The 57,671-nt window shown below is 32.9% G+C and carries 50 protein-coding genes and 14 tRNA genes (2 of these 64 cut by a window edge); 36 read left to right on the top strand and 28 right to left on the bottom strand.

Annotated elements, in window-relative coordinates; genetic code table 11:
* Nucleotides 1-310, top strand: partial view of a GSCFA domain-containing protein gene (locus J8L88_RS07560; protein WP_118389985.1) — the final stretch only. The gene continues 638 nt to the left of window position 1, outside the view; the window shows 310 of its 948 coding nt (coding positions 639-948); its start codon lies beyond the left edge, outside the window; it ends in the stop codon at nucleotides 308-310.
* A 34-nt stretch (nucleotides 311-344) separates the two neighbouring features.
* Here J8L88_RS07560 and J8L88_RS07555 read toward each other — a convergent pair whose 3' ends face one another.
* Together J8L88_RS07555 and J8L88_RS07550 are read right to left on the bottom strand one after the other, a co-directional pair.
* Entirely contained in the window at nucleotides 345-764 is a 420-nt protein-coding gene (locus J8L88_RS07555) for a hypothetical protein (RefSeq protein WP_120650250.1), read from the bottom strand.
* Nucleotides 765-950: 186 nt separating this feature from the next.
* Nucleotides 951-1,754, bottom strand: coding sequence for a S24 family peptidase (locus tag J8L88_RS07550; protein ID WP_199726728.1), 804 nt, complete (start codon nucleotides 1,752-1,754; stop codon nucleotides 951-953).
* A 289-nt stretch (nucleotides 1,755-2,043) separates the two neighbouring features.
* Between J8L88_RS07550 and J8L88_RS07545 the strand changes: the two genes are divergently transcribed.
* From J8L88_RS07545 to J8L88_RS07530, 4 genes are all read left to right on the top strand, one after another.
* Nucleotides 2,044-2,199: a hypothetical protein gene (locus J8L88_RS07545; RefSeq protein WP_155839766.1), complete on the top strand. Its 156-nt coding sequence runs from the start codon at nucleotides 2,044-2,046 to the stop codon at nucleotides 2,197-2,199.
* 304 nt (nucleotides 2,200-2,503) lie between these two features.
* Complete coding sequence (locus tag J8L88_RS07540) at nucleotides 2,504-5,737, top strand: M14 family zinc carboxypeptidase (RefSeq protein ID WP_211060402.1); 3,234 nt, start codon at nucleotides 2,504-2,506, stop codon at nucleotides 5,735-5,737.
* A gap of 424 nt (nucleotides 5,738-6,161) precedes the next feature.
* Nucleotides 6,162-6,590, top strand: a complete 429-nt coding sequence (locus J8L88_RS07535; protein WP_027395264.1) for a TIGR02594 family protein — start codon at nucleotides 6,162-6,164, stop codon at nucleotides 6,588-6,590.
* Complete coding sequence (locus J8L88_RS07530; RefSeq protein ID WP_027395265.1) at nucleotides 6,583-6,993, top strand: phage holin family protein; 411 nt, start codon at nucleotides 6,583-6,585, stop codon at nucleotides 6,991-6,993. The genes J8L88_RS07535 and J8L88_RS07530 overlap by 8 nt, the downstream gene beginning before the upstream one ends.
* Before the next feature lie 157 nt (nucleotides 6,994-7,150).
* Here the strand turns inward: J8L88_RS07530 and J8L88_RS07525 are convergent, their stop codons facing one another.
* Complete coding sequence (locus tag J8L88_RS07525) at nucleotides 7,151-8,911, bottom strand: aromatic amino acid hydroxylase (protein ID WP_027395266.1); 1,761 nt, start codon at nucleotides 8,909-8,911, stop codon at nucleotides 7,151-7,153.
* Between the two features lie 207 nt (nucleotides 8,912-9,118).
* On the opposite strand from J8L88_RS07525, the gene J8L88_RS07520 reads away from it, so the two are divergent.
* Nucleotides 9,119-10,783 carry a T9SS type A sorting domain-containing protein gene (locus tag J8L88_RS07520; protein ID WP_211060401.1) on the top strand — a complete coding sequence of 555 codons (1,665 nt, stop codon included), beginning with the start codon at nucleotides 9,119-9,121 and terminating at the stop codon, nucleotides 10,781-10,783.
* A 5-nt stretch (nucleotides 10,784-10,788) separates the two neighbouring features.
* On the opposite strand, the gene J8L88_RS07515 is transcribed toward J8L88_RS07520, so the two are convergent.
* Nucleotides 10,789-11,217 carry an META domain-containing protein gene (locus tag J8L88_RS07515; protein WP_211060400.1) on the bottom strand — a complete coding sequence of 143 codons (429 nt, stop codon included), beginning with the start codon at nucleotides 11,215-11,217 and terminating at the stop codon, nucleotides 10,789-10,791.
* Nucleotides 11,218-11,361: 144 nt separating this feature from the next.
* Here J8L88_RS07515 and J8L88_RS07510 point away from each other — a divergent pair, with 144 nt between their 5' ends.
* From J8L88_RS07510 to J8L88_RS07420, 19 genes are all read left to right on the top strand, one after another.
* On the top strand, nucleotides 11,362-11,931 hold the full coding sequence (locus J8L88_RS07510) for a TetR/AcrR family transcriptional regulator (RefSeq protein ID WP_027395268.1): 570 nt from the start codon (nucleotides 11,362-11,364) through the stop codon (nucleotides 11,929-11,931).
* A gap of 78 nt (nucleotides 11,932-12,009) precedes the next feature.
* Complete coding sequence (gene paaE, locus J8L88_RS07505; RefSeq protein ID WP_211060399.1) at nucleotides 12,010-13,083, top strand: 1,2-phenylacetyl-CoA epoxidase subunit PaaE; 1,074 nt, start codon at nucleotides 12,010-12,012, stop codon at nucleotides 13,081-13,083.
* Nucleotides 13,084-13,149: 66 nt separating this feature from the next.
* Nucleotides 13,150-14,106, top strand: a complete 957-nt coding sequence (paaA, locus tag J8L88_RS07500; RefSeq protein ID WP_027395270.1) for a 1,2-phenylacetyl-CoA epoxidase subunit PaaA — start codon at nucleotides 13,150-13,152, stop codon at nucleotides 14,104-14,106.
* A gap of 64 nt (nucleotides 14,107-14,170) precedes the next feature.
* Complete coding sequence (gene paaB, locus J8L88_RS07495) at nucleotides 14,171-14,455, top strand: 1,2-phenylacetyl-CoA epoxidase subunit PaaB (protein ID WP_027395271.1); 285 nt, start codon at nucleotides 14,171-14,173, stop codon at nucleotides 14,453-14,455.
* Between the two features lie 63 nt (nucleotides 14,456-14,518).
* Nucleotides 14,519-15,274, top strand: a complete 756-nt coding sequence (gene paaC / locus J8L88_RS07490; protein WP_027395272.1) for a 1,2-phenylacetyl-CoA epoxidase subunit PaaC — start codon at nucleotides 14,519-14,521, stop codon at nucleotides 15,272-15,274.
* Nucleotides 15,275-15,343: 69 nt separating this feature from the next.
* Nucleotides 15,344-15,847: a 1,2-phenylacetyl-CoA epoxidase subunit PaaD gene (paaD, locus tag J8L88_RS07485; protein WP_211060398.1), complete on the top strand. Its 504-nt coding sequence runs from the start codon at nucleotides 15,344-15,346 to the stop codon at nucleotides 15,845-15,847.
* Nucleotide 15,848: 1 nt separating this feature from the next.
* Nucleotides 15,849-16,217 carry a VOC family protein gene (locus J8L88_RS07480; RefSeq protein WP_035086333.1) on the top strand — a complete coding sequence of 123 codons (369 nt, stop codon included), beginning with the start codon at nucleotides 15,849-15,851 and terminating at the stop codon, nucleotides 16,215-16,217.
* A gap of 45 nt (nucleotides 16,218-16,262) precedes the next feature.
* Nucleotides 16,263-17,042 carry an enoyl-CoA hydratase-related protein gene (locus J8L88_RS07475; RefSeq protein ID WP_211060397.1) on the top strand — a complete coding sequence of 260 codons (780 nt, stop codon included), beginning with the start codon at nucleotides 16,263-16,265 and terminating at the stop codon, nucleotides 17,040-17,042.
* 3 nt (nucleotides 17,043-17,045) lie between these two features.
* Nucleotides 17,046-18,248, top strand: coding sequence for a 3-hydroxyacyl-CoA dehydrogenase NAD-binding domain-containing protein (locus J8L88_RS07470; protein WP_118387508.1), 1,203 nt, complete (start codon nucleotides 17,046-17,048; stop codon nucleotides 18,246-18,248).
* Nucleotides 18,249-18,268: 20 nt separating this feature from the next.
* Nucleotides 18,269-18,676, top strand: coding sequence for a PaaI family thioesterase (locus J8L88_RS07465; protein ID WP_027395277.1), 408 nt, complete (start codon nucleotides 18,269-18,271; stop codon nucleotides 18,674-18,676).
* Nucleotides 18,677-18,699: 23 nt separating this feature from the next.
* A complete protein-coding gene (locus J8L88_RS07460; RefSeq protein WP_118387506.1) occupies nucleotides 18,700-19,248 on the top strand; it encodes a hypothetical protein in 549 nt (182 codons plus the stop codon).
* A gap of 42 nt (nucleotides 19,249-19,290) precedes the next feature.
* Nucleotides 19,291-20,502, top strand: a complete 1,212-nt coding sequence (locus J8L88_RS07455; RefSeq protein ID WP_118387503.1) for an acetyl-CoA C-acyltransferase — start codon at nucleotides 19,291-19,293, stop codon at nucleotides 20,500-20,502.
* A 3-nt stretch (nucleotides 20,503-20,505) separates the two neighbouring features.
* Nucleotides 20,506-23,001, top strand: a complete 2,496-nt coding sequence (gene paaZ, locus J8L88_RS07450; RefSeq protein WP_211060396.1) for a phenylacetic acid degradation bifunctional protein PaaZ — start codon at nucleotides 20,506-20,508, stop codon at nucleotides 22,999-23,001.
* Between the two features lie 18 nt (nucleotides 23,002-23,019).
* Nucleotides 23,020-23,772 carry an enoyl-CoA hydratase/isomerase family protein gene (locus J8L88_RS07445; protein WP_027395281.1) on the top strand — a complete coding sequence of 251 codons (753 nt, stop codon included), beginning with the start codon at nucleotides 23,020-23,022 and terminating at the stop codon, nucleotides 23,770-23,772.
* Nucleotides 23,773-23,818: 46 nt separating this feature from the next.
* A complete protein-coding gene (locus J8L88_RS07440) occupies nucleotides 23,819-24,418 on the top strand; it encodes a transferase hexapeptide repeat family protein (protein ID WP_211060395.1) in 600 nt (199 codons plus the stop codon).
* Nucleotides 24,419-24,493: 75 nt separating this feature from the next.
* Nucleotides 24,494-25,810 (top strand): dihydrolipoamide acetyltransferase family protein, encoded by a 1,317-nt coding sequence (locus J8L88_RS07435; RefSeq protein WP_118387495.1) that lies wholly within the window; start codon nucleotides 24,494-24,496, stop codon nucleotides 25,808-25,810.
* A 74-nt stretch (nucleotides 25,811-25,884) separates the two neighbouring features.
* A complete protein-coding gene (locus tag J8L88_RS07430) occupies nucleotides 25,885-26,958 on the top strand; it encodes a branched-chain amino acid aminotransferase (protein WP_211060394.1) in 1,074 nt (357 codons plus the stop codon).
* Nucleotides 26,959-27,014: 56 nt separating this feature from the next.
* Entirely contained in the window at nucleotides 27,015-29,093 is a 2,079-nt protein-coding gene (locus J8L88_RS07425) for a thiamine pyrophosphate-dependent enzyme (RefSeq protein WP_211060393.1), read from the top strand.
* A gap of 547 nt (nucleotides 29,094-29,640) precedes the next feature.
* Nucleotides 29,641-30,066 (top strand): lipocalin family protein, encoded by a 426-nt coding sequence (locus J8L88_RS07420; RefSeq protein WP_027395286.1) that lies wholly within the window; start codon nucleotides 29,641-29,643, stop codon nucleotides 30,064-30,066.
* 54 nt (nucleotides 30,067-30,120) lie between these two features.
* On the opposite strand, the gene J8L88_RS07415 is transcribed toward J8L88_RS07420, so the two are convergent.
* The 12 genes from J8L88_RS07415 to J8L88_RS07360 form a co-directional block, all read right to left on the bottom strand.
* The gene (locus J8L88_RS07415; protein ID WP_211060392.1) at nucleotides 30,121-32,754 is read right to left on the bottom strand and encodes a TonB-dependent receptor plug domain-containing protein; all 2,634 of its coding nucleotides are present in this window, start codon (nucleotides 32,752-32,754) and stop codon (nucleotides 30,121-30,123) included.
* A gap of 189 nt (nucleotides 32,755-32,943) precedes the next feature.
* Nucleotides 32,944-35,598, bottom strand: a complete 2,655-nt coding sequence (locus tag J8L88_RS07410) for a TonB-dependent receptor plug domain-containing protein (RefSeq protein WP_211060391.1) — start codon at nucleotides 35,596-35,598, stop codon at nucleotides 32,944-32,946.
* A complete protein-coding gene (locus J8L88_RS07405) occupies nucleotides 35,595-36,503 on the bottom strand; it encodes a FecR family protein (RefSeq protein ID WP_211060390.1) in 909 nt (302 codons plus the stop codon). Before J8L88_RS07405 ends, J8L88_RS07410 begins: the two co-directional genes overlap by 4 nt.
* Nucleotides 36,504-36,561: 58 nt before the next feature.
* Complete coding sequence (locus tag J8L88_RS07400; RefSeq protein ID WP_211060389.1) at nucleotides 36,562-37,074, bottom strand: RNA polymerase sigma factor; 513 nt, start codon at nucleotides 37,072-37,074, stop codon at nucleotides 36,562-36,564.
* Between the two features lie 69 nt (nucleotides 37,075-37,143).
* Nucleotides 37,144-37,734 carry a DUF3575 domain-containing protein gene (locus J8L88_RS07395; RefSeq protein ID WP_211060388.1) on the bottom strand — a complete coding sequence of 197 codons (591 nt, stop codon included), beginning with the start codon at nucleotides 37,732-37,734 and terminating at the stop codon, nucleotides 37,144-37,146.
* Between the two features lie 457 nt (nucleotides 37,735-38,191).
* On the bottom strand, nucleotides 38,192-39,292 hold the full coding sequence (locus tag J8L88_RS07390) for a slipin family protein (protein ID WP_211060387.1): 1,101 nt from the start codon (nucleotides 39,290-39,292) through the stop codon (nucleotides 38,192-38,194).
* A 491-nt stretch (nucleotides 39,293-39,783) separates the two neighbouring features.
* Nucleotides 39,784-39,853 (bottom strand) — tRNA-OTHER (locus tag J8L88_RS07385).
* 127 nt (nucleotides 39,854-39,980) lie between these two features.
* Nucleotides 39,981-40,307 (bottom strand): DUF6331 family protein, encoded by a 327-nt coding sequence (locus tag J8L88_RS07380; protein WP_027395293.1) that lies wholly within the window; start codon nucleotides 40,305-40,307, stop codon nucleotides 39,981-39,983.
* Nucleotides 40,308-40,466: 159 nt separating this feature from the next.
* Nucleotides 40,467-40,631, bottom strand: coding sequence for a hypothetical protein (locus J8L88_RS07375; protein ID WP_155839767.1), 165 nt, complete (start codon nucleotides 40,629-40,631; stop codon nucleotides 40,467-40,469).
* Between the two features lie 27 nt (nucleotides 40,632-40,658).
* Nucleotides 40,659-40,979 carry a hypothetical protein gene (locus J8L88_RS07370; protein ID WP_027395294.1) on the bottom strand — a complete coding sequence of 107 codons (321 nt, stop codon included), beginning with the start codon at nucleotides 40,977-40,979 and terminating at the stop codon, nucleotides 40,659-40,661.
* A 21-nt stretch (nucleotides 40,980-41,000) separates the two neighbouring features.
* Nucleotides 41,001-41,073 (bottom strand) — tRNA-Phe (locus J8L88_RS07365).
* Nucleotides 41,074-41,076: 3 nt separating this feature from the next.
* Nucleotides 41,077-41,154, bottom strand: a tRNA-His gene (locus J8L88_RS07360).
* A gap of 82 nt (nucleotides 41,155-41,236) precedes the next feature.
* Between J8L88_RS07360 and J8L88_RS07355 the strand changes: the two genes are divergently transcribed.
* The gene (locus tag J8L88_RS07355) at nucleotides 41,237-42,094 is read left to right on the top strand and encodes a bile acid:sodium symporter family protein (protein WP_211060386.1); all 858 of its coding nucleotides are present in this window, start codon (nucleotides 41,237-41,239) and stop codon (nucleotides 42,092-42,094) included.
* A 40-nt stretch (nucleotides 42,095-42,134) separates the two neighbouring features.
* Here J8L88_RS07355 and J8L88_RS07350 read toward each other — a convergent pair.
* From J8L88_RS07350 to J8L88_RS07300, 11 genes are all read right to left on the bottom strand, one after another.
* Nucleotides 42,135-42,206 (bottom strand) — tRNA-Ile (locus tag J8L88_RS07350).
* Between the two features lie 221 nt (nucleotides 42,207-42,427).
* Nucleotides 42,428-42,500, bottom strand: a tRNA-Leu gene (locus tag J8L88_RS07345).
* A 250-nt stretch (nucleotides 42,501-42,750) separates the two neighbouring features.
* Nucleotides 42,751-42,824: transfer RNA gene (locus J8L88_RS07340), tRNA-Pro, on the bottom strand.
* An 8-nt stretch (nucleotides 42,825-42,832) separates the two neighbouring features.
* Nucleotides 42,833-42,919 (bottom strand) — tRNA-Ser (locus tag J8L88_RS07335).
* Nucleotides 42,920-42,992: 73 nt separating this feature from the next.
* Nucleotides 42,993-43,065: transfer RNA gene (locus J8L88_RS07330), tRNA-Asp, on the bottom strand.
* 47 nt (nucleotides 43,066-43,112) lie between these two features.
* Nucleotides 43,113-43,183, bottom strand: a tRNA-Trp gene (locus J8L88_RS07325).
* A 17-nt stretch (nucleotides 43,184-43,200) separates the two neighbouring features.
* Nucleotides 43,201-43,283 (bottom strand) — tRNA-Tyr (locus tag J8L88_RS07320).
* A gap of 9 nt (nucleotides 43,284-43,292) precedes the next feature.
* Nucleotides 43,293-43,365: transfer RNA gene (locus J8L88_RS07315), tRNA-Cys, on the bottom strand.
* Nucleotides 43,366-43,369: 4 nt separating this feature from the next.
* Nucleotides 43,370-43,442, bottom strand: a tRNA-Asn gene (locus tag J8L88_RS07310).
* A gap of 7 nt (nucleotides 43,443-43,449) precedes the next feature.
* Nucleotides 43,450-43,536: transfer RNA gene (locus J8L88_RS07305), tRNA-Ser, on the bottom strand.
* Between the two features lie 6 nt (nucleotides 43,537-43,542).
* Nucleotides 43,543-43,615, bottom strand: a tRNA-Lys gene (locus J8L88_RS07300).
* A gap of 1,459 nt (nucleotides 43,616-45,074) precedes the next feature.
* Here J8L88_RS07300 and J8L88_RS07295 point away from each other — a divergent pair.
* The 10 genes from J8L88_RS07295 (at nucleotide 45,075) to J8L88_RS07250 (ending at nucleotide 57,315) form a co-directional block, all read left to right on the top strand.
* Complete coding sequence (locus J8L88_RS07295) at nucleotides 45,075-45,755, top strand: hypothetical protein (RefSeq protein ID WP_027395297.1); 681 nt, start codon at nucleotides 45,075-45,077, stop codon at nucleotides 45,753-45,755.
* Nucleotides 45,756-46,769: a hypothetical protein gene (locus J8L88_RS07290; RefSeq protein ID WP_027395298.1), complete on the top strand. Its 1,014-nt coding sequence runs from the start codon at nucleotides 45,756-45,758 to the stop codon at nucleotides 46,767-46,769. It abuts the gene before it with no gap.
* Nucleotides 46,770-46,791: 22 nt separating this feature from the next.
* Nucleotides 46,792-48,345: a phosphate ABC transporter substrate-binding/OmpA family protein gene (locus J8L88_RS07285; protein WP_027395299.1), complete on the top strand. Its 1,554-nt coding sequence runs from the start codon at nucleotides 46,792-46,794 to the stop codon at nucleotides 48,343-48,345.
* Nucleotides 48,345-49,313 (top strand): ABC transporter permease, encoded by a 969-nt coding sequence (locus J8L88_RS07280; RefSeq protein ID WP_108805197.1) that lies wholly within the window; start codon nucleotides 48,345-48,347, stop codon nucleotides 49,311-49,313. Before J8L88_RS07285 ends, J8L88_RS07280 begins: the two co-directional genes overlap by 1 nt.
* 1 nt (nucleotide 49,314) lies before the next feature.
* Complete coding sequence (locus J8L88_RS07275; protein WP_027395301.1) at nucleotides 49,315-50,124, top strand: ABC transporter ATP-binding protein; 810 nt, start codon at nucleotides 49,315-49,317, stop codon at nucleotides 50,122-50,124.
* A gap of 74 nt (nucleotides 50,125-50,198) precedes the next feature.
* Nucleotides 50,199-50,729, top strand: a complete 531-nt coding sequence (locus J8L88_RS07270; protein ID WP_035086350.1) for a hypothetical protein — start codon at nucleotides 50,199-50,201, stop codon at nucleotides 50,727-50,729.
* Between the two features lie 21 nt (nucleotides 50,730-50,750).
* Complete coding sequence (locus tag J8L88_RS07265; protein WP_211060385.1) at nucleotides 50,751-52,655, top strand: AAA family ATPase; 1,905 nt, start codon at nucleotides 50,751-50,753, stop codon at nucleotides 52,653-52,655.
* 12 nt (nucleotides 52,656-52,667) lie between these two features.
* Nucleotides 52,668-55,385 (top strand): DEAD/DEAH box helicase, encoded by a 2,718-nt coding sequence (locus J8L88_RS07260; RefSeq protein WP_118387470.1) that lies wholly within the window; start codon nucleotides 52,668-52,670, stop codon nucleotides 55,383-55,385.
* Nucleotides 55,386-55,458: 73 nt separating this feature from the next.
* Complete coding sequence (locus tag J8L88_RS07255; protein WP_147404209.1) at nucleotides 55,459-56,394, top strand: tetratricopeptide repeat protein; 936 nt, start codon at nucleotides 55,459-55,461, stop codon at nucleotides 56,392-56,394.
* A gap of 12 nt (nucleotides 56,395-56,406) precedes the next feature.
* On the top strand, nucleotides 56,407-57,315 hold the full coding sequence (locus tag J8L88_RS07250; protein ID WP_211060384.1) for a 2OG-Fe dioxygenase family protein: 909 nt from the start codon (nucleotides 56,407-56,409) through the stop codon (nucleotides 57,313-57,315).
* On the opposite strand, the gene J8L88_RS07245 is transcribed toward J8L88_RS07250, so the two are convergent.
* On the bottom strand, nucleotides 57,307-57,671 hold the end of the coding sequence (locus J8L88_RS07245; protein WP_211060383.1) for a hypothetical protein. 940 nt of this gene lie beyond the right edge of the window; the window shows 365 of its 1,305 coding nt (coding positions 941-1,305); its start codon lies beyond the right edge, outside the window; the stop codon is at nucleotides 57,307-57,309. The genes J8L88_RS07250 and J8L88_RS07245 overlap by 9 nt on opposite strands.

Here is a 57,671-nt window from a genome sequence, read left to right as displayed (position 1 = left end):
AAATAAAGACATCACAGCTGCGTATTTCCCTTCTTATGAAATTATGATGGATGAGCTAAGGGATTATAGGTTTTATAATACAGATATGATTCATCCAAGTGATGTAGCAATTGACTATATATGGGAGTACTTTAAGCAAACTTGGGTCTCTAATGAAGCGTTAATTGTTATGAACAAAGTTAAAGAAGTGCAAAGTGCCATATCACATAGACCTTTTAATCCAAATAGTCGGCAGCATCAACAATTTCTTGAGAGACTAGAACAGAAAAAAAGTGAAATTCAAAAAGAATATGCTTTTATTACATTCTGATTTTCGAGATATTGGATAATTAACAGTAAGGTTTTTAATTAAAGAAACCAGATAGTAAATGTAAGCTACCAGCTATTACTCCTGCTCCGAACGAGTCAGAATTTAATGGATTATCCCAAGATTGGTTTTGTAATGAGATGTTTGCTACTGGATCAAATAAGGATTTATGAGTGAATGCATTGTTTCTTACTATTAAATAAGGGCGAGTTCTGGAAACTCCAAAAGCAGGATAGTCCGTAAATCGAGAAATTCCAAAAAACAACCTATAGTCATTACTTTTATTATTAATTCCGGATAAACGATAGCTTTTAGTTATATCCACTGGAATAGAGTCTATGATCAACGTCTTAGGGGGCTTTTTATTACTTAAAGACGGGGACTTTATTGATTGAGAATATATTACGCCAAAGCCCATAAAAAGAATAACAGAAAGTAAAATTTTAAAATTCTTCATAATTAGCAAACTGATTTACTTCATTGCATCAAAAAACATTCCATAAATATACGTTTTATAATGTTAACCTATTGATTTTTAGTCTCACTAATGTGTAGGATAGATATATGTGTATAGAAAACTTTATTGTGAGGTTTTTTTACGTGAGATCGGGTTATAACTATAAAAGTTATGCCCGATCTTTATTTAGTTATTTCTTTTTAATTCTTCTTCTAACAAAACAATTTTAGTCTCCAAGTCATGTAAACGATCGTAAACATCCACAGGTTCAGGCATTTGTTTAGAAGCAAACATAGTGATATACCAGGCTTCCATGATTTCTTCAGAATTTATAGTATATGTGGGGTAATTGCCATCTTTATTGTCAGATTTTAGAATAAGCTTACCTCGTTCTTCAATTCTATTGATAATTCGTTTTAAAACAATACCATCATTTTTACTAACGATTACGTAGATCCTTCCATCTTTTATATCATTTAGATCTTCTACATATTTTCCAAAAACAAGATCTCCATCAAAAAATGTTCTGACCATAGAATTACCTTGTACTTCGAAACATCTAAAAGTGCCGTTACTCAGATGAGGCATATTGAATGTAGGAAGAGTTTCTATATATTCTGTGTCACCATAACCATCTAGGTATCCCGCTCTTGCTTTTATGGGGACATAAACTACATTTTCATCTCCTTCTTGATTTACAGCGACTACTTGTGGGATTCCACCATATGTTGTAGTTTCCTCTTTTTTGTTTATTAATATGTTGCTGCTTTTTCCAAAAAGATATTCTGGGTTAATAGAGAATTCATTAATAATGCGTTCTAGTAAATCGTAACCAGGTTTGGTTCTTTTTCTAGAGCCATCTGGTTGGAGTCTTCCTGTAGTAATACTATCTATTGTAGTACTGGTGACCCCTATTTTTTTAGCGAAAGAATGATTGTTTAAACTAAAAAAATCTATTATTTCCCTAATTTTTTCATCAATTGCTATCATTATGTTGATTTTTTAATTTAAAACTTCTAAAATAAATAAATTCAAACAAAATACACAAAACATCTGTATTTTGTTGGTTATTTCTGTAAAATGTTGTATATTTGTATTGTAATTAGTTGCTAAAATAGGAAAAATTATTCATAATCAAACATTTGTGTTAATTCTATTGCAACATTTTCGGGTAAAATAGCATAAGACGTCGTGCTAGAGTCACTTTAGAAGGATAACTATTCAAACTTTTGTTTGAATAAGGTGGTGTTTTTATATTTAATTTAAAATTAAATGGCTTATGCAGCGAAGTAAACTGTTATTAGAAAAGCGTAAACAGTTTGTTCAGAATTATGTCGAAAGCAATTCGGAAAAACAAATGAAGGTTATTGTAGAAGAGTTGATAGAACAACTTTTTATTTCAGAAAAAACAATTTATAATATTCTAAAAAACTAAGGATGAGTCGTGATATTAAGAACTTATAATGCAGATTTAAGATTAGATTATTTCCAAAATTATATAAATAATGCTTTTGTAAGAAGGTTCGTTTTAGGTTTATAGAAAATCAAAATAAGGACTGGTTTAGGATATTTTTTACTAGTTAATCTATTGATAAACTGGAGTATTACAAAGGGGAAAAGATCTGATTTTGCATCGCTGTTTTGATGTTTTTTAACTTATCTTTATAATTATTAAAACCAATTTAACTATAAAGACTGCTTATAACCAAAGTATGTCTTACACAAACACTCTTAAAACCATGAAGAACAAACGAATACTTGCCTTATGGGTCTGTCTGATCCTAGGTGTGTCGCTATTTGCGCAGAAAACTCAAAAAGAACAAGCAATTGAGTATATAAACCTCAAAGGAGAGGTGATATTCGATATTAAGATAGAAAGCCCGTCTCAGCTACAAACCTTTACAAAAGGATTATCCATTGTCCATTATGATCAGGTGACAGGTATTGTAAAGTTAATGGCTAATAAGTCTCAATTTGATGAATTTCTAGATAAGGAGATTCCTTTTACTACAACCGAAGATGATAATATCATCGGGTATAGAACAATGACATCGGATCTTTCTATTAAAGCTGCAACATTTCCTTTAACTGCTTACCCAACATATGCTGATTATGTGAGTATGATGAATGATTTTGCTACCAATAACCCAACGATATGTCAAATCCAAAATATTGGCGCCACCACAGAAGGGGATAAAGCATTGCTTTTTGTGAAATTGTCTGATAATGTTGGTGCAAATGAACAAGAGCCACGTGTTATGTATACGTCTTCTATGCATGGAGATGAGATCGCCGGATATCCAATGATGCTTAATCTTATTGATTTTTTATTAACTGCTTATAATGATACCTCTCATCCAAGGCATGTAGAAATTAAGCAGCTTTTGGATAATAATGAAGTATGGATTAATCCATTAGCGAATCCTGATGGAACGTATAGAAATAGTGCTAGTAATACATCGGTAGCTAATGCTACTCGTGGTAATGCTAACAATGTAGATCTTAATCGTAATTACCCTGATCCAGATGATGGAGCGAATCCTGACGGAAATAGTTATCAAATAGAAACACAACATTTTATGAATTTTGCTGCATCAACACACTTCGTACTGTCAGCTAACTTTCATGGAGGTATTGAGTTGATTAATTATCCTTGGGATACTTATGCTGGAGCGCATCCTGATGAGGATTATTTTGTTCATGTTTCCGAAGAATATAGAGATTTCTGTCAGCAGAATAGTCCAAGTGGATATTTTGATGCCTTAAATAATGGAGTTACTAATGGATATGATTGGTATGAGGTACAAGGAGGAAGACAGGATTATCAAATACATTTTCATAAAGGGAGAGAAGTAACTGTAGAGCTTTCTAACGCAAAAACTCCTCCTGCAAATCAATTAGTGAATTTCTGGAATTATAATCAAGAAGCACTTATTGGTTTTTTAAAACAAGTAAATTATGGAATACGTGGTATTGTTACTGATGCTGCAACGAATCAACCTATAGATGCAAAAGTGACTGTTGTTGGGAAAGAGGCGTATGAAACATGGACACCTACCGAATTGCCAGAAGGGGATTATTATAGACCAATTAAAGCAGGAACGTATACCGTTCTTTATGAAGCGGAATGTTATGAGTCAAAAACTATAACAGGTATCGTAATTGCAGATGGTCAATCGGTAATACAAGATGTTCAACTTACCCCATTAGGAGCAACTGCTCCAACAGGATTAACAGTTTCTTCTGTGCAATCGACTAGTGCTGATTTAAATTGGTCAGGTAGTGCCGGAGCTAGTTTTGATCTTCGGTATAGGGAGATAGGCACTGTTAATTGGACGGTAGTTTCAGTAAATACTAATACGACTAGTATTTCCGGTTTAATGGTCGATACTGATTACGAAGCTCAGGTTCGTAGTATATGTACAGCAACAATTGTTTCTCCCTATAGTGATTCTGTATCCTTTACTACAACTACTACACCTGCTTGCACTGGGATTACTATATTTCCATATGCAGAAGGTTTTGAGTCGAATATTGGACTATGGACGAATAATACTGATGATGATATTAATTGGACTCGTGATAGTAATGGAACACCTTCTAGTGGAACAGGACCATCTTCTGCTCAAGAAGGCTCATTTTATATGTTTATAGAAGCTTCAGGAAATGGTACTGGATATCCTGGGAAAATAGCATTATTTGATAGTCCTTGTGTCGACCTTTCGGTATTAACGGGTGCAACGTTAGAGTTTGGATATCATATGAATGGGACTAATATGGGATCTTTAGAAGTTTTGGTTAGTAACAATGATGGATCAAGTTATGCATCGATTTGGAGTAAGAGTGGAAGTCAAGGAGATCAATGGAATCAGGTCTCATTAGATATTTCTGCATATGCTGGTTCGGTGATGCAGCTCAGGTTTAAGGGAACTACGGGAAATGGATTTCGAAGTGATATGGCTATTGATGATTTAAAAATTATTTCCACAACACCTGATTCTCAAGCTCCGTCAACACCGACCAATCTAATTGCGTCTAATATTACAGGTACTACTGTGGATTTATCTTGGAATGCGTCTATAGATGATATAGGTGTTTCTGAATATGAAGTATATCAAGGAGCAACTTTAATAGGAACTTCGGCAGCTACGAATACTACTATTGGTGGATTAAACCCAGATTCAGAATATACTTTTGTGGTGATAGCAAAAGATGCTGCTGGGAATAGTTCTTCTGCAAGTGATTCTGTGACTTTTACCACAACTGGTGTTGTAATTACATATTGTAATAGTCAAGGTACTAATGTAAATGATGAATATATTGATTATGTAGGTATAGGAGGTATAGATAATGTTTCTGCTGCAACGAGCGGATATACGGATTACACAAGCCAAACTGGTGCTGTGTCTTATGGACAAAATACTATTGTGTTAAGTCTTAATTATACAGGGACAGTATATACAGAATATTGGAATGTTTGGATTGATTATAATAAAAATGGAGCTTTTGAGAGTTCGGAGTTAATAGTTTCCGAATCTACACGTAGTGATGCAAATCAATCATATGATTTTACGATACCTTCTAGTGCATTGTCAGGAGCAACAAGAATGCGAGTAACTTTAAAGTATAATGCAACAGCTACACCTTGTGAGACTTTTACATATGGAGAAGTAGAAGATTATACTATAAATATTGGAGGAGTTACTGCTTCCCGAGAAAGTAATGTTTTAAGTTTTGGGACGAATGAAAAATTACAATTATACCCTAACCCCGTTAGCAAAGGAGTTTTATTTGTTAGAGGAGTTTCTGATGAAGAGTCAAAAGTTACTATTTATAATTATGCCGGACAGAAAGTAATAAATACTAAAATCATTAATGGTAATATTGATGTAAGTAGTTTGTCTAGTGGATTATATCTTTTACAATTAGGAAACAATGATCATAAAAGAATGAAAAGATTTATAGTTCAATAAATATAGTTTTGAAATAACAAAATATAAAATTATAAGAAGGTTAAATCAAGAGGTTTTCCTCCGAAAGTTTAGCCTTCTTTTTTACTCCCGTAGTTGCAGTATTTGCCAATAAAAAACCTTTAGAAATCTTTACTGTTTTCGTATATTTATATATGCTTTTCAACGCACTGTATGTATTGGTTTTATTATAAAATCTATGACAAAAGTGTGCAAATGGTTTACTGTAATTATGTGCAAAAAAGAAAAAAATTCTGGGTTCCTGCAGGTTCATAATTAAGCCTTGGAATTTTAACTTTTTAGTACTCTTAATCAAGCTCTAGATGATGATTTAAATTCAAGAAAAAGTCTGAAAAATTTAGTTATATGGATAAAGGTTTTTTCGAATAAAGTAATTCTTGTAGAGGTAATCAAATTTTTTTAACGTATGAATATTTTAGAAATGGCGCTATCTCAGTATGGCGTTACAGAGATTAATGGTTCTAAAGATCACCCACAGATTGTTTCTTATTTTAATGAAATTGGTTTTGACGGTCCCCAATTACGTAATGACACTGCTTGGTGCAGTGCATTTGCTAATTGGGTAGCAAAAAAGACTGGATATTCCTATTCAGGACAGCTTAATGCTCGTAGTTGGCTTAATGTAGGTGAATCTACAGATACACCGACTGCTGGTGATATAGTGGTTTTGTGGAAAGAAAAGCCGTGCAGTAGAAAAGGTCATGTAGGTTTTTTTATTAAAGAAACTAGAGGGTTTGTATACGTTCTGGGAGGAAATCAAGATAATAGAGTGTGCATAAGAGCATATCCTAAAAATCGAGTATTAGATTACAAAAAATTAATGAAACATGGATAAAATTATAAGTATGGTATTTTGGTTGCTTACGATTCTTTCACCAGTTAATGGAGTAATGATGACAATGGTCTTCCTTATTTTGGTAGACTTTATTACAGGTTCGTATGCGGCTTATAAAAATAAAATCCCAATAAGTAGCGAACGAATTGGGAATACGATCTCTAAGTTTTTTATATATAACTTAGTAATTCTAGCATCGTTCTTATTAGAAGAGTATATTGTAAATGAGGTTCCCTTTCTTAAGATAATAGCAGGTTTTGTTGCTATTACAGAGATAAAATCTATTTTAGAAAATTTTAATAAAATTTATGGTCTTGACCTTTTTAGAGCTTTAGTAAGTTTATTAAAGTCCGGAGACCTTTCAGATACAATACGAGCTATCTCAAAAGAGGGAAAAAAGTAATTAAATAAAAAACTGGTATATTCTGATTATTTCTTCATCAAAATTACAACAACCGCTATTTTGATAATATCGTGATAAACGAATGCTTGGGTAATGTCAAAATCAAGAAATAATCAGAGTATATCTTATTTACTAGACTAAAAGTAAAACTTTAAAATTAGGCTATTAAAGTCTTTTGGTTAATAATTTTAATCCCGCTATCTATTAGGTGTCTTATTTCTGTCTTTTTTGTTTTAATATGATCTAAATGATTTAATATTTCAGTTGCAAATTTAGGTTCTCTGTCATGAACTAATTCGTAAATCTCAATAGATAATAACCAATCCTCTGAATGATCTTTTTTTATAATGTCAAATACCGATTCTAGGGAAAATTTAGAATTTTCTCCATTTCGTATATTTTTAACCGCTTGATATAAGGAATGTAATTCTTGCTCTTTTGTAGAGTATGTTCGTTTTATTGTATTCATATCTGGGTTATGAGTAATCATGTCAAATGAGTAATCATCAGCAGGTCCAGAAAATGCTGAAAGAATCTCTTTTCCTACAGCTAAATCAAATGTCCCCCATTCAGGTTTAAACAAATATTCATTTTGATATTTAATAGTACATTCTTTAAACTGAATTAAAATAAGTTCTCCTTTAATGTTTCTCATTCCGGTAATATTTATTCCTGCGATTGTAATCCCACTTTCGAACTCAAATTCTATATATTCTCCATCATAGAAATTATAGGCTTTTAAATCCCTCGGTGACATGTTTTCAATGGCTAAATTGATACCTTTAAGTTTACCAAGAGGTGATCTAAAACCATTAGGGTGTATGTCAATACCTTGGCCAATTAATTCTTTTTCTCTAAACGAAAGTGCAGTAGGGCCTTCAGTTTCAAAATAAATTACTTCATTATCTTCGTTTTTGATCATTCTTGTAAAAACGCCAGAAATTTGTAAACCAGTACTTAATTCTATAGTTCCTAAATTCTGAGACTCAATAAGTTTGGCTAGTCCACGATGCCCTCCTTTTCTTAAAGCCATGGTATCCGCAAATTCTTCTAATACCTGACATAGATAGGCAAAATCTGGAGTGACGAATAATTGGGGTTGAGGTTTTGTAATATCAAAATCACGGAACGCAGCATCAGGTGTGTAAGAAAGTTTTTCTACATTATCAGTCATGCACCATTCGCTTTCTCCAATAGAGGAGAGTAATCCTGCGCCATAAATTTTAGGATCCTCTACAGTGCCAATAAGACCGTATTCCACTGTCCACCAATGTAGATTACGAATTAAAGCCATTTCCGAAGGCTCTGATTTTTGATTTTGTAGTTCATTTACTCTGTTTTCAGCGTCTTTAATAGCTTCTGGATCAGTATCTGGTGATTCTTTAAGAATTGACAATGTCCGCACTGCATCATACATATCGTAGTCTCTCTTAGAGGAAATAGCTTTGCAGCCAATTTTTCCAAATCGTCGCAAATATTCGGCATAATCTGGATTAGCAATAATGGGAGCATGTCCTGCTGCTTCATGGATAATATCTGGAGCAGGAGTATATTCTATGTTTTCTAACTGTCTTATATCAGATGCTATAACTAGTATGTTATATGCTTGAAATTCCATAAAAGCATTGGGAGGAATAAATCCGTCTACAGCAACTGCTGCCCAGCCAATTTCTTTTAGGATTCTATTCATGCCATACATACTTGGAATTTCATCGATAGAAATTCCTGTTTTTTCTAACCCTTTTAAATAAGATTTATGAGCCACTTTGCTTAATGAAACTATGTTTTTTCGCATCACATATCTCCAGACGGCTTGATCAATAGCAGTGTATTCATCGTAATTCTGAGGTTTGATAAATTGCTTGAGGTGTGGGGGTAACCTGTCAAGTAATGGATTGGATTCTATTTGTGATGACATTTTTAAATCAAATTTTGATGCTAAATTCTACAAGCCGAAAAGTACTAGTTTTAATGCTAAGATTAGAATTAATTAACTAATTTTGTTTAGATAGTGTAGGGTTTTAAGCAGATATGTTGTTATTATTACAAGTGATTTTGAGATCTTTATCTCGTCTAAAGTAATACATCTTAAAATCATAACAATTTAATGGATTAGACAAATATTATGAAAAAATTTATTTCTTATGTTCTTATATTGTTTTTTAATGCTGCCATTTTTGGTCAAGTAACTAATGAACTTCCTAAGAGTTTAGATGTTAATCTAGTTAAAACAATAAATGAGGTTAAAGTACCATCAGTTAGAATGCCGTATTTTGATTTCCAAAAATTAAAAGAAGAAGATAAAATCAATGATAAGGACAAGTCGAAAGTGTATAGGTTTGGTCATGAGTTTAAAGTAGATCTTGGGATTACAAATGCTGGATTATGGACGGATTTGCCTAATGGCGATAGAATATGGAGAATAAATATTGTCTCTGAAGGAGCGAATACACTGAATTTTGTATTTGATTCTTTTAGGCTACCAAAAGGAGGTAAAGTGTATTTGTATAATGAGGAGAAAACATTTCATTTAGGAGCCTATACTGATAAGATGAATAATCCTGATGAAACAATAGGTACATGGCTTGCTGATGGAGAAAGTATTATAATCGAGTATTATGAGCCTAAGGCAGTTAAAGGAGAAGGGAAGTTAAATATAGGTTCTGTTGTACATGGATATAGAAGTGTTAGTAATTACAAAGCGTATCAAAAGGGTTTAAATACATCCGGTGATTGTAATCAGGATGTAAATTGCCCTGTAGGATCAGATTTTGATAATATAAAAGATATCATCAAAAAAGCTGTAGGAATTACTCTTGTTGGAAATAGTGGATTTTGTTCTGGAACTTTAATTAATAACACTAGTAATGATAAAGCTCCTTATTTTCTTACGGCAAATCATTGTGGAACAGCCAATGCCAATTGGGCATTTCGATTTAATTGGATAAGTACAAATGCGGTTTGTGCAACTTCCGACAATAGTACCGACAATGGTCCATCTAATTATTTTCAAACAACTAGTGGCGCTATTTCTAGAGCTAGTAACCCAGAATCTGATGTGCAACTTGTAGAAATTACAGGTGGTTTGGATGAAGACTGGGATATTGATTGGGCAGGTTGGGATAGAACGGGTAATACTCCAAGTTTTGTTGTTGGGATTCATCATCCTGATGGAGATATCATGAAAGTATGTAGAGAGAATGTAAGTCCTACTATCGCTGATAATATAAATATTGGAGGAATACCAGATCCTGTTGATACTTGGAGAGTAGATGATTGGGATTTGGGAGTTACAGAAGGAGGATCTTCTGGATCTGCTATTTTTGATCCTTCGGGTCGAATTGTGGGACAGCTTGCTGGAGGAGGTGCTGCCTGTTCTGGAACTAATGATAATGGTGCGCCTGATTTTTATGGAAGATTTAGTATTTCTTGGGATTTTGGAACTACGGATAGTACTAGGTTGTCCAACTGGCTTGATCCAGAAAATACAGGTAGAACCACACTTAATGCACTTTCTCAGGGAGATGACCCGGGAGATGGTGGTGGAGAAACTTCAGAAGAAATAGTTCTTTTTCCTAATCCAACAGAAGGTGTATTGATGATTTCTGATGGAGATGAAAGTGAATTCAGTTATATGGTTTTTGATATATTTGGTCAATTAGTTTTAGAAGGACAAGTTAACGATAATAGGGAAATAGACTTATCTTCAATGTCTTCGGGAATGTACTTTGTGTGTATGGAAAATCTTTCGGTCGGAGGTAGCTTTACTAAAAAAGTGATAGTACGATAATAATATTAGAGGATTTTTTTTGCTACAATAATTTTTTGATCATTTTGATTAATTAAATGAAGAGTATTTCCATCTAGTTTTGGGTTTTTCTCATCAGAGAAGATCTTAAAAAAATCTTTTTCAACAGCACTAGTTTCTTCACAATGTATTTTAGTACCAATTGGAAAACTAGTTGTTAGAGAATTTCCCTCCACATTGTAATTGCAAGAGTAGGAATTACATCCAGCAAAACCAGAAAGCGTCTTTTTAGAAGGGTTAAAAATTAAAGTTAGTTTGTATTCAGAGACATCATTTCCGTAAAGTGATGTTACGGCATATGTACCTTCGAGTTCTGATTGTGTGACTGCTTTAGTATCATTAGAATTAACAGCGTTTATAGTATTACAGTTGCCAAATAATAATAAAGAAATTAAAAATAAACCTGCATATTTCATAGTAATTTATATTTCGTGTAAAATATCAAAGAGATGTAGTAATGTTTCCAATATAACAAATTTATTATATTTTTAGTCTTTAATCTCTAAAGAAGGTTTTTGTTAGAGTTTAATGTTTTTATCAATAAGTAAACCCCATTTCCAATGAAACAAGAAAGTAGAAAACAAGAAATTGTAAACGCTGCAGCCATTCTTTTTAAAGAAAAAGGATATAGCGCGGTTACAATGAGAGATTTGGCAACCGCTATGGGGATCAAAGCTGCTAGTTTGTATAATCATATCCAATCCAAACAAGAAATTTTATCTACAATTATTATTGAACTTGCAGAAGAATTTACTACAGGAATGAACCTTATAGTAAAATCTGATCAAAATGCTATTCAGAAGTTAGAAAACATAATAAGTCTTCATATCGATGTTACTTTAAGAAATGCTGATGGGTTGGCATCACTTAATAATGATTGGATGCATTTAGAAGAAGATAATCTTTTGTCATTTGAAAAAATGCGAAATGATTATGAGGAAAATTTTAGACGAATAGTGAAAAAGGGAGTGGATGCAAAAGAGATTAAATCCAACAATATTGAAATTATAGTATTCTCTACGTTATCTACGTTAAGAACTCTTTATTTATGGTATCCGAAGCAAAAAAATATTGATGCTGGGATACTAAAAAAAGATATGATTGAAGTATTACTAAAAGGTGTAGTTTAAAATTAACTGTTAATTAATTGTTTATCAAACTAACAATTGTTAGTTTTGTTATACTATAACGTTATAGTATAATATTTCATGAGTGATTTTCATACCATAAAAATAGCTGAGGTTCTTAAAGAAACTAAGGACTGTACTTCAATAACTTTTGACATTCCTCAAAGTTTAAAGGAGGAATTTGCATATAAACAAGGTCAGTATTTAACTTTAAGAACCGAATTAGATGGGCAAGATGTAAGGCGTAACTATTCCTTATGCTCAAGTCCTATTGATGATGAGTGGAAAGTTGCTGTTAAAAGAATAGAGGGAGGCCTTTTTTCCAATTATGCTTGTAATGTTTTAAAAGCTGGAGATGAATTAGAAGTCTTGCCTCCCAATGGGAGTTTTTTTACAGACGTAGATACAACAAGATCTAAGAATTATATTGTTTTCGCTGCAGGTAGTGGGATTACTCCAATTCTTTCGATCATAAAAACTCATTTAGCTTTAGAACCCGATAGTACATTCAAGTTATTTTACTTGAATCGAACTGTTAAATCTATTATCTTTAAAGAAGAGATAGAAGCATTGAGAAACACTTATTTTGGAAGGTTTGAGATATTTTATTTTCTAACAAAAGAGCATAGAGATATTCCTTTGTTAAATGGAAGATTTACCTCGGATAAGTTAAAAGAACTTACTGATAAGATTATTAATGTTCCTGAAGTAGATGAGTGTTTTATTTGTGGTCCAGAAGAGATGATTTTTCTTATTAGAGATGAATTAGTTGATGCGGGACTATCTAAGGATCATATTCATTACGAGTTGTTTTTTTCTGGAGCTTCAGAAGAAGATAAGAAACAAGCTGCAATTGCTGTAGAACATAAGTTCGAGGGGACTGAGGTTACAATAATTGATGGTGGAAAAGAATTCCATTTCGGAATGGATGATGAATATGATAATATTCTAGATGGAGCATTGGCTGCTGGAGCCGACCTTCCATTTGCTTGTAAAGGTGGTGTTTGTAGTACTTGTAAATGTAAATTGATAGAAGGAGAAGTAGCAATGAAAATAAATTATGCACTCGAAGAAGATGAAGTGGCAAAGGGCTTAGTGTTATCTTGTCAAGCAGTGCCAACTACAGAAAAGGTAGTAGTTGATTTTGATGTGTAATCAGGATATTTTGTAGTTCTGATAAGAAAACTGAACTTGGTTTCAGAATAATAAAACTCCAATGTTATGAGTGAAAAAGAAATAAAAAATCTGGAAGAACTTTTTGACCAAAGAATTGCCAGAGATGAAAAAATCGAACCTAAAGATTGGATGCCAGAAAAGTATCGAAAGACTCATATAAGGCAGATATCGCAACATGCACATTCGGAAATAGTAGGAATGCTACCAGAAGGTAACTGGATATCCAGAGCTCCTTCTATGAGACGTAAAGTAGCATTATTAGCTAAAGTACAGGATGAAGCTGGACATGGGTTATACTTATATAGTGCTTGTGAAACTTTAGGGATTTCTAGAGAGGAATTATACGAGCAATTACACTCTGGAAAAGCTAAATATTCTAGTATTTTCAATTATCCTACATTAACTTGGGCAGATATAGGTGCAATAGGATGGTTGGTTGATGGTGCAGCAATAATTAATCAAGTACCTCTTTGTAGTACTTCATATGGTCCTTATGCAAGAGCCATGATTCGTGTTTGTAAAGAAGAAAGTTTCCATCAACGTCAAGGATATGAAATTATGATGACATTGGCTAAAGGAACACCAGAGCAAAAAGAATTAGCTCAGGATGCTTTAAATAGATGGTGGTGGCCATCTCTTATGATGCTTGGTCCTACCGATGCAGAATCTGTGCATACAGAACAATCCATGAAATGGAAGTTAAAAAGAAAAACAAATGATGAACTACGTCAGCAATTTATAGATCAAACTGTTCCTCAGGCAGACCTTATTGGTTTAACGGTACCGGATCCAGATTTAAAATGGAATGAGAAAACTAAGCATTATGATTTTGGAGAAATTGATTGGGATGAGTTTTGGCAAGTAGTTAAAGGTCACGGACCTTGTAATAAAGAAAGGTTGTCAGCTAGAGTCAATGCTTGGGAAGAAGGAGAATGGGTACGTGATGCTGCTATGGCTTATGCAGAAAAACAACAGAATAATAAAATAAAGAAAGCAATTTAATAAATACCTTATTAACTCACTTCTTTCTTTTTTGAGAATTAATGAGAATAAGGGCTTAATGATTATGAAAAAAAATTGGCCACTTTGGGAAGTCTTTGTAAGAAGTAAAAATGGATTAGAACACCGACATTTCGGGAGTTTACATGCTGCTGATGAGGAAATGGCATTAGAAAATGCTAGAGATGTATATACTCGTAGAAGCGAAGGAGTTAGTATATGGGTTGTAGAATCTAAACATATAACTGCTTCTAATCCAGAGAATAATGGAGAGTTGTTCGAGCCTGCTCAGGATAAAGTATATAGGCATCCTACATTTTATACATTGCCGGATGAGGTAAAGCATATGTAATGCATAAAAGGCAATAGTATATCTGTAAAATGGCAATTTGCTTAATTAATGCGATTTTTTAAAATGGAAAAAGAAAATTTAATACAATATATCTACGGAATTGCGGATAATGCTCTAATCTTAGGACAACGACTTTCTGAATTATGTGGCCATGGGCCAAATTTAGAGACAGATATTGCATGTACTAATATAGCATTAGACTTATTAGGACAAACACGTAGTTATTATCAATACGCTGCACAACTTTCTGGAGATAAGGTAACAGAAGACGATATTGCTTTTTTGAGAACAGAAAGACAATATAAAAATGTACTACTAGTAGAGCAACCAAATGTTAATTTTGGATATGTTATCACTCGTCAGTTTTTTTACGATGTTTTTCATTTGTTACTACTACAAGAGTTACAAAAAAGTAAAGATGAAACACTTTCTGCGATAGCTAAAAAATCGATAAAAGAAGTTAGTTATCATCAACGTTTTTCGTCGGACTGGATCAAAAGATTGGGGGATGGAACAGAGGTTAGTAGAAATAAGGTTCAAGAGGCGGTGAATGATCTTTGGAAGTTTACTGATGAATTATTTCATATGACAGAAGATGATAAAAAGATGCTTGAAAATGAAGTTGGAGTGGATGTTAGTCTTTTAAAAGAAAAATACTACCAGGTTATAAACGAAATTTTAGAAGAAGCAACTTTAGTGATTCCTGAACTAAAATGGTTTAGAAAAGGAGGCAAAGAAGGAATTCATAGTGAACATATGGGATATCTTCTTTCAGATCTTCAGTATATGCAGAGAACTTACCCAAATATGAAGTGGTGATGATATATTAGACATCATTCAAACGATTTATCAAAAGGGTTGTTTTTCAAGAGTAATATTAAAAGTAATATGACAATCACATTAGAACAACATATTGATCCAAAATTATACGAGATTCTACAGAATGTTAGTGATCCAGAGATTCCCGTATTATCTATTATGGATATGGGAGTGGTAAGATCTGCCAAAATCGTTGATGATACTGTGTATGTTAATATTACTCCCACATATAGTGGGTGCCCAGCAATGGATGTTATAGGAGATGATATTGTAAGTGCTTTTCAAAAAGAACGGATGGATGCTAAGGTGTCATTAGTACTCTCTCCTGCCTGGACTACAGATTGGATAACACCTAGAGGACGAAAAGCCCTTGAGGATTATGGGATTGCTGCTCCTTTAGAAGAAGAAGCTGATAAAGAAGTTTTATTAGGGAATAAGCGAATAGTAAAATGTCCTCAATGTGGATCTAATAATACCAAGATGATAAGCCAGTTTGGATCTACCGCTTGTAAAGCTTTGTTTCAGTGTGATGATTGTTTAGAACCTTTTGATTATTTCAAATGTCTTAAATAATATGCTAGGATTAAGAACAACTATATATAAAGTAACTGATTTAGAAAAAGCTAAAGAATGGTATGCTAAAGCTTTTGATACAAAACAATATTTTGATGAACCCTTTTACGTAGGTTTCAATATTGGAGGATATGAATTAGGGTTGTTACCAGAAGAGGATGTAGTAGAAAACAAAACCGATAATGTGCTTTCTTATTGGGGAGTGAATGATATTCATAAAACCTATGAGAAACTTCTAAAGTTAGGAGCTATAGAACACGAAAAACCAACTAATGTTGGAGGAGAATTAATGGTTGCTTCGGTAAAAGATCCTTGGAGTAATGTTATCGGAATTATATACAATCCGCAGTTTAAATTAATAGAAAAATAATTCCTTAGAGACGTTGTAGTATTTAAGGTAATAAAAACATAAAGTGTGAACTCAATAGAATTAAAAATAGAAAATAATATAGCTAAGATAACTTTAAACCGTCCGGAAACTTTTAATAGTTTCAATAGAGAAATGGCATTAAGACTTCAGGATACTTTAGATACTTGTGAAGCTAACGATGAGGTCAGAGCGATACTGTTAATTGGTAATGGTAAAGCGTTTTGTGCGGGTCAGGATTTAAATGAAGTTACCTCTCCAGAACTAAACCCAGGATTCAGAAAAATATTAGAAGAACATTATAATCCAATAGTACAGAGAATACGAAATATAGAAAAACCAGTTATTGCAGCCGTTAATGGAGTTGCTGCTGGAGCAGGAGCAAATATTGCTTTGGCTTGCGATATTGTTGTAGCATCAGAAGTAGCAAGTTTTATTCAGGCTTTCAGTAAAATTGGTTTAATTCCTGATAGTGCAGGGACTTTTTTCTTACCAAGGTTGATTGGTTTTCAGAAAGCTTCAGCCCTAATGATGTTGGGTGATAAAGTGAGTGCAGAGCAAGCCGAAGATTTAGGAATGTTATATAAGGTATTTCCAGTTGACACTTTTGAAGATCAAGTTCTTAAACTAGCAAGTAAAGTTGCGCAAATGCCAACTAAGGCTTTAGGGCTTACCAAAAGATTATTAAATCAATCGATGGTAAATACATTAGATCAGCAATTAGCGATGGAGTCTGATCTACAAATAGAAGCAGCTGAAAGTAATGATTATGCAGAAGGAGTAAATGCTTTTATAGAAAAAAGAAAACCTGTTTTTAAAGGAAATTAAGATATGGTGGTAGGAGTTATAGGGTCCGGAACAATGGGTAGTGGGATAGCGCAAGTTGCCGCAACAGCCGGATGCAAAGTAAAAGTGTTTGACACAAAACAAGAAGCACTTGATAAAAGTCAAAAAGCTTTGGAAAAAATTCTTTCTCGTTTAATTGAAAAAGGAAGGATTGATAAAGAAGAAAAGGATCGGATTCAAACAAATATTACATATGTAAACGAGCTAAAAGAGTTGAGTGATGCCAATCTAACTATAGAGGCTATCATCGAAGATTTATCAATTAAGCAACGTGTGTTTTCTGAATTAGAAACCTATGTTTCTGATGATACTATTATAGCATCAAATACATCTTCATTATCTATAGCTTCTATAGCTTCTTCGTTAAAAAGACCTGAACGTTGTATCGGAATTCATTTCTTTAATCCTGCTCCCTTAATGAAATTAGTAGAGGTGATACCGGCTGTACAAACGTCGGATGCCGTAATAAATGAAGTGACTGATACTATTAGGGATTGGAAAAAAGTAGTAGCCATTGCTAAGGATACTCCTGGTTTTATTGTGAATCGTGTAGCGAGACCTTTTTATGGAGAATCACTTCGTATTTATGAAGAAGGACTGGCAGACCTAGCAACCATAGATAGTAGCTTAAAGGAATTGGGAGGTTTTAGAATGGGACCTTTTGAATTGATGGATTTTATAGGGAATGATGTTAATTATACGGTAACTGAAACCGTATTCAAAGCATTTTACTACGACCCTAGATACAAACCATCCTTTACTCAAAAAAGACTGTCAGAAGCAGGATACCTTGGAAGAAAATCTGGTAAAGGATACTATAATTATGATGAACAAGGAAAAATAACATCTCCGAATATTGGTAGTTCAGTTACTCCCAACGGAGCTGAAAAGTTATCCAAAGAAGAACTCTCACAGTATATATTTAATCGTGTATTAGTGATGTTGATTAATGAAGCTGCAGATGCACTATTTTGGAATATCGCTTCTCCAGAAGATATTGATAATGCAATGACTAAAGGTGTTAACTACCCTAAGGGTTTACTTGCTTGGGCCGATAAAAAAGGAATTGACTGGTGCGTAAATAAACTTGATAAATTATATGATGAATACCGAGAAGATAGGTATCGATGTAGCCCATTATTAAGAAGAATGGATAGAGAGAATAGAACATTTTTTCCAATTAATTAATTAGAAAAAGATCTAAGATTATGATTGACTCTCAAAAAATACCTCAAAAAATGCTAGACCAAGACCCTTTTAGTCAATGGTTAGGGATAGAAGTTATACAAGTAGAAGTAGGAAGATGTAAAGTGGGAATGACGGTACGAAAAGAGATGCTTAATAGTATGGGTAAAGCTCATGGAGGGATATCATATAGTTTGGCAGATACAGCATTTGGTTTTTCTGCAAATACCCATGGTAAGTATGCAGTTTCTATAGAAACATCGATCAACCATATTGAAGCTTTAGAAGAAGGAGATTATCTTACTGCCGAGGCAGTTACCGATATAGCAAAGACTAAAATAGGGTTTAATATTGTTGAGGTTAAAAGAGGTGATCAAATAGTAGCACTATTCAAAGGAGTAGTATACAGAACCAATAAAGATTGGCAATAATTAATCAACTAATACACAAACCAATGAGAATATTTTTAGTATCCATTTTATGTTTGTCAATTTTTTCTTGTGGAAAAGAGACGAAATCAAAAAAAGAAACTTTAGAAGGCACAGAACCAATTGTTACCGAAACAAAAGAAAAAGTATCCGAGGATGTTCAAAATGCTATGGGAGATCTTTTTAATGATCAAATAGTAATGGAAGTGGATGAAACTGTTTTTGTTATTGACAATGGAACTAATCGTGCGAACGAGGATATGTCTGCGGGAATTATGAAAATGGTAGCTCCTCAATCTTATGATGCCTTTAAAGTAAAGATGATGCAAGAACCAGAAGAACAAAATGGAGTTACTTCATTAGGAATTAAAGAAGTTGAGTTGGAAGGTAAAAAAGTACTTGTTCAGAAGTCAATGACTTTAGACGAGACAGGTGATAAAATGATTATGATGATGTATGCAATGCCTGCAGGAGAAAAAACAATAATGATATCTTCCTATTTTATGGAAAAGGAAGAATCTAAATACTTACCACTAATTGAAAAATCAGTGGTAACGGCAAAATTGAAAGAATAAAATAGTGATTAAAGTACTATAACCAGATACGCACATATCAAAATGAAAGAAGCATATATAATAGATGGAGTTAGAACTCCTATTGGAAATTATAAAGGAACATTATCCGCGGTAAGAACAGATGATTTAGGAGCTTTAGTTATTAAAGAATTAGTAAAAAAGAATCCAAATATTCCTAAGGAAGATTATGATGATGTGATTATGGGATGTGCTAATCAAGCAGGAGAAGATAATAGAAATGTAGCTAGAATGTGTTCTTTATTAGCTGGACTTCCTTTTACAGTTCCAGGAGAAACAGTAAATCGCCTTTGTAGTTCTGGACTTTCGGCAATCATACACGCAAACAGAGCTATAAAAGCTGATGATGGAGATATCTTTATTTCTGGAGGAGTTGAGAATATGACACGTGGTCCATACGTAATTGCAAAACCATCTTCGGCATTTGGTAATGATTCCAAAATGTATGATTCAAGTTTTGGATGGAGGTTTGTAAACCAAAAGATGCATGAGTTATATGGTACGGATGGAATGGGAAATACAGCTGAGAATTTGGTAGAGAAGTATAATATCTCTAGAGAGGATCAGGATGCTTTTGCATACTGGAGTCAAATGAAAGCTACCAAAGCGCAAGAATCTGGGAGATTAGCAAAAGAAATTACTACTGTAGAGATACCGCAACGAAAAAAAGATCCTATTAAGTTTGTTAATGATGAGTTTGTAAAACCTGCTACGAGCAAAGAAGTTTTAGCAAAGTTACGTCCTGCTTTTAAGAAAGATGGAAGTGTAACTGCAGGAAATTCTTCAGGACTAAATGATGGAGCAGCTGCTACAATTATTGCTTCTTCAGATGCAGTCAAAAAATACAACCTTACACCCATTGCACGAATTGTTAGTTCTGCAGTGGTTGGAGTAGAGCCCAGAATTATGGGAATTGGTCCGGTTCAGGCATCTAATAGGGCATTAGAAAAAGCAGGTATTACTATGGATGATATTGATATCATAGAATTAAATGAAGCTTTTGCTTCTCAAGCATTGGCTTGTATAAGAGAATGGGGATTAAAAGATGATGATCCTAGAATCAACCCTAATGGAGGCTCTATAGCAATTGGACATCCACTTGGAGTTACAGGAACTAGAATCACATATTCAGCTGCTTTAGAGTTACAAGAGCAAAATAAACGATATGCACTAATCACTATGTGTGTAGGTGTAGGACAAGGATATGCTTGTGTAATAGAAAACACGAATCTATAATTTATGAAAACACTAGAAAGCTATATAACTGGAAAATGGGCAACAGGTTCAGGTGATGGTATTGTGATGAACGATGCAGTTACTGGAGAAATAATTGGTACATCCACAACAGATGGTCTAGATATTCCAGAAGTTTTACATTACGGTAGAACCAAAGGAGGAGAAGTACTTAGAAAAATGACTTTTCAGGAGCGTGGAAATATGCTAAAGTCATTAGCTTTATATCTTACTAAAAGAAAAGAGCAATTTTATGAGCTTAGTTATAGAACAGGAGCAACTAGAGTTGATAGTTGGATTGATATTGAAGGTGGTTTTGGTAATCTTTTTGCAAATGCATCTTTACGTAAATTATTTCCGAATCAATCTTATCATGTAGAAGGAGATCCTATTGATTTATCGAGAGGAGGAAGGTTTATGGCGCATCATATCCTAGTACCAAAACGTGGAGTAGCGGTTCACATCAATGCTTTTAATTTTCCAATTTGGGGGATGTTAGAAAAATGTGCGGTTAATTGGATGGCTGGAATGCCGGCAGTAGTTCTACCAGCTCCGCAAACTGCTTACCTTACGGAAGCAGTGGTACGAGTAATTGTAGATTCAGGAATTTTACCAGAAGGAGCATTACAGCTTTTAAGCGGAATGACTAAAAATATCTTAGATACTGTTGGATCACAAGATGTGGTAACATTTACAGGTTCGGCACATACTGGAAGAGTTTTAAAAGCACACCCAAGGTTGATAGAAGAATCTGTACCGTTTACTATGGAAGCAGATTCACTAAACGCTTGTGTGCTTGGAGAAGATGCAGTACCAGGAACACCAGAATTTGATTTGTTTGTAAAAGAAGTTAGAAAAGAAATGACCGTTAAGACAGGTCAGAAATGTACTGCTATTCGTAGAATCATAGTTCCTTCAAAATTAGTCGAAGATGTTCAGATTGCTTTAGGTAAACAATTAGATAAGGTAACTATTGGGGACCCTAGATTGAAAGAAGTGAGAATGGGGGCTTTGGCAAGTAAAAAACAAGTCGAAAGCTTTAAAAATAATGTTGCAGAAATAGCTAAAACAGCTCAAATAGTTTATGGAAATTTAGATACAATAGAAACTGTTGGTGCTGATGCACAAAAAGGAGCTTTTGTAAGTCCAATTCTGATGAGACAAGATAACCCGTTTCAGCATAAAGGTGTTCATGAGATAGAAGCTTTTGGACCAGTTTCTACAATTATGCCTTATGATACACTTGATGATGCTATAACATTATCTCAGATGGGTAAAGGATCTTTAGTATCCTCTATATTTACTTATGATGATCAGATTGCGAAAGAATACGTAGTAGGAGCAGCTTCTCATCACGGACGTATTTTGATTGGTAATAGAGAAAATGCTAAACAAAGTACAGGGCACGGTTCTCCGCTACCAATGCTTACTCACGGAGGTCCAGGAAGAGCAGGAGGAGGAGAAGAAATGGGCGGAATGCGCGGAATCAAGCATTACATGCAACGTTGTGCAATACAAGGAACACCAACAACTTTAACAGAGGTTACTGGAATTTATCAAGCAAATTCTAAATATAAAGAGTCGGATAAACATCCGTTTGCATATCATTGGGAAGATATCGAACCAGGAATGTCTCTTAAAACTCATAAAAGAACAATTACAGATACAGATATTATCAATTTTGGTAATCTTACTTGGGATCATTTTTACGCACATACGGATATAACTTCTCTTGATGGAAGTATTTTCGAAAAAAGAACTGCGCACGGATATTTCATTCTTGCTGCAGCAGCTGGATTGTTTGTATATCCAAATAAAGGACCGGTTGCCGCAAATTATGGGTTGGAGGAATGTAGATTCTTGCGTCCGATTTATCATAATGATACCGTTTACGTAAGATTAACTTGTAAACAAAAAATTGATCGTGATCATCGAGGAAAAGAATTGCCAAGTGGTATCGTAAAGTGGTTTGTAGAAGTATTTGATCAAGAAGATGAGTTGACTGCTATCGCAACGATTTTAACGATGGTACAAAAAAAATCACCATTTGTACAAGTAAATCGAGCAAATATTGAGGGATATTTAGCAAGGCTAAAAGAGGATACCAAAGCTACATGGGGATTGATGACCGCTCAGCATATGATAGAACATATAGAGAAAACCATTAGAATTGGTGCCGGAGAGATTCAAGATTTTGAAATAGCTACACCAGAGCAGTATTTAGAAAAAGTACAAGAAATGGTGTATAACCATAAACCAATGCCTAAAGGTCATAAACATCCTTTAATGAAAGAAGAGTCGTTGGAAGCGTTAGTTCACGAAGATCTAATAACTGCTAAAAAGAAGTTGTTGGAAGCAATGGATGAATTTGAAATCTATTTTAAAGAAAATCCTGACGCAATTACGAAAAATGCCGTATTTGGTGAGATGAAGAAGTTTGAATGGGATTTGTTAAATGTAAAACATTTGAATCATCATTTCGAACAGTTTGGATTATTGTAAAACATTTAAGAATAAACATTGACACAACCATACGTAAATATAACAACAGAAAATGGAGTAGGAACCATAGAGTTTTTTCATCCAGCACATAATTCTTTACCTGGTGATATTTTAGCCAAATTAGCTAAAACTATAACAGAAGCAGGAGATAATGATGATATTAAAGTAATTGTCTTGAAAAGTGGAGGAAATAGAACATTTTGTGCAGGTGCAAGTTTTAAGGAGTTAATAAATATTAACGATGCAGAAACTGGTAAGATATTTTTCTCTGGTTTTGCAAATGTAATTAATGCAATGCGTACCTGTCCAAAATTTATTATTGGACGCGTACAAGGTAAAACTGTAGGAGGTGGAGTTGGAGTGGCGTCTGCAACAGATTATTGTATGGCTACAAAATTTGCCGCTATTAAATTAAGTGAATTGAATGTGGGAATAGGTCCTTTTGTTGTGGGACCCGCGGTGGAACGTAAAATAGGATTGTCAGCAATGACGCAAATAGCCATTGATGCTAATTCTTTTTATGATGCAGAATGGGCAAGAGATAAAGGGTTATTTACTAAAGTTTTTGAAGATACAGAGGCATTGGATATTGCGGTAAAAGAATTTGCCGAACATTTATGTACCTATAACCCCGAGGCGATGAAAGATATGAAAAAGGCATTTTGGGAAGGAACAGAACATTGGGATACATTGTTAGCAGAGAGGGCAATCATCAGTGGTAGATTAGTGTTAAGCGATTTTACCAAAGAAACGCTTAAAAGATTTAAATAAAACGCTTTGTTATTTCAGCTCAGGCTGGAATCCATATAATATAATAATGATTTATAGTTTTAAAGGATACATACCAGTAGTGCACGAAAGTAGTTTTGTACACCCGTTAGCAGCGGTAACAGGTAATGTTATTATAGGTAAAAATTGTTATATAGGTCCTGGAGCTGCTATCAGAGGAGATTGGGGCGAGATTATTCTTGAAGATGGAGTAAATGTTCAAGAAAACTGTACCGTACATATGTTTCCTGGGAAATCTATAGTGTTAAAAGAAAGTGCGCATGTAGGTCATGGCGCTGTTATTCACGGAGCTAATTTGGGTCGTAATTGTCTTATAGGAATGAATACAGTTATTATGGATGATGCAGAAATTGGAGATGAGTGTATTATTGGTGCTATGTCTTTTGTAAAAGCAAACACCGTTTTTCCTAAACGAAGTTTAGTAGTGGGAAATCCAGCAAAAGTAATAAAAGCTGTTAGCGATGAGATGATTGGGTGGAAAACAAAAGGGACTAAGTTGTACCAACAATTACCTGAAGATTGCTTTGATTATTTAGAAGAAGTGGAGCCTTTAAGAGAGATTCCGAAAGATCGTCCAACACAAGAAGCTTTCTATAAAACTTTAGAAGAATTTAAAGATAAAAAGTGATCCCTATGGGTTGAACAAATAGTGTAAATATCTAAGAAGTAATAATTACAAACTAACTAACATTAGTTAACTAAAATGTCAAGAGTAGAACTAAAAATGCCCAAAATGGGTGAAAGTATATCAGAAGCAACCATTCTTAATTGGTTAAAGAATGTAGGAGATACTGTAGAAGAAGATGAAACTATTTTGGAAGTGGCTACTGATAAAGTAGATTCTGAAGTACCTTCTCCTTGTGATGGTATCATCACAGAATTACTTTTTCAATCTAATGATGTGGTAGAAGTTGGTAAAGTAATAGCCGTTATTGATGCTGATGATGATTCTGGATCAAGTGAAAAAAAATCACAATCAGAAGGAAAGGAATTATCTAATAATAATGTAAATGTAAAACCTCAATCATCAATTAAATCAAAGGTTAAGCCGGATATTAAATCTGATTTTAAAATTCAAAATACAGGAGATAATGATGGTTTCCTTTCTCCTTTGGTAATTAGTATAGCTCAAAAAGAAAACTTGACAATAGAAGAGGTTCAAAGTATCTCTGGAACTGGCGATGGTGGCAGGATTCGTAAGAGTGATGTTATGTTGTACCTTAAACACAGAAAATATCCTTTACCAAGTAGACCGCAACCAACTGCACCAAAACCATCATATAACGCACCTCCAATTTCCTATATAGAAGGAAAGGATCGCATTGTAGAAATGGATCGTATGAGAACGATGATAGCAGACCATATGGTGTATTCTAAACATACATCACCACATGTAACAAGTTATATAGAAGTGGATGTTACCAATATGGTGAATTGGCGTAATAAGATGAAACTAGAATTTTTAGAAAAACATGGAGAAAAGTTAACGTTTACTCCAATTTTTATAGAAGCAGTTTCAAAAGCAATCCAAGAATACCCTATGATTAATGTTTCTGTAGACGGAAAGAAGATTGTGGTCCATAAAGATATTAATGTAGGTATGGCTACGGCATTACCTAGTGGTAATTTAATTGTTCCCGTAGTAAGAAATGCTGATGAAAAAGACTTACTAGGTTTAGCGCAACGTGTAAATCATTTAGCGAATAATGCTAGAAATAATGCATTAAAACCTGATGAAATAGGAGGAAGTACGTTTACAATTTCTAATGTAGGAACATTTGGTAGTCTCATGGGGACACCTATCATTAATCAACCAGAGGTAGCTATTCTAGCCTTGGGAATTATTAAGAAACGACCAGAAGTTATTACAACAGATAGCGGAGATGAAATTGCAATTAGAAGTATGATGTACTTATCGTTATCATTTGATCATCGAGTTGTAGATGGGTTTTTAGGAGGATCTTTTTTAAGAAAGGTTGGGGACGAATTAGAAGCTTTTGATAGTAATAGAGAAATATAATAAATGTACAATGGATAGCATATACCCAACAATAGTGTTTACCCAATAGTTTGTGTGATTAAAATAAAATAAGAATGGAACAACAAATCAAAATTACAAAGACCGCAAATTCAAAACTTAAGGATATTGATTTTGATAATATTCCTTTAGGAACAACTTTTACAGACCATATGTTTATCTGTGAATATGAAAATGGCGCTTGGAACAATCCCAGAATAGAACCATTAGAATTAATTCCAACACATCCTGCTGCAATGGCATTGCATTACGGACAAGCAATTTTTGAAGGAATGAAAGCTACCGTAGGTAAGGAGAATACACCATTACTTTTTAGACCAGAAGAGAATGCAAAACGTTTTAATCATAGTGCTGCGAGATTAGGAATGCCTTTAGTTCCGGTGGATTTATTTGTAGAAGCGGTAAAACAAATTGTTGGGGTAGAAGACAGTTGGATTCCTCCAAAAGATGGAAGCGCTTTGTATCTAAGACCTTTCATGTATGCAGATGAACCTTTTATAGGTATGAGAGCTGCTACAAGTTACAAGTTCATAGTGATCTGTTCTCCTGCAGGACCATTTTTTACAAAAAAGATTAGATTATATGCAGAAACAGAGTATATAAGAGCTGCAGATGGTGGTACAGGAGAAGCAAAAGCTGCGGGTAATTATGCAGCAGCAATTCTACCAACAGAAAAAGCCAAGGCAAAGGGATATGATCAAGTATTATGGTTAGATGCTAACGAGCATAAGTATATCCAGGAAGTAGGGACCATGAATATATTTTTCAAAATAGGAGGCAAATTTATTACACCTTCTACAGACGGTTCTATATTAAAAGGAATTACAAGGGATAGTGTTATCACTTTATTGAAAGATAAAGGTTTTGAGGTAGAAGAGCGTCCAATTACAATTGATGAGTTAATAACATGTGCTAACGAAGGACAATTAGAAGAAGCCTTTGGTACAGGAACAGCAGTAGCTATTGCTATGATAGAAGCTATAGGGTATAAAGATGAGGTACTTACTTTATCCGACAACAACCCCGTGAGCCAAGATGTAAAAAATACACTTGATAATATCAAGACTCAAAAAATGGAAGATACGTTTAATTGGATAATACCGGTATCAATAACAGAGAAGGTAGGATAATAGTTATCGCCAATACTGGTGATTCGTAGATTGTAGATCAAAAAAATAAGGGATATATGGTAGCCTCAACAACTATAGAAAAAGAAGTTCTTAAAAAAGCATTTAGCACACTTTGTACTGCTAAAAGCATGACAGAACTATATGAAGAAAATTTTAAAACAGTTTCAAAATATGTTCATGCGACATCAAGAGGTCATGAAGCAATTCAGATAGCGGTAGCTATGCAATTATTGCCTCAAGATTATGCTTTTCCTTATTATAGAGATGATTCAATGTTATTAGGAATAGGGATGAGACCTTATGACTTAATGTTACAACTGTTAGCAAAGAAAGATGATCCTTTTTCTGGTGGAAGAACCTATTACTCACATCCAAGTTTAAATGAGGATGATAAACCAAAAATCCCTCATCAATCCTCTGCTACAGGTATGCAGGCGATTCCTTCTACTGGTGTAGCACTGGGAATGCAGTATAAAGAGTTATTAAATATTCCACATAATGATTCCAGCAAGAGTGAGATAATAAAAGCACCACTAGTGGTGTGTTCGTTAGGTGATGCTTCGGTAACAGAAGGAGAGATTGCAGAAGCTTTTCAAATGGCAGCTTTAAAGCAGTTACCAATATTATACGTTGTACAAGATAATGGATGGGATATTTCTGCCAATGAGAAAGAAACCAGAGCACAAAGTGCGTACGAATATGCTGCAGGATTTCATGGGTTAGAAGCGATTACAATTGATGGAGCTAATTTTACAGAGAGTTATATAGCTGTTCAAAATGCTATTCGAATTATAAGAGAAGAACGAAGACCAATTTTAGTTCACGCAAGAGTACCTTTACTAAATCATCATACATCTGGAGTACGCATGGAATGGTATAGGGATGACCTGGAAGAAGCTCGTTCTAGAGACCCTTATCCGGTATTGCGAAATCAATTATTAGAAGCTGGTTTTACAGGTGATGAGTTAGATAGTTTGGAAGAGGAGGCTAAACAAACCGTTACTACAGATCTTCAGGAAGCAATGAAAGCAGAAGATCCAAAACCAGAAGATTTGTTTACCCATGATTTCGCGCCTACTCCAATTACTGAAGAAAAAGGAGAACGATCTCCTTCTGATAAGGATGAGGTAGTAATGGTAGATTGTGCTCTGTTTGCAGTAGAAGAGCTAATGAAGAAACATAAAGAGTGTTTATTATATGGACAAGACGTAGGAGGAAGATTAGGTGGAGTATTTAGAGAGGCAGCAACATTAGCGCAAAAGTTTGGTGATGAACGAGTTTTTAATACACCTATACAAGAAGCATTTATTGTAGGGTCTACTGTAGGAATGTCTGCTGTAGGCTTAAAACCAATTGTAGAAGTACAGTTTGCGGACTATATATGGCCAGGATTGAATCAGTTATTTACAGAAGTAAGTAGATCTTGTTATTTATCTAATGGTAAATGGCCTGTTTCTATGATTCTAAGAGTTCCGATAGGGGCATATGGAAGTGGAGGACCTTATCATTCCTCATCGGTAGAATCCGTTGTTACTAATATAAGAGGTATTAAAATAGCTTATCCAAGTAATGGAGCAGACCTAAAAGGTTTAATGAAAGCGGCATATTACGATCCTAATCCCGTGGTGATTTTAGAACATAAAGGATTGTATTGGTCTAAGGTAAAAGGTACAGACGCTGCAAGAACTATAGAACCAGCAGAAGATTATATACTACCTTTTGGCAAAGCTAATGTAGTACAACAAATATGGCCTGAAGATGAGAAGGAGACGTTAACGGTAGTTACTTACGGAATGGGTGTACACTGGGCGCTGAATGCTTCTAAGGAGTTAAAAGAAGTTGTAGAAATAATAGATTTGCGAACACTATATCCATTAGATGAAGAAACTATAATGGAATCAGTAAAAAAGACAAAGAAGTGTTTGGTGGTAACAGAAGAACCAACTAATAATTCCTTCGCAAGAGCATTATCGGGAAAAATTCAGGAAGAATGTTTCCGATATCTTGATGCACCGGTGATGACTATTGGTTCAGAGAATATGCCAGCAATCCCATTAAATAGTACATTAGAACAGACCATGATTCCTTCTACAGAAAAAGTAAAAACTAAGATAGAAGAGTTGTTGAGGTATTAATCATATAGATAGGAAGTAAAATAATAGTCTCATTTGTTGCATAACAGTTGAGGCTATTTTTTTGTTTAAATTTTAAGAGTAAGAAATAGACTACATAAATGATAATTATAGATGTTTAAATATGTTAAAAAGCATTTATTTTAGATAAAATACACAAAAAATTTGGTGGATTTAAAAAAAGCTGTATCTTTACACCAGAGTTAATGAGTTAGCGTTTTCATTCCCCCCAAGATGAAAACATTTAAAAAAAGTGAGTTTTAATTTTAGAATAAGCCCCTAAATTAAGATGATTTGTGTGAAGAAAAAGAGCGTGGAGACGCTCTTTTTTGTTTTTCTAACTTTATTGGTTGAATTATCTATACTGCTAATACTTCCAAGAATGTAAAACTACTTGTTTTTTAAACTTAATTATTTTTTTTTATTCTTTAAACGAATGATTATCAATTTTTTGTAATTTAATTTGATTTTTGCTGAATATTTTTTTAGGGTGTTTTGATAGATATATGTTTTAGGGTTGTAAAAATTTTAAAAACGTAAAAAAACAATCATGAAAAAAATCATTTTATTATTAACCGTAGCCACTTCGATTATGTTTACATCTTGTAGTTCTGATGATGATAATTCTGGACCAGTAGATGCACAGGACAAATTTATTGGAGTTTGGAAAATAACTCAAGAGTTTGAAGATGGAGTAGAAGTGACTGTCGAAACCTGCGACTTACAGGATGTTCTTACAGTAACAGAAGATGAAAAATTTAGTGGGACCAGTCATGTTATGGAAAATGGTACTTGTGTATTGGAAGATACATTTACAGGTACTTGGGAAAACTTAGGGGATAATAAATACAAGATTACTTCGGATATGGATGGAGCTGAAGCTGTAGAAGCAACCATTACTTTTTCTGGTAATACAATGACAGCAGTAACCAATGATGAAGATGGTGAGTTTAAACAAATATTAACCAGAGTTTAATATTTTTAATCAAAAACAAGACTGTATATTTTTACAGTTTTGTTTTTGATTATACTAAAAATTGAATCGTAATACAATATCCGGTGTAAAACGTAAAGATTCATTTTGGGAAGTTTCTAAGGTTCTATTAAAATTAACGTCTGTAAACTCACTGTAACTTTGTCCGATTATATTTTTTCTATTGTAGAGGTTCCTAATAGAAACACCTATCATACCATTGCAATCCTTTTCTTTATCTAATTTAAAGCGATAAACTGCAGAAGCATCTAATCGATGATAATCTCTAAATCTACTAGAATTAATGCCATTTGGATCTATAGTACCTCCAAATATCGCAGCACTATCTGCCACAATTTTTGTGTATGGTCTTCCAGTAGCGTAGTTCCAACCAAGTGCAATTTCAAACTTATTTAGAGTTAGTGTTTGGGATAGATTAAAAACATGTCGTTGATCAAAATTCCCATTGTAGTACGTGTTTTGAACTAATGGAAACGAAGTTATTGTTTTACTCAGCGAATATCCAGCCCAAAACCTATAATTGTTGATTCTTTTTTTAATTAACAAATCAAAACCTATTCGTTCTTCTTCTCCATAAAATATATCAGTTTCAACATCATCTTGGGTAGCTATATCTAATATAAGATCACTAAGAGAAGAAACATCAGTTATTTTTTTGTAGTAACCCTCTAAATCAAAATTCCAGCCATCGTATGTGTATAAGCCTCCAACCGTAAATTGCATACTCTTTAAAACTCTAATTCTAGGAGTATCTGGATTATTACTTGAAGAATTATTAGAAAGAATCCAAACATTATCAGAAACTGGTAATGTAGATAGTCTCCCATCTTCAGTACTAATATAAGTTAAGTAATTATTAAGTTGCTGATTCTTTAATTCAGCAGAAGTATTTATAGTGAAATTTTTAAACAACTCATAAGAAGCAAACATACGAGGCTCGATGAAAAAATCTTTTACATTACTTAATTGAGATGCTCGAAACCCTAAATTAAGATAGGTTTTAGGTGTTTTGTATTGATATTCTGAGTATAGTGTATGATTGGTCCCATTGCCATCTAAAGTGTTTGGGTCATCTCCAAAACCTGTATCGAATAATGCTTTATAACTTGATTCATTATACGAAAATTGATATCCCGTATGAAGGGAATGATTATTAACTAAAGGAAACCGAACAGAATATTCAAACCCTATATCTTTTACAGCATTTTCTATATTGGTACTTTCGTCTATATTATCATCTATTTTATTTAATATAAAGGAATACCTTTGATCATAGGATGAGAAGTAAAAATTGGCATTTTGGGATATAGAATTATTATAATTTTTATCCCAATTTATGCTCGCACCAATATTCCTTAGCTTTAGAACATCCTGAGTTTCATTTCGTTTATCATCAATAATGATGTTTTTTTTATTGTCAAGTCGATTTTCGGCAAGAATAGAACTGAACTTTATTGTAGAGGTACTGTCCGGATGCCAAACGAGTTTGAAATTAACATCAGAAAATGAAATATCATCTTCTCTAGATTCTTCTTCCGAGGTAACCTCGTCACCTACATCAGGAATTGTTGCTCTAGTATTTTGAAAAACTTTTCTTACCAGATTGTTATAAGCAATATTTTGGTAAACATCTGTTGTAGACCTTCTTCCTGCTAATAAGATACCAGCATTTTTAGAGATAGGCATTTTTAAATAAAGATCTCCGTGCGTTAAATTAATACCACCACCAGTTTTTATTTCTTCTATCACATCATCATCAGATTCTACAACGACTACTCCTGATATTCTATCTCCATAGCGAACACTGGTTCCACCTCTGTATACTTGTACATTTTTAGTAATAAAAGGGTTAAAAGTAGAAATTTGGTTAAAAAAATGACCGTTATGATACATCTTAATTCCATCCCAAAGCACTAAATTTTGTCCAGGTGTTCCTCCACGAATATATAATCCAGCCGGATCTTCTGTGGGACTATTAATTCCTGGAAGTAGCTGTAAACTTTGTAAAACATCTGGTTCTACAAGTCCAGGAAGAATACGAAGTTTTTTTGTAGATATATTTACCGACGCATCCTGATTTTTTTGGATACCACCAGTAAGGTATTCTTTTACTAAAACCTGTCCTAGGCTCTGAATTTCTGGTTGTAATCTAATAGTATCACAAGAATTATTAGTCAATTCTGAAATAGTAATTGTTTTGTTTTTATAACCAAAGTAAGATATACTAATGGAGTCAGAAGGGTGAAGTTGTAACTTAAAAACACCATTATTCTCGGTAAGACCAATAGTTTTTTTATTTAGGTGAATATCTGCCTGTGGAAGTTCAAATAGAGAGATAGCATCTACAACTATAGCACAAACATCTATAACTTTTTTGTTTTTTACTAAAATGAAATCTGTCTCACTTACTTTTTGTAATTCATAAGAAGTTTTTTGGGCTATTATTTCTTTAAGCGATATTATAGATAGATTCGCTTTTTGGAGTTCTAAAGATATATTTTTGATAGCCGTAACATCGTAGGAAAAATTGAATTTAAGTTGGTTCTCAAAGGCTTTTAGTATGTCCGTTAGAAGTTGTTTTTCATTTGTTACGGGTAATTTCACTTCTTGTGAATAACCAATAGTGATAGAGAAAAATATAAATAATGTAGTTAGTTTAAATAATCTCACTTAGTTCTTAGCGCTAGGTTTTTTTAATTTTTAAATATAACTATTATTAATGATTCTCGTATATGTTATAGTTTTTGAATCATACTCGCAGAGTTTTTTTTAAAAAATATTAATCAGAGTATAGTAATGAATAAAACATATAAATAATTGTAGCATCTACGATTATCTGCGGTCATTTTTGTAGATAAATTAAAAATTAAAACGAAGAACAAAATCTGGAGTAAAACGTAAAGACTTATTTTCATAACCCTCAAGATAAAAATTGAAATTCTCATCTTGATTTTCTCTAAAACCCTGACTAATGGTGTTTTTCCTGTTATATATATTCCTTAGTGAAATCCCAATCATTCCATTTGTATTTTTTGATGTACTTAGAGGAAATCTGTAGGTCACGGAGGCATCTAGTCTATGATATGGTTTAAATCGACTAGAATTAATACCTCTAGGGTCAATAACTCCACCATCTAGGTCGTTATCGTCTCTAAATATTTTAGTAAAAGGCCTTCCAGAAGCATAATTCCAGCCCAAAGCAAACTCAAATTGATTTACTTCTAAGGTCTGCGAAAGATTAAACACATGACGTTGATCATAACTGCCATCAAAATATGAATTTTGTACAAAAGGAAATGATGTAATGGTTTTACTTAGTGAGTAACCAGCCCAAAATCTATAATTGTTGATTCTTTTTTTTATTAAGAAATCAACTCCAATTCTTTCTTCTTTTCCGTAAAAAATAATAGTTTCATCATCATCAGGAACTGCTATATCTAGTACAAGATCACTTAATGAAGAAATGTCGGTTACTTTTTTGTAATATCCTTCTAAGTCAAAATTCCAGCCTTTGAAGGTATATAGAGCTCCTAACGTAAATTGCGCACTTTTTACCACTTTAATAAAAGGAACATTTACATCTTCATTATTTGAAGAGTTATTAGAAAGAATCCAAACATTATCAGCAACAGGAAGTGTAGGAATTGTTCCAAATGCACTATTATACGTAAGATAGTTATTAAGTTGTTGGTTTTTTAGCTCTGCAGAAGTGTTGAGGGTAAAGTTATCCAATAATTCATAAGAAGAAAACATACGTGGTTCTATGAAAAATGAATTAGCGTTACTTACTTGTGATCCTCTCAAACCAATATTTATAAATGTTTTAGAAGTCTTGTATTTGTATTCAGAATATATTGTGTGATTGGTCCCATTTCCATCAATAATAGATCCTCCTTCCTCAAACCCAGTTTCATCAGAAAAAATGTTTTTCGTTTCAAACTCTGTTTGATTATAGGTAAATTGATATCCAATATCTAAAGATTGTTTTTTATTAAGTGGGAAATGTACAGTGTATTCTCCTCCTATATCTTGTACCTTATTATTGTTAATTAGACTTTCTGTTACATCATCACCAAAAGTTCGAGTTTCAATATTGTTATATCTTTGATCATAAGATGAGAAATAGAAGTTCACATTTTGATGTATACCTTCAAGATATTTTTTATCCCAATTTAAACTAAATCCAAAATTTCTGATTTTAAGTATATCTTGAACTTTCGCTTCAAGATTAGCTTCTGAGACGATGACAGTTTTATTATTATCAAGTCTATTTTCTGCGAAGATAGAACTGAACTTTATTGTGTTATTATCATTAGGTTTCCAAAGAATTTTAAAATTGCTATCAGAAAAAGAAAAATCATCTTCTCTACTACGTTCTTCTGATGTTGATGTTTCGCCATTATCCGGAATGTTAGATCGCGTATTCTGGAATACCTTTCTTATTAGATTATTATAGGCTATATTTTGATAGACATCTGTTGTTGATCTCCGACCGGCCAGTAAAAACCCTATTTTTTTTGATAATGGGACTTTTAAATATGCATCTACATGTGTGAAATTAAGGCCTCCTCCAGTTTGTACTTTTTCCAAAAGATCATCGTCAGATTCTATAGCAACCACACCAGATATTCTATCTCCATAACGAACACTGGTACCACCTCTATATACAGTTACATTTTTGGTAATAAATGGATTAAAAGTAGAGATTTGGTTAAAAAAATGACCACTCTGATACATTTTAATTCCATCCCAAAGCACTAAATTTTGTCCTGGTGTTCCTCCACGAATGTATAATCCAGCGGGATCTTCTGTAGGACTGTTAATACCAGGTAATAATTGCAAACTTTGTAAGACATCTGGTTCTACAAGTCCAGGAAGGATACGAAGTTTTTTTGTGGATATATTTACAGATGCATCTTGATTTTTTTGGATACCTCCAGTAAGGTATTCCTTTACCAAAACTTGTCCCAAACTTTGTATTTCCGGTTGTAGCCTAATAGTGTCGCAATTGGTGGTTAACGCAGAAATTTTGATTGTTTTGTTTCGGTAACCTAGATAGGAAATGGAGATAGTATCAAAAGGATGAAGCTGCAATTTAAAAACACCTTTTTTATCAGTAACACCAATGGTTTTCTTATCTAAAAGTATATCTGCGTGTGGTAGTTCAAATTTAGAAACTGCATCAATGACAATAGCGCAGATATCTACAACTCTAGTGTTTTTAATTAGAATGTAATCGTTTTCACCTACTTTTTGCAGTAGATAGGAAGTCTGAAGTTTTATTACATTTTGTAATGATGCAATAGATAGCTTTTCTTTATCTATATTTAAAAAGATGTTTTTTGCTGCTTCTACATCATAGGAGAAATTTATTTGTTGTTGATTTTCAAAATTTTTTAGTATTTCTTCTAGAGGTTTATATTCAGGTTCTTTAGGTTTACCCACCTTATCTTGTGAATAACCTAAAGCAGTATAGAAACAAATTAAAAATGTAGTTAGTTTAAATAATCTCACTTATTTTTTAACGATATATTTTGTTGATTATTGACCGTATAACTAATATTCATAGGTTCAAAGCAAGTTTTCAACGCTTTATCAAGATCACTGTGTATAAAGAAACCAGAGAATAAGCGTTTGGTATCAATATCATTCGCTGTAATACGGATGTCATACTGTCTTTCTAATTCTTGGATAAGTTGTTGTAAAGTAACTTGATTAAAGGTACTTTTACCCTGCATCCAGCTAGGTTTAGATTCTTTGATTTCTTGAGGGGATAATGCGCCTTCAGAATTAGATTTAATAGCTTTTCCAGGAGTTAGAATTACTGTTTCTTTAGAGTTGCTTACTCGTACCTTGCCTTCAAAACACTGAACTTCTATATGCTCATTTCTAGAATAGACATTGAATTCTGTTCCTAATACAGTAACATCTCCATTTTTAGTTTTTACAGTAAAACTAGAACCTTTCGCTACATCAAAAAAAGCTTCCCCTTTTAAATGGATAATCCTTGTTTCGGCAAAAGATCTTTTGTCATATTCAACAGAAGAATCAGCATTTAAGGTAACCAATGAATTATCTGGTAATGTCAAGGTTTTAGTTTCTGCCATTTCTGTATATATCTCTGTAGTTGAAAAGAATACTGTTCTTAGTCCAAACAAAACTACTATAGCTGCTGCTGCTGCATACAGCCATGGGCGTAATTTAATTACTTTCTTTTCAGAAGTTTTTTTGTATGTTTTATTATATTCTTTTTGATTTTTAAATCCTTTATCGAGATCAAAAACTGGGCGGTCGAATTTGTCAACACCTTTTAAAATATCTTTATAGGCAAGATAATCTTTTGAATTTTCGAATTCTTTCTTCTCCTCTTCAGAGATATCATCTGTCAGCCATCTTCCTAGAAAATTATCTTTCTCCATAATGTTTTTGTTATTACTATACCTTTAATAGGAAACCTTAATACTTTCCAATGTAAATTTATACGTTACCTATTTTTTTTCTTAAAATTACTAATGCTAAATGCATTCTTTTTTCTACAGCTTTCACAGAAATGTCAAGCATTTCTGCAATTTCCTTATATGTTTTCTTTTCAATTCGATTTAAAAGAAAAACCTCTCGTTGTCCATCTTTTAATCCTCCAATAGCAGAATTTAAACGGTGCATGAACTCCTTTTCTTCCATCTGAAACTCTGGAGATTCATTGGTGTAGGTTTTTTGTTCAGTTGATTTATATTTTAGTACGGTTTTTTGATGCTTATAATCGTTGATCGAAGCATTATTAGCTATTTTGTATAGAAAACTTTTAGCCGCTCCAAAAATAATTTTAGAGCAATTAGTCCAAAGTTTTGCAAAACTATCCTGTACAATATCTTGAGCTTTTTCCATATCACCATATTTATAATATAGATAGTAGCATATTTTTTCTGCGTGTTCTCTATACAGTTGTTCGTATACTTTCTCATCACATACGCTAATTACATTTTCAGGCATTCTTTATAAAATTTTAGATCAATTATAAGATTACAATGAATAATATATAAAGTTGTTAATTTAACAATATTACCAAGAATAACCTATAGATATTTCTGGCAAAACATCTATATATGTATTCATTGGTCCTGAAAGTTCCTGCGTATATTGAATGCGATTGGCCGCGCCAATAGTAAATCCAGATTTAAAAACCCATTGATAGCCTCCTTTTATAGAACCTCCAATCATAACCGTGTTATAATCTCTAGGGTTAAATATAGATGCATTATAATCTACTTCCTTATATCCACCAATGATTCCGGCACCAATAAACCAACCTTTTGGAGCATTTTTACGTTTTGAAAAATAATACCTACCTCCAATTTCTAATCCTATCTCGTACGCTGTGATATTACTTTCCGGAACTAGAGTACCATTTGATACAACATCAGTATTTGAAAAATCTCCGTATGCTTGTAACAATAGAGAGAAATTATTTTTTAGGATGTGTTCATATTCAAAATTGATCTCTCCATATAAAGCTGATAGAGGAAGTAAACGGATACTATTTTTATAATTAGCGCTTGCGATTTTATCTTGATTACTCGTAATCGTTTCTTGTGAGTATCCAGTACGTAGTAATGAAACCATAAAGGTTAAGATTAAAACTATTTTTTTCATCAACTTTTTGCTTTATATGTTAAAAATTACAACCCTAAAACAAAAAAGAAAGAGTATACCCTACCTACATTTTAATATATTTTTCAAAACAATAAAATGAAAGAAAAATACTACAAAAAATTGTTTTTTAAATTTATTTAACGTGTTTAAATACATTTTTTTTAGATAAAATACATAAAAAGTTTGGTGAATTGAAAAATAACTGTATCTTTACACCAGAGTTAATGAGTTAGCGTTTTCATTTCCCCCAAGATGAAAACATTTATAAAAAGTGAGTTTTAATTTTAGAATAAGCCCCTAAATTAAGATGATTTGTGTGAAGAAAAAGAGCGTGGAGACGCTCTTTTTTGTTTTCCTTTATTTTTTTACCTGAAAGTTTAAAAATTACTAGTTTAGATTTACCTATTAAAAATAAAAAATACACTGATTATAATAACCAGTGCATTTTTTTTCACACCTACCTATTCACAGAGAATATGTCTTTCAATTGTTTTACCATTCCACCATTACCAGAAACTGTGATCTCACCAATTTTTTCAGCTATTTTCTCTACATATTCCATTTCTTTAAGCTTGTAGAGCATTTCGTTATCTTCCATTAGTTTTACTGTATTCAGTAAACTTCTAGTAGATGCTGTTTCCTCACGTCTAGTAATGATATTAGCCTGAGCTCTCTTTTGTGCTACTAGTACTTGGTTCATGATTTCTTTCATTTCACCAGTTAAGATTATATCCCTAATACCACAATTCAATACTCTTACACCTAGTTTGTTTGTTTGATTTTTGGTAGTTTCCAATATAGCTTCTGCCATACTATCTTTACGTTCCAAAAGTTCATCTAAGGTGTAATTTCCTACGAAAGCTCTAAGAGCTAATTGCATCGCGATGTATAATTGTTTTTCGTATTCTTTATTATCAAGCAATGCTTTTTCAATATCTACAACTTTATATTGTATATAGAAATTGATACGAATAGCAGCTTTATCTTTTGTCAATAATTCTTGACCAGCTATTTCTAACTGTAGCTGACGCAGATCTGCCTTAGCGATCTTGATAGTTGTATCATTTCTCCAGAAACGATATGTGCCACTACCTAAAGTTTTAGCGTATACATCATCTACAATGAGTACAGCTTTTTCATACGCGGCAACTTCAAAAACTCGGATGTATTTATTAAGTGCGTAATTGCTGAATAAAGATTTATCAATTTTCTCGGTAATATAGATTTTACTAAGATCTACTGTTGTAAACTCATATTCGTACAATCCTTTCCAAAGTGTGTATCTACCTGCAGAAAATACACTGTTAAAGTTACCATTCTCATAAACCAATACAATTTGATTATCCTTTACCTCAATTAGGTGTAACATATCTTCCAACACTGTATCTTTTAATAAGAGTTCCAGTGCTATTGGAGCTGCAAAGGGTTTAGATAAATCATACTGAATAACACGCTCATTAAATCTTAACCAATGGATTCCTTGTGTTATAACACGATTGTAATCTCCTTTTCTGAAAACCAAGCCTACTTTGCCAGCATTGATTCTTACTCTTTTCATTTTTTTCATTTTTATGTCTTTTATTTTAAAAAGACAGATTCAACATTAATTGGACGATAATCCCGTAACGGAGGTGTTATCTATTTCCTTTTATACGTATTAAGGATGTTTGTTTTTTTGTTAAAAACGGTGACAGCAAATCATCTTTCCAGATCGGAGAAAATAATATGTGATATTTTCTGCAATTAGTTTTTAGTATCGAGATAGAAGAAGAAGTATTAGAAAAAATACGATTGTTCTAAAATCTGGACTCAAAAAAGTAATTACTTCTTAGTACCAACCTTTTTAATTTCTCAAAGAACCTTTAAGATTGTTCTTATCCCTAGAGTAGCATAAGAACTGATCTACTAGTCAACGTTTTTGTCATTTTTACAGCCTGACAAGCCGTGGATTAGTTTTAGAAGATAACCCGAACTTCTTGAAAACGGATTTTGAGTCCATTTTGGCTACATTAAAAGTGTAGTGCTCTACCTACTGAGCTACAAAGCAAATGGCGCTTTGACGGGAATCGAACCCGCGACAACCAACTAGTCTGTTGTTCTAACCACTGAACTATCTGCCTTAGGCAGAGTGGGAGTCGAACCCACGACCTACAGAGTCGAGACTATTATTTGGTTAATAGTCAAACCTTCAAGGCAAGTTGGATATGAAGTGATCATACAAATCTGCAATACTTCATACAATAGTGCTATACAGAAACACCCAACAAGACTTGCTTGATATTTTTAAAGAGTTCAATAAATTTTTCTTTTGAAGCGCAATGGTTCAAAATTGAACTACTCATAAGCTTTAAGGGATTTGTATTTATAAATAAAATGGTCTCATCTATATTGGATAGGACGTCTTTAGAATTATAAAAAGAAATAGTTTTTTCTATATGTTCTTTTGAAAAATCAAAAGCATCAATTCCACAGCATTCAGCAACACAGTATGTTTCTAAATCTCTCCAAAATTCTTTATTGTTTTCTAAGAATTGATCTATATCAATAACTTTAGATATTTTTTTAGTACTCATAATCATGTTTTTTATCAAAAGCCCTGCTATTTATTTCCCTCACTTAATAGCAGGGCATTACTACAAACCCTAATCTGTTTACCCCTTATAAAAGAGGGTTTGTTTAATTACTCTGCAAATATTTATTATATGAGCGCAATGTATTTGCGTAGTAATTATTTATTTGTAAAAAAATCGATTTTGATCATTTTTACTACTTGGGGTATCTGTATCAGGATACAGCGCTTTGGTCATACTATTGATATACATAGTAGCCCATTTTAAAAGTAAATGTTGTAAGCCATTTGTTCCCTTTCTTTTGATAATCGTTGGTTGTGTTTTCATGATATTAGTTTTTACATCATTTGTTATTTATGGATTGTTTAATTGTTCATATTCGTGATCACGCCTATCTATTTCTCCGAGAGGGCTTCCTTTAAAAATGGAGATGTTCTTAAATCCATTTTCTTTCAGAATTAATGAATCTTCTTTTTTAACAGCTCCTCTTCTAGAATTTCCGTAATCACCAGTAAGCTTTTTAGTAGCAGGGTCTAGATCACCCCAAAGCTTATCTGGTTTGCCATTATCGATTGGTTCTACGAAATAGGTAATACCAGTAATTTTGGATTGAACTATGAACCTTCCTGTGTCTTCAGTTTTACATAAAAACCTTTGTAATAGATTGTTTTTCATAGTTTAAAGTTTAATTGTTAGTGGAACAGATAGGATTTGAACCTATATCTTCGGATCTTCAATCCGACGCATTGACCAACTTTGCTACTATTCCTTTTAGGGTGTACTCCGGGACTTGAACCCTGTTCTTCTCATTCACAGTGAGATGCTTTACCAGATAAGCTAGAGACACCATTTTCTAATTTTAGAGTATTTGATTTTCAGAGTATTGATAAATAATTCTTTATATTAGTCCGTAAGATTAGAAAACAAGTTTTATGGATAATATATCGACCATTGTTTTAGCTGCATCCTTATTTATTATAATGTTAGGTATGGGGTTATCTCTTGTTATAGATGATTTTAAGAGAATACTTATTTATCCTAAAGCAATTTTGGTTGGTTTAGCGAATCAGCTTATAGTCTTACCACTTGTAGGTTTTCTGTTAGCATCTGTGCTATCGCTAAAACCGGAAATAGCTATTGGAATTATGATATTAGCAGCCTGTCCAGGTGGAGCGACTTCTAATTTGATTTCTCATTTAGCTAAAGGAGACATTGCATTATCTGTAACGCTTACAGCATTTAGTAGTTTGATAACGATAATTACGATACCGTTCATAGTTAATTTTTCGTTACTTTACTTTTTATCAGAGGATCAAACTATTCAATTAAATGTAATTGAAACTATTATTCAGATTTTAGTTATAATTATTATACCTGTTGCTATTGGCATGATCATAAGAAAGTATAATGAGTCTTTTGCATTAAAGATGGCTAAACCGGTAAAAATAGCTTCAGCATTGGTACTTGCTTTAGTTATTGTTGGTATTCTTATTAAAGAGAAAGACAATTTCATTTTTTATTTTAAAGAAGCTGGTCTTGTCGCTTTATTATTGAATATTTTGACAATGGTTATTGGTTATTATTCTGCAAAGCTATTTCGTGTTCATCAAAAAGGCGCCATATCTATCGGAATAGAATCTGGTATTCAAAATGGTACTTTGGCGATAACCGTTGCAATTGCTATACTTCATAATACTTCTTTTGCAATTGCTCCAGCCGTATATAGTCTGTTAATGTTTTTTACAGGTGGGATCGCAATATTTTTTGGTATTCGAAATAGTAAAAAATAAAGTACTATATATTGACCTTATTTTTATGAATTGATAGTAACTAAGGCATTGGGAATCGAACCCAAGACTTCCGCGATATAGCCGCGGCACTCTGCCACTGAGTTATACCTTAGTTTGATGACCTGAAAGGATTACTCATTAGGTCAATATTTGATAATTTTGTACTTGTGAATGCTTGGCATTTCGAACCTTTACACCATGAGCCTTTCTTGTACTCCACCTAAGATTCGAACTTAGACTGAACCGGGTTTAAACCTGAGCTTCGCTCGCAATCTTCGATAAAGCGTTGCTTTTTCTCGCCTGTCTCTGCCATTTGGGCTAGCGGAGCATTCGTACAGGAAGAGAGATTCGAACTCTCAAGATCTTGATTCTAAGTCAAGCGCGTATGCCGTTCCGCCATTCCTGCATTAAAATTGTACTCTGTAGGAGAATCGAACTCCTATTTCCTCATAGAAAGTGAGGTGTACTAAACCATTATACGAACAGAGCATTTGTATATCTACTAAGACTTGAACTTAGACTTAGGGATTAGAAATCCCTTGTGCTTCCAATTACACCATAGATATAACTTTAGACCGAGAAACAGAGTTGTCTCTGTTTTCTTAGAGAGTCTAGGCTTGAACTCATTATTGTTAGTTTCAAAATGAGTTAATTTGTCTGAGAAGCAGGATTCGAACCTGCGACCTCTCGCGTCCAAGGCGAGTAAACAAAACCACCGTTATCTTCCCAGATTTATAGCGGAAGAAGTGGGAGTCGAACCCACACGAGTCATTAGCTCCTAACAGTTTTCAAGACTGCGGCCACCACCTATTGGCTTGCTCTTCCGTTTTTTAGCAGTATCGACGGGATTCCCTTCCACCTAGCTCAGGATAAACTTCTCATCCCGAATCCTGCTTTGCAGTACCGACGGGATTCGAACCCGCGACCTTCCGAGAGACAGTCGGGTGCACTAGCCACTGTGCTACGATACTATATTCCTAAATAGATAGGAGTCTTTAATTTTATAATTTGTATTTAGCGCGCTTACTAGGATTTGAACCCAGATTAAAGATTTTGGAGACCTTTGTGCTACCATTACACTAAAAGCGCCTTATTATTATATTTAGTGGAAGTAGTAGGACTCGAACCTACAAGCTCCGAAGAGACCAGATTTACAGTCTGGTGAGCCAACCAATTGCTCAATACTTCCATTTTTTAGAGACAAGAACAGGAATCGAACCTGTAAAAAACGGAGTTGCAGTCCGTAGCCTTAACCATTCAGCCACCTTGTCTTAGCGATACTAGTAGGATTTGAACCCACATCTTAAGAGTTAACAGCTCTTAGCTTTACCAGTTAAGCTATAGTATCAGTATTGCGGAGGACAAAGGAATTGAACCTTCACTGTGATTAGACAGACTTGTTTAGCAGACAAGCGCAACAAACCAATATTTGCCTATTCTCCTTAAAGTTGACACAGAGGGATTTGAACCCACATCACCTCGATTAAAAGTCGAGTGCTTTTCCAATTAAGCTACGTGTCAATTTTGGTTTTCAGTATGTCAATGAACTATGTAAATAAAAAAAGGCGCCTTATTCGGGCGCCTTTATATATCTTGTGGTTGTATGTCGGTTTATAATCGCATACGTTTCCTTTCTATATAATAGACACCATATATATTCCAATCGGAACAATACTCTCCTTGCTTGCTAAAGAGACGGGTAATACTATGTTGTAACTTATTCGGTATCATTTTAATTTATTTGTTTTAGTAACTATGTAATCAATATTGATATTTAGTTGCACTTTGATTACGATGCAAAGATCAAAACTTTTTTTAAATCTCCAAACATTTTTTGAATTTATTTTACTGAAAATCAGTTAGTTATGTTTGTTTTAGGTATAGGAATCCCTGCTCGTTTTTCAACAAGTTTTGGATGTTTTGGCAATCGTCTGTCTCTCTGATGCTTACTTTCCAAATGCTATTCTTTATGTACTAATTAACTTTTAAACATTTTTTGATTTTTTTTAATAAAAAAAGCGTCCAATTTCTTGGACGCTTGTTATTATATATAGGTTTTATCTAAATCACTTTATAATTTAAGGATTAAAACAGCCACATAACGTCCGGTTTCGATTGGATAATTCTACTATCCATCGATAATCACACTGACTAAACAGCGATTTCGGGTTAATATGTGCTCTATTTCTTGTCATTTGTTATGCAAATATTGGATAATCTAGAGGTATTAACCAAATTTCATTTGCGTTTTTTATATTTAATCCTCTAGTTTAGAATGAATTTAAGCGATTTTTCTTTAAAAAGCAAAAAAGTATTATATAAAACTATATTTGTATTTTTATCAATAATGACGGTACAAGACTTTTTAAATTGGTTCAGCAATCACCCTAATTTATTATTAGGTTATTTTGCAATTATTTTAGCGTGCACTTTAATCGGCTTACTTTTTGTAAAGCCGTCGAATTTTAAACCACCTATTAATTATTTCTACGGAATTTTAATTTATGCGGTAACAATACCAGGCTTGTTATCTTTGGTTTTACTTCTTTATAGTTTTTTCTTTCTAAAAATTAATTTATTACAACTTGATTTGGTAACATACTTTGTTCCATTATTATTCATGATTGTAGCCTTAGTTATTATAAATAAAACGATCCCTATGTCTCGAATTCCTGGTTTCGGAAAGTTATCAGGACTATTCATAATTATTATAATAACGTTCATAATAACATATGTCCTACAGAGAATGTTTTTTGGTGTATTCTTCGTAGGAAGGTTTCAATATTTACTGTTGTTTTTCTTGGCTTTATTATTTGGGCTTAAAATAGCTTGGGACCGTATAGTAAAATGATTGAAAAAATAATAATTGTAACATTTTGATGCTAGATGATACCTATATTATAAAGGTATATAAGGAAATACTTATCTTAGGTCCTTCTAAAAACACTTATTTTTTTAAATTTGTTTAAATTCACTAACCATGCTAAAAAATTTAAAGTCCTTATTTATAGTAGATGATTCTGAAGAAGAGAATAAAGAGACTTCTGGATCATCTGAAAAAGCTGATGTAAGTTCGGATAAAAAGCCAGCCGCTTCGACACCACCGCCGCTTCCAAATAATCCAATAAGTTCTTCCTCAGAAGGAGTTTTGGACACTAAAATTGTAGAAAAGTTATTACAAGCTATAGAGAAAAATAATCTAGATGGTTTTGATTATTTAGAATATAAAAAATCTTTAAAAGCGTTGGAGAAAATGCCAATGGATGAAGCGACGAAATATCGTTCTGCATTTGCCACAGCATCAACAATGGGAGTTACCTTAGATAAGCTTTTACAAACTACTAATTTTTATATAGGAGTTTTAGATAAAGAAAATGAGCAGTTTATAGGCGCTTTTAAAAATCAATTTGACAGCAAGGTATCAGGTAGAGAAAGAGAGATTGCTCAGTTTGAATCAATAATAAAAGAAAAATCAGAGCAAATTAAAAAGCTAACAGAAGAAATTGCGAAACACCAAAAACAGATCGGTGATTTAAAAGCTAAAGTAGAAGAGAGTAATAGTAAGATTAATAAAACACAAAATGATTTTAAAGTGTCGTATAGTCATCTAAAAGCTCAGTTCGAAGAAGATATTGTTAAAATGCAGAAATACTTAAAATAAATGGACAACAACTCATTGAAACCAAAAACATTTTGGAAAAGACCCGAAGGTAAAACCGGGATGTTATTTATGGGACTTTTAGGAGCTGGTGGATTATACGGATTGTATAAAGTACTTCCCTTTCTAATTAATATTGTAGAAAATACATTATACCTAGGAGTTTTATTAGCTGTATTAGGGGCATTAATATATATTGTATTAGATCCTAAGATGAGAAACCTTATTTTCTATATGTATAAATCTTTTATGCGTTGGTTAACAGGTCTTTTTATACAGATTGATCCGATAGGGATTCTTAAAAGTTATATTGATGATCTTCATAGTAACTTAAAGAAGATGAATAAGCAAATTGCTGTTTTAAAAGGACAGATGAAACGTTTGCAAACTATTATATATGATAATAAGAAGAATATCAATAACAATCTAAAGCTAGCAAGTGCAGCAAAAGAAAGAGATAAGAAAGGGATTATGATTCTTAAATCTAGAAAAGCTGGTAGATTAAAAGAATCTAATATGAAATTAGATGAACTTTATAAGAAGATGGAAATCTTATATAGAGTTTTAGTTAAGATGTACGAGAATTCAGAGATATTATTGGAAGATATAGAGGATCAAGTGATGGTTAAGGAGCAAGAAAGAAAAGCAGTAAGAGCTGGACATTCTGCAATGAAATCTGCAATGAACATTATTGCAGGAAATAATGACAAGAAGGAAATGTTTGATCGCGCATTAGAAGCAATAGCTGATGATGTAAGTATGAAGATAGGAGAGATGGAGCGTTTTATGGAAATGTCTAATAACTTCATGGATTCTATTGATTTACAGAATGGAATATTCGAAGAAGAAGGTTTAGAATTACTTGAGAAATGGGAGAATGAAGGAGTTTCTCTTATTCTTGGAAATCAAAAAGACCTGTTAGTGCATGATCAACATAGTGTAGATCTGGATGCACCTATAGTTAAAACTAAAACCCAAAATAATCAATACTCAGACTTATTTAATTTTGAGGATTAAAAAATAACACTAATCAAAAATCATGGCAAAAGGAAGATTAACACCGTTTTCAAAAATTTTAATTGTAGTGCTCATTATTGGAGGACTATATTTTTTACTAAATAAATTTGTAAGAAATAACCCAGAGGCTAAAGAAAAAATAGAAGAACTAACTTCTTCTTCTGATAAAGGAGAAACAAAAGAAGGATATAAAGATGTTATTAATGTAGGGGTAGTAACTTGGGGAGGATATGCTGGAGGACAGTATTTCAACGAAGGATTTAAAGCCAATACAGCATCGAGATTCTATAAAGATTATGGATTTAAGGTAAACTTCGAAGTTATTGATGACTTTGATGCTTCTAGAGATGCATTTAAAAATGGTTCTATAGATCTAATGTGGGCAACAATTGATGCGTTCCCGACAGAAGTAGAAGGGTTATCGCAATACCAACCACAAGTTGTGTTCCAGGCAGATTGGAGTCGTGGAGGAGATGCTATTGTAGCAGCAAGAGGAATTAATAAGGTCAGTGATCTTAGAGGTAAGAAAATAGCCGTAGCGCCAATGACACCATCACATTCTTTTTTAATTTGGTTATTGGAAGCTAGTGATATGACGACCAAAGATGTTCAGTTGGTAGAAGTACCAAGTGCAATTGATGCTGCTGATTCTTTTAAAAGTAATACTGTTGATGCCGCTGTTGTTTGGAGTCCGGATGATGCGGATTGTGTAGCAAAAGTAGCAGGTTCTAAAGTATTAGAAAGCACTAAGAATGCAACACATATTATTGCTGATGTATTTGTTTCTAAAAAAGAATTTATAGAAACACATAAAGAGCAATTACAAGATTTATATGAAGGTTGGATGATTGGAGCTTCAGAATTAAATAATTCTGATAGCAATAAGAGAAAAGCGGCGAAGATACTTGCAGAAGGATTGTCGCAGCCAGAAGATTTCTGTTATGACGCTATAAATAATGTACGATTAGCTACTCATGGAGATAACAAAGATTTCTTTGGGTTGAATTCAAATTATACAGGTGTTACAGGAGAGGATTTGTATAATAAAATGAAAGTGAAATATAATAATCTTGGATATAGTACTGCTGGTGCAAAAAGTTGGAGATTACTTTCTACTAAGGATTTAGTAAATAAAACATCGCTATCTGGTGCTTCTCATAATGCCGAACAACAAAAGCAGTTTACTGCAGTTGATAAAACATTGGAGAAAAAAGAATCGCTTTCGTCAAAAAAAGTAAGTATTAGTTTTAGAACTGGAGAGTTTCAATTAGATGAAAATTCTAAACAATTAATAGATCTTCAGTTTACGCCAATCGCAAAAGCATTTGCGAACGCACGTATTAGAATTGAAGGAAATACTGATAATGTTGGATCTAGAGGTCCTAATGTTGCACTATCTAAGAAAAGAGCGCAATCAGTTGCAGATTATTTGATCCAGCAACACAGCATGCCAACGAACAGATTTATTATTTTAGGAAATGGTCCAGATAAACCAGTTCCTGGATGCGAAAGAAATCAAAATGCAGATTGTAAGTCTAAGAACAGAAGAACAGATTTTGAACTGGTTGTAGACTAATGGTAGGGATCAAAAAACTGTTTGAACTTAGAGGAAATTTAGAATCAAAGGATAAAGCCATTCTTACTGTGATTGGTGCTTTGATTCTAATTGGATTATGGTTTTTATTGGCCGAAGTTTTATCTACCTCAGTAATTACACAAGATGAGTCTATAGACATTTCTAAGATCGCTCAAAGCGAAAGAAAATACTACGAAAACGATTCACTGTTAGTTGCTAGTTATGATGCTCTAGAGCAAATGAGTCTTGAAGAGTTAACAACATTTGGATTAAAGAAAAACAAGGTATATCCTTTACTACCATCACCAATTAAAGTGATTAAAGCTTTTCCTGATCTAAATAAAAACGATGATGTAATCGGAAATACTTTTTATTCTATTAAATTAAATTTTTTAGGATATCTGGTAGCAATCCTTGTATCTATACCTATTGGTTTTTTATTAGGTTTGATTCCGTTATTTCGAGGGTTATTTAGTCAAATTATAAACTCTTATCGTTTTATTCCGTTGACTGCGGTGACAGGGATTTTTATTATGTGGCTGGGATTAGGAAGCGATATGAAAGTATCTTTTCTAGCATTCGGTATTATAGTATATCTGATACCTGTCGTCATCCAGCGGATTGATGAAGTCCAGAATGTATATCTTAATACTGTTTTTACATTGGGAGCAACATCTTGGCAAACGATCAGAACAGTATATATTCCATATGTATTCTCTAAGATTATTGATGATATTAGAGTGTTAACAGCTATCTCTTGGACATATATCACTATTGTAGAGATGTTGAATAAAGGAGGAGGAATAGGAGAATTAATTTGGACTGCGAAACGACAAAGTAGAATAGATAAAGCTTTTGCTATACTAATTATCATAGTGGTTATAGGGATATTACAAGATCGATTGTTTGTAATGATCGATAGAATATTATTTCCATATAAACACATAAATAAAGGAAACAAACATTAATATGGCATTACAGTTTACAGATACTCCTCAGGCTCCTAATGTTATAGAACTTAGAGGGATTTCTCAATCATACGATGGAGGAAAAACTAAAATTATAGAAAACTTAGATTTATTAGTAGAGGACAAACCAATGCAAGGGCAGTTTTCTGTCATTTTAGGAATGTCCGGATGTGGTAAGTCAACTTTACTGAGATATATTGCGGGATTGCAAGAGCCAACTGCAGGAACGGTGTTAGTCAAAGGAAAACCAGTAAGTAAAGAAAATAGGGTAAGCATGGTGTTTCAGCAATATTCATCCTTGCCTTGGATGACTGTGTTGGATAATGTTGGTTTGGGATTACGTTTTAAAGGTGTTTCTAAGAAGGAACGTGATGAAAAAGCGATGGAAATGATCCAGCTGGTTGGATTGGATGGGCACCAAAAGAAGTATGCACAATATCCTACATTATCTGGGGGACAATTACAGCGTGTAGCCATAGCTCGTAGTTTGATGTCTAATCCAGAAATTTTATTGATGGATGAGCCTTTTGGAGCACTTGATATTAAGACACGTTTACAAATGCAAGATTTACTAATCGGTATTTGGGAAAAGTTTAGCCCTACAATTTTATTTGTTACTCACGATATACAAGAAGCTGTATACTTAGCAGATGATATTTATATAATGAAACATGCGCCGTCTCATTTTGTTAAGCATATAGATGTTGATTTACCGTTTAATAGAAATAGAGAAACGAAGCGATTAGCTCATTTTGACGAATTGGTGCATCAAGTAGAAGATGCAATGATGCAGATTGATGCAGGGAGTTAATTCTTAATTTTAGTATTGCTTTATAGTTTTTAGTGATCTATAAATTATATTATAAAAACGAAAAAAAGGAAGAAATGAGAAATATAATCAGTATTGTGCTAATTCTAGTATCATTTACAATTTTTGGAGTTCGAATCGCTAAAAAGATACAGTTTAAACAGAATGTTTCTGGATATTTAAAGAGAGCAGCAGATGCAAATACTATTGAACTTGCTCATGAAGAACTGACCAAAGTTATTGATTATTTAGAAGCTAATAATATCACTAGTGGATATACTTCTATGATATGGGAAACTCCTGATGAAGATATTAGTTTTTGGTATAGAAATTTAAAAGCCAGTCAAGCTGAACTTCAAAATTTAAAATCTAATAGTGCTTTAGAACGGACTAATGTATTGATAAAACTACGAGAAACATTGGTAGATACTGGTAAAAGTACTAAAGTTACCGTGCCGAGAGGTTTAGCGGTTTATCCTAATAATGGATTGTGGGGGATTTTAATTTTAATAGCATTATTGTCCTTGTTTTTTAGTTTTATATTATTTGCAATAGAATCCGAGAAAAAATCTAAAAAGAAGAAAGAACAACAATTATCATCATCCTAAATTAAATAGTGTAGGAGTATTATGACCAATAGAAAATACCATAAAACCACAGATCATTTTTTTTCAAAATTAACTCAGGAACATAAAGCTTCTTTTTTTAAAGGAAAATCGGTTAATCCGTTAAAGATATTATCTATTTCTTCTGCATTTCCAACGCTAAGAATAAAGGATGAAGATCTGTTAGTGTTATATTCTTTAAAAGATTCAATTGACGAATTAGATTTTATTATTACTACACAACATATCCATCTTGCGGATAACAAGATTCCATTAGTTAAGGATGTGTTTCTAGATGTCAAGTTTAGTGCTTTTCCTAAGGAGCAGATTACGTTACTTAATAATTTGGTAGATGATTTGTTATTAACTAAGAAAGATGAGAAAAAAAATCTTTCTGATTTTACCAATAAGTTTAAAGATTTCGTAAACCAAAAAGAAGATACAACTCAAGATTTTGATATCGATTATGAGTTTCTACAAATTCTAAAAAACGAAGGAGAGAAGATTCAGAATTTGGCAGAAGACTTAAATAATAACAAGCGTTTTTCTAATACGATTAATGCTATCGTTCATAAAACAGATGATGCTATTGAGTTTAAGGCGGAACATGTAATTCTTCAGGACATCATTAGGGTATTCAATATGATATATCCGCTAAGTGATAAAAAAAATACGGTTGCAGATGCTAAGGTGAAATTTTTATTAGCATTTATGTTCGAGAAGCTTCAGGGAAATGATATTATAGCTTCTTTGTCTATAGAACGGATTAACAAATTTGTTCAATCAGAAAAGTTTGATGAAAACATAGAAGTAATTAAAACAGCTAGTCTTTTTGATTTAGGTAATGAATATAAGAATGAATTTTTATTACCATCACTTTTAAAACGATTAGATAGCCAGCATTTTGCTAATTCAGCATCATTTTTATATAGAATAGCTTCTTTGATAACTAAAGCGGATGGGACAATCTCTGAGGAAGAGACAACCTTACTGAAGAAGATCAATAGTAAATTACAACATCCTAAAGAAAAATTAGAAGGAGTAAAGCAAACAGAGATCGATGAAAATGAAACGTTAGATGATGTAATGGATGAATTGAATGAGTTAATTGGTCTAGACAATATCAAAACTTCTGTAAAAGAATTATCTAACTTTTTAAAGGTACAAAAGCTACGAGAAGAAAAGGGTCTTAAGAATGTAAATAACTCATTACATTCGGTTTTTATGGGACCTCCGGGAACTGGTAAAACAACAGTAGCACGTTTGGTGTCTAAAATATATAAACATTTAGGATATTTAGAAAAAGGACATCTTGTAGAAACAGATAGAACAGGAATGGTAGCTGGGTATGTAGGTCAAACTGCATTAAAGGTAGAAGAGGTAGTAAAGACTTCGCTAGATGGAGTGTTGTTTATTGATGAAGCATATTCTCTGGCAAAGGATAATAAAAAGGATTTTGGTAATGAAGCTGTAGAGGTATTGCTAAAAAAGATGGAAGATCATCGAGATCAATTGGTTGTTATTGCTGCGGGATATCCAGATGAGATGGAAGAATTTATAGAGTCGAACCCTGGATTACAATCACGATTTAATAGATACTTTACATTTGATCATTATAAGCCAAAAGAACTCATAGGTATTTTTGAATTGTTTTGTGGCAAGAATGATTTTGTATTGGCAGATGAAGCAAAGGAAAAATTAGAGTTTATTTTTGATAAACTATACGAAAAAAGACATAAAAGTTTTGGTAATGCTAGAGTTGCTAGAAATTTGTTTGAAAAGATTATAGAATACCAAGCGAATCGTATTGTATCAATAACTCCACTTACCGAAGAATTATTAAAGACAATCATAGAGGATGATATTCCACCGATTAATCAAACCGTAGATGATTATTTAAGATTTCAGAAGGACGAAGAAGAAGCTTAATTTTAGTAGGATATGCATATAGAAAAAGTACTATCATACTATCAGGATTGTTATAAGCAAGAATTTAGAGATAATGATATATTAAATTTTTTAGGAACAAAAGTTCACAAGCGATTCTTTCTAAGTAGTATTGATCAGTTATATCGTGAAGATGATTCCGTCTTTATGAAAACAGATTTTGGAGAAGAGTTGTATAAGTATCTCGAGATCCATAGAAAAGAAAAGACATTTGTTGCCTGTAGTTTTTTTATTACCGGAAAGCTAACTTTTTTAGGTAAAAAGAGAACAATATGTGCTCCCTTAATTATTACTCCTGCGTCATTAGAAATTAATAATGAAGCATTATATCATATCAATTATAATTTTGAAGAAAATAGAGCTAATGATGCTTTGCTAAATTTATTAAAATCTAATTTTAATCTTGATGATTCGTTTGTCTTGGAGATGAAATCATTGATTAATGATCAGGATCCGGAAAAACAGGATATTCGCAAAGTTGCCAGAAAGCTAGGAGAGCATATAAAAATTGATACAATTGCCCTAGAAGATTTGCCTGAGCTTGTTTCGGGAGAGAAATTAAGAAGTCATTTAAAATCACCTTCATTAAAGTTACTTCCCGCAATTGCTTTGGGTATTGTCGAGAAATCAAAATCCAGCAGAGATGTTTTACATGAAATCGATGAGATAAAGGAAAGACATTTATTTAATGATACACTTAGAAGTTTCTTTTCCAGAAGAAAAGTAGAAGTTGATAAAGAAACCAATTCGAAAGAAGCTGTATATGTACCTTCTAATCTTAGTGAGTCACAATTAGATATTATTCAGGCCGTAAAATCAAATGATGTTACTGTAGTAATTGGTCCTCCAGGAACTGGTAAATCGTACACCATTGCTTCATTAGCTCTAGATCAAGTATATCATAATAAAAGTGTATTGATCTGTTCTAAATCCGATCAAGCAATAGATGTACTCCAAGATAAAATAATACAAGATTTAGGAGTAAAAGGTCTTTCTATTAGAGCAGGTTCTGGTAGAAGTCACCGTGCTACCTTAAGAAAGAAAATAGAATCAATTACTAGGTTTAGAAAATCTGGAGGAGATTTTTTTATTCCTAAAAAGCAAGCTGAAATTGATTATGCTAAAAATAAAATAAAGGAGATAAGCGAAGAAATACAAGAAAGAGAGGGTAGAGAAATTAAAAATGCTGAGCTGTTTTTGGATCACAAGCCTTCTTTTTTTAAAAGATTGAAGCGAAAATATGTTTCTAAAAAAGTATTAGAAGAATATCCTTTTTGGCAGCTAATAGAATTGTTGGATCATTATATTCACCAGAGAAATAAGCTGATTAAAGAAATCATTTCTTTAAAATACCAGGATAAGATTTCTAATTTATTACAAAAAGATCGAACTTTTTCTCAACTATTGAAGCTTGTAAAAACTAAGGATATTGTAGAAAGAGATCGCTTATTTCAGGATATTAATTTTATATCAGTATTACAATGCTTACCTATTTGGATTACAAAGTCAACAGATGTTAGTGATGTGTTTCCTTTAGAAAATGATATTTTTGATGTAGCCATTATAGATGAAGCTTCTCAATGTGATATTACGACAATGATTCCTGTATTGGCCAGAGCTAAAAAAGTGGTAGTCGTTGGTGATCCAAAACAACTAAGACATGTTTCTTTTTTATCTAGACAGGTAATGGAAAATACTGCCAATAATTACGGTCTAATAAAGGGAGAGGATGTAATGAATTACAGGGAAACGAGTTTCTTAGATTATGCCATGGAACGACTTCCTTCTAACAATAATATTCATTTTCTTGATGAGCATTATCGAAGTGTTCCTAGTATTATACGTTATAGTAATCAGAAGTTCTATTTTGATAAACTAAAGGTAATGTCGGACTTACAAATACATCATAAATCTTCTGCCGTACATTGGGTGTTTTGTGAAGGAGAAAAACTAAAGGATGGTACTAACCTTAAAGAAGCAGAAAAGATATTAGAAGATGTACAAGAAGTAATTGATAATGAAATTAATGTTGCTGCAGGTGTAGCAACGACAATAGGTATTCTTTCTCCTTTTAGAGATCAGGTAAACCACTTAAAGGATAAGATAGAAGAATATGATCTTGCTGCAATAAAAAAGCATAAAATTGCTGTAGGAACTCCTTTCGAGTTTCAAGGAGAGGAACGGGATCAGATGTATATTACATTTACTATTGATAACAATATTAGTAGTTCAGTTTTTCAATATTTGGATAGGGAAGATGTATTTAATGTAAGTATAACTCGTGCTAAACAAAAACAGTTTTTGTATTATTCTTTTGATGCTAAGAATTTTAAGAATAAACATTTACTCATTGATTATTTATCAGAAACGAGAATACATCACCAGCATAATAAGACAGAAGAATATATTGATAATTTTGCCACAGAAGTGCACGAAGAATTAATTCAATTAGGGATTGATGAACAAGATATTATGGTAAATTATTCATTGGCAGGATATATAATGGATATTTTAGTAACTTTTAATCAAAAAACCATCTGTATTGATTTAGTTGGATATCCTGGTACATTGGAAAAAACATTTTCTATAGAACAGTATAAAACACTATTTAGGACGAAAATTCCAATTATTACAATACCTTATGCGTATTGGTTGCATAATAAAAACGAATGTCTTAATCATATTGCAAAGAAAGTTAGGATTAAAAAATGATCATAAAAAGGTATTTATTTAATTTCGAAAAGCCGGAAGAATTTAAGAGTATTTAAGATTGAAAAATTAAAAAGTGAAGATAATTAAATCATTATTTATCGGTGTCTTAATGATATTTATTACTACTGGATGCAATATAACTTCATTTAAAAAAGTAAATAAAATGACTTATTTTGAAAAGGCTCAAGTAATTAAGCAAAAGATTGAAAGAGGTGATTTGTTAATTGGATTGCTGCAGACTGAAGATATAGATTTAATGCTGAACTTATATGCTAAATCTGGAGAGTCAGGAAACCCAGCAGGATGGTATGAACTAGGAATGAGTTATTATTTAGGAGTAGGTGTAGAACAAAATGCTAAAAAAGCTTTATCTTATTTTAGATTGGCGGGAGAATCAGGATATGGGATTGATGCTTGGATTAAATATTTGAGAGTCGCATATTTTGCTAATGTTGAATCAATTCCTGCTGAAAAAATCATAAATCTGGTTGAGAAATTAAAGGAAGAAGATCCTAGTGGAGAAGTATATTTGTTAAAAGGATATATGTTGTATAGAGGATATGCATATACAGAAAATTTAAAATCTTCTTTAAATGCCCATTATGAATCTGCTAAAAAAGGTAATGCAAATGCTATGTTCGAGTTATGTGTTTATTTTGCTCAGGGAATCGGAGTAAAAGAAGATATAAAAAAATCGTTAGATTGGTGTGTCAAGGCTGCAGAAAAGGAAAATATAAGAGCAATTTATAACCTAGCCACCTATTATGCGGCGGGATATGAACATATTTCAAAGAATACAGATAAAGCAATTGAATATTACACGAAAGCAGCAAATCTGGGACATGGTAAAGCAGCAGCACAATTATCAGCAATGTACACTATTGGTGATGAAGTAGATAAAAATGAAGAATTGGCTAAGAAGTTTTATGAATTAGCTTTTGAACTTGATTTTCAGGTAGACATTTTTTTCGAAGATTTAGGTTTGGATGAAATAAAAATCGAAGATTAAGCAAAGAACGAAATGATCACAGAAAAAAACATATCTAAATCTTTAGGACGATCTATTAAATCACCTATTCGAGTTGGCAGTGTTGCTGATTTAAGAATAGATGTAAGTTCTTTTTTGCATTTTTTCAGACCATTTTTTTCTCAATTACAAGATGATGTATATTTGGTAAGAGGTAAACAAATTGCATTTTTAAAAACTACTTTTTCTTCAGATTCCGAAGCCATAGAAAAACTTCATAAACCTTACTTTGAAGGTACAAAGTCAATAGATGTTTTAGCATATTGGATACAGCAACTCGACGAGGATCAAAAACAAGAATTCGATCGGTTATCTACTATCACAAGACAGCGTAATATAGCTACTTTTTTAATTGAAATTTGGGATGATCAGTATTTTGTAGAAAGAATAGTGGAACAAGGTTTTGAACAAGATGTTGATGATTTTAGAGTATGGAAACGTGTTTTTAAACAGGCGGATAGGGATACGGTAGAAAACAAATTCTTTTTTGAATTACTAAAAAAAATGGCAGGTTTGGTGAAAAGGATACATCCAGAAACTAGGAAGATCCAAATTACCAGTCACTTTATGCGAACGATTTCTGAGGAAAAAATAAAAGGGGAAAACTCCCCGGAAGGTGTGCACGAGGATGGCGCGCAATATATCATGTCTGCTTTAGTAGTTAATAGACAAAATATAGTAGGAGCTGAGAGTCAGATTTATGAAAAAACAACTACAAAAGACAATGAGCTTATTTATAATAAGGTATTAGAACCTGGAGAATTTATTTTTCAAGCTGATACAGGTGAGGAGTTTACTTTTGGAAACGACCTCTGGCATTATGTAACGCCAATTGAACCAGAAGATATTTCAAAACCTGGCATACGCGATATCATTGGATTTGATATGGATATTTTAGAGTAACGATTCTCCAGTTGTCTCTTCTAGTATTTTTGATTCTTTTTCTATTTGTTTTTTGATAAGTTTAAAACTAGTCTTTTGATATAATTTACGTAATTCATTTTTTCCTTCTACATCGAATTTATTGGCAAGTGTCTGAATACATATAATACCTAATGATCGAGATGTAGTACCATAATTAGTGCCTAATGTTACGCCAAAACAGCGTTCTAAAATGGTTGTAATAAATTTGACACATTTTTGGTGTTTTCTAATACCAGCAAGAGATACTAAACCCTTTATTATGTCAATATTCTCTATATACACTTGTTCATAAGTGCCATATATATCATCCTTAGAATTGTAGACTTTATTTCTTA

It is taken from the genome of Aquimarina sp. MMG015, assembly GCF_018100855.1.
Lineage (GTDB): Bacteria > Bacteroidota > Bacteroidia > Flavobacteriales > Flavobacteriaceae > Aquimarina > Aquimarina latercula.
Note: the sequence above shows the minus strand (reverse complement) of the source record. Positions and strands in the feature narration are given on the sequence as shown.

Bases quoted from the DNA above. Each gene is read 5' to 3' on its own strand.
- J8L88_RS07555 (WP_120650250.1), bottom strand. From the start codon at position 764: ATGAAGAATTTTAAAATTTTACTTTCTGTTATTCTTTTTATGGGCTTT.
- J8L88_RS07550 (WP_199726728.1), bottom strand. From the start codon at position 1,754: ATGATAGCAATTGATGAAAAAATTAGGGAAATAATAGATTTTTTTAGT.
- J8L88_RS07545 (WP_155839766.1), top strand. From the start codon at position 2,044: ATGCAGCGAAGTAAACTGTTATTAGAAAAGCGTAAACAGTTTGTTCAG.
- J8L88_RS07540 (WP_211060402.1), top strand. From the start codon at position 2,504: ATGAAGAACAAACGAATACTTGCCTTATGGGTCTGTCTGATCCTAGGT.
- J8L88_RS07535 (WP_027395264.1), top strand. From the start codon at position 6,162: ATGAATATTTTAGAAATGGCGCTATCTCAGTATGGCGTTACAGAGATT.
- J8L88_RS07530 (WP_027395265.1), top strand. From the start codon at position 6,583: ATGGATAAAATTATAAGTATGGTATTTTGGTTGCTTACGATTCTTTCA.
- J8L88_RS07525 (WP_027395266.1), bottom strand. From the start codon at position 8,911: ATGTCATCACAAATAGAATCCAATCCATTACTTGACAGGTTACCCCCA.
- J8L88_RS07520 (WP_211060401.1), top strand. From the start codon at position 9,119: ATGAAAAAATTTATTTCTTATGTTCTTATATTGTTTTTTAATGCTGCC.
- J8L88_RS07515 (WP_211060400.1), bottom strand. From the start codon at position 11,217: ATGAAATATGCAGGTTTATTTTTAATTTCTTTATTATTATTTGGCAAC.
- J8L88_RS07510 (WP_027395268.1), top strand. From the start codon at position 11,362: ATGAAACAAGAAAGTAGAAAACAAGAAATTGTAAACGCTGCAGCCATT.
- paaE (WP_211060399.1), top strand. From the start codon at position 12,010: ATGAGTGATTTTCATACCATAAAAATAGCTGAGGTTCTTAAAGAAACT.
- paaA (WP_027395270.1), top strand. From the start codon at position 13,150: ATGAGTGAAAAAGAAATAAAAAATCTGGAAGAACTTTTTGACCAAAGA.
- paaB (WP_027395271.1), top strand. From the start codon at position 14,171: ATGAAAAAAAATTGGCCACTTTGGGAAGTCTTTGTAAGAAGTAAAAAT.
- paaC (WP_027395272.1), top strand. From the start codon at position 14,519: ATGGAAAAAGAAAATTTAATACAATATATCTACGGAATTGCGGATAAT.
- paaD (WP_211060398.1), top strand. From the start codon at position 15,344: ATGACAATCACATTAGAACAACATATTGATCCAAAATTATACGAGATT.
- J8L88_RS07480 (WP_035086333.1), top strand. From the start codon at position 15,849: ATGCTAGGATTAAGAACAACTATATATAAAGTAACTGATTTAGAAAAA.
- J8L88_RS07470 (WP_118387508.1), top strand. From the start codon at position 17,046: ATGGTGGTAGGAGTTATAGGGTCCGGAACAATGGGTAGTGGGATAGCG.
- J8L88_RS07465 (WP_027395277.1), top strand. From the start codon at position 18,269: ATGATTGACTCTCAAAAAATACCTCAAAAAATGCTAGACCAAGACCCT.
- J8L88_RS07460 (WP_118387506.1), top strand. From the start codon at position 18,700: ATGAGAATATTTTTAGTATCCATTTTATGTTTGTCAATTTTTTCTTGT.
- J8L88_RS07455 (WP_118387503.1), top strand. From the start codon at position 19,291: ATGAAAGAAGCATATATAATAGATGGAGTTAGAACTCCTATTGGAAAT.
- paaZ (WP_211060396.1), top strand. From the start codon at position 20,506: ATGAAAACACTAGAAAGCTATATAACTGGAAAATGGGCAACAGGTTCA.
- J8L88_RS07440 (WP_211060395.1), top strand. From the start codon at position 23,819: ATGATTTATAGTTTTAAAGGATACATACCAGTAGTGCACGAAAGTAGT.
- J8L88_RS07435 (WP_118387495.1), top strand. From the start codon at position 24,494: ATGTCAAGAGTAGAACTAAAAATGCCCAAAATGGGTGAAAGTATATCA.
- J8L88_RS07430 (WP_211060394.1), top strand. From the start codon at position 25,885: ATGGAACAACAAATCAAAATTACAAAGACCGCAAATTCAAAACTTAAG.
- J8L88_RS07425 (WP_211060393.1), top strand. From the start codon at position 27,015: ATGGTAGCCTCAACAACTATAGAAAAAGAAGTTCTTAAAAAAGCATTT.
- J8L88_RS07420 (WP_027395286.1), top strand. From the start codon at position 29,641: ATGAAAAAAATCATTTTATTATTAACCGTAGCCACTTCGATTATGTTT.
- J8L88_RS07405 (WP_211060390.1), bottom strand. From the start codon at position 36,503: ATGGAGAAAGATAATTTTCTAGGAAGATGGCTGACAGATGATATCTCT.
- J8L88_RS07400 (WP_211060389.1), bottom strand. From the start codon at position 37,074: ATGCCTGAAAATGTAATTAGCGTATGTGATGAGAAAGTATACGAACAA.
- J8L88_RS07395 (WP_211060388.1), bottom strand. From the start codon at position 37,734: ATGAAAAAAATAGTTTTAATCTTAACCTTTATGGTTTCATTACTACGT.
- J8L88_RS07390 (WP_211060387.1), bottom strand. From the start codon at position 39,292: ATGAAAAGAGTAAGAATCAATGCTGGCAAAGTAGGCTTGGTTTTCAGA.
- J8L88_RS07380 (WP_027395293.1), bottom strand. From the start codon at position 40,307: ATGAGTACTAAAAAAATATCTAAAGTTATTGATATAGATCAATTCTTA.
- J8L88_RS07375 (WP_155839767.1), bottom strand. From the start codon at position 40,631: ATGAAAACACAACCAACGATTATCAAAAGAAAGGGAACAAATGGCTTA.
- J8L88_RS07370 (WP_027395294.1), bottom strand. From the start codon at position 40,979: ATGAAAAACAATCTATTACAAAGGTTTTTATGTAAAACTGAAGACACA.
- J8L88_RS07355 (WP_211060386.1), top strand. From the start codon at position 41,237: ATGGATAATATATCGACCATTGTTTTAGCTGCATCCTTATTTATTATA.
- J8L88_RS07295 (WP_027395297.1), top strand. From the start codon at position 45,075: ATGCTAAAAAATTTAAAGTCCTTATTTATAGTAGATGATTCTGAAGAA.
- J8L88_RS07290 (WP_027395298.1), top strand. From the start codon at position 45,756: ATGGACAACAACTCATTGAAACCAAAAACATTTTGGAAAAGACCCGAA.
- J8L88_RS07285 (WP_027395299.1), top strand. From the start codon at position 46,792: ATGGCAAAAGGAAGATTAACACCGTTTTCAAAAATTTTAATTGTAGTG.
- J8L88_RS07280 (WP_108805197.1), top strand. From the start codon at position 48,345: ATGGTAGGGATCAAAAAACTGTTTGAACTTAGAGGAAATTTAGAATCA.
- J8L88_RS07275 (WP_027395301.1), top strand. From the start codon at position 49,315: ATGGCATTACAGTTTACAGATACTCCTCAGGCTCCTAATGTTATAGAA.
- J8L88_RS07270 (WP_035086350.1), top strand. From the start codon at position 50,199: ATGAGAAATATAATCAGTATTGTGCTAATTCTAGTATCATTTACAATT.
- J8L88_RS07265 (WP_211060385.1), top strand. From the start codon at position 50,751: ATGACCAATAGAAAATACCATAAAACCACAGATCATTTTTTTTCAAAA.
- J8L88_RS07260 (WP_118387470.1), top strand. From the start codon at position 52,668: ATGCATATAGAAAAAGTACTATCATACTATCAGGATTGTTATAAGCAA.
- J8L88_RS07250 (WP_211060384.1), top strand. From the start codon at position 56,407: ATGATCACAGAAAAAAACATATCTAAATCTTTAGGACGATCTATTAAA.